Below are 45214 nucleotides of genomic sequence, written 5' to 3' on the forward strand. Positions count from 1 at the left end.
TACGAAAGCGGCAAGCGCCGCAAAAATGCCGATCACCGGAGATAGTTTATGCACTGGTGTCGCGTAGCCCTTAATTGTGAGATGAGAAATCCAACGAAATCAACGGCCTTGCTTTGCCCTTAAATATGATATTTTGCCTTTAAATCCGATATTTTTGCCCTTAAACCTGAGACAGGGTTCGCAGCTTCGTGTGGCAAATATTGATGGATGATGATCGCGAAGACTTCGTTGCCGCTGGTGCTGAGGAGGCGCGCAGGGCGGCCGTTCTGCGTCCGCTTGTTCAGGCATATCTCAAAGGAACTGGCAGTCTGGAAAGTGGCATCAATGACGCCGTTTGGGAGCTTGGTGTCAGCAGGGCGACTGTCTGGCGCTGGATAAAGCGTCTGGCCGAAGAGGGTGGGCGCACCAGCGCGCTGGCTTCTCGGAAACGGGGCCGCCCGACTGGTACAACCTTGATATCCGGCAAGGTGGAAGCGGTGATCGAAGAACATCTTCGCCGTTATTTCTTACGGCGGGAACGCCCAAGCCTGTCGCGCATCGTGACAGAAATCCGAAGCGCGTGCTGGCAGCAGGGCTTGCAACCGCCGACACGTCGGACGGTTCAGCGCAGGCTGGATGCAATGGATGCCCGTGAAATTGCCAAGGCACGCGAAGGCGCAAAGGCGGCCCGCCAGAAATTTGCGCCGGTCGTAGGCGACAACAAGGCAAACCGGCCACTGGAGGTCGTGCAAATCGACCATACGCCTGCGGACATCATTCTCGTCGACAGTTTTGAACGCAAACCAATTGGGCGGCCTTGGGTCACGCTGGCGATCGACGTCGCAACGCGGATGGTGACCGGATATTACACCTCTCTCGAGGCACCTTCGCGTCTGTCGGTGGCGCTTTGCCTGACACAGGCTGTGGCCCCCAAGGCGGAACTTCTGGCGGAATTGGTGCGCAATGTTCCTTGGCCCGCGCAGGGTAAACCGCATAGCATCCACGTCGATAACGGGCGCGATTTCCGGTCGCATGCCTTTCGGTTGGCATGTGCGGAATGGGGGATCGATCTGGTCTATCGGCCGCCAGGCAGTCCTCATTTCGGAGGGCACATCGAACGATTGATCGGCACGATGATGGGGGCCGTGCACCTGTTGCCTGGAACAACGCAATCCTCGGTCGTGGCCAAGGGCGACTATGACGCCGAGGGCATGGCCACGATGACCTTAAGCGACTTCGATCGCTGGTTTGCTCTGGAAATCTGCCGCTACAACAACAGCATTCATTCAAGTCTTGGCTGTACGCCCGTCGCCAAATGGGAGGCGCTCTCAGCGGAAATGATGGGAGACATCCCCTTCGAGATGGAAGCCTTTCGGGTGAGCTTCCTGCCAAGCGAACTGCGTAAGGTCAGGCGTGACGGCATCCATCTGTTCCAGATACGGTACTGGTCGGATGCTCTTGCAGGCCACATTGGGCGCGGCGATGGGAAGGTGGTCGTTCGCTACGACCCTCGCGATATCTCAATGATCTGGGTCGAATTGGACGATGGCCGATATGTTGAGGCGCGTTACAGAAACTTGGAAATTCCGCCCGTGCCGCTCTGGGAATATCGCGAAGCCATGAGGAAGGCCCGTGCCCTTGGCAAATCCGGGTCCAATGAGCTGGTCCTGGCTGAGCTGATCCGACAGCAACGCCAGATCGAGTTTGAAAGTCGGGGCCTAACGAAGGCCGAACGCCGATCCCGTGAAAGAAAAGGGACATTGGAGGGCACCAACTCGGCTGTCTCGAAAACCGAAGGGCTGCGCCCGATCGACACGGGTGATACATCGCGCCCATTGTTCAAAGTGGAGAGATGGTGAATTGAGGGCAGGGACAACAGAGGAAGACGGTCGGATCGCCCTCATTCAATCGGATATCTGGATTGGCTTTCCGCGGGCCGAACAAGTTCTGGACCGTTTGCAGGGTATGATCGAAGCGCCAAGGCAAACCCGTATGCCTGGCCTTCTTGTGCATGGCGCGTCTGGGATCGGCAAGACGATGATCGCCCGCAACCTGTCGCGCAGATATGCACCGGAATATGACCCAGCATCGGGAATTACGCGAACGCCGCTCTTGCTGTTACAAGCACCGCCAGCTCCCGACGAACGGCGGTTCTATCTGCACATCCTGGCGTCCATCGGGGCACCGGCCACGGCACTGGGCGCGCGCGCTCAAAATGTGGCCTCCCTCGAAGTCCGTGTTATTGCGCTTTTGCGCGACCTTGGCCTGCGGATGATCATGATCGACGAGGTCCACAACCTCTTGGCCGGGACCCACCGCGAACAGCGACGCTTTCTCAATGTTCTTCGTTATCTCAGCAATGAGCTCGAGGTGTCACTGGTCTGTCTTGGGGTCAGCGAGGCCCTCGACGCCATCCGTGGTGATATCCAGCTTGCCCGACGGCTGGACGAACATCACTTGCCAAACTGGCGCGACGATGCCGAGTTCTCGGACATGATCCAGACCCTTATTGCTGCCATGCCACTGGAAAAGAAGTCCAACCTGAAGGTCAAGTCACTCAAGCAGATACTTGCACTGACCGGTGGGGTGACCTCGCGCATTTTCGCCCTGATCAAGGATCTTTCCATCGACGCCATTGTAACAGGTGATGAATGCATCACCGATGACGCAATCGTAAAATGGACGCCGGTTTGGTCGCGCCATGCGAACCCCCATCGGCGGCTCGAGAAGTCCGGGGTGTGAAGCCGCACCCGCTGCCCAAGACTGTCGCGCCGCTGCCAGACGAGTTGTTGTCAGGTTGGTTGTCTCGGCTGGCGGCGGCCAACTACTGTGATGATGCGGAACTGCTGGCCCATATCGAAATCGATACAACTCATGGCACGTCCTTGGACTTCAACATCGACGCGGCAGCGGCGGCGAAGATTGCCAACGCCGCACGGATTGACCCAGATGTTGTGCGATCTTTGACCTTCCCAGCAATGGCGACACGAGAAGCCTCGCTGACGGCCCAGATACCATTCCAGCATTGCCTGCAATGCTCCAGAGAGGGCCTTTCGCTCAAGCATTGGAGGCGAGCCTGGGCATTCGACTGCCAGGTTTGTGGGACGAGACTTGTGCCGACGCTCGGCAAGGCCAGTGGCGAACAGATGCCCGAAAAGCTGATAAATCGTGCGCGCAACGGCGCCGCGCGGCTTGAATACGCCGCGCGATTACGCAGCTCCAAGCAACTTCGGCGCGCAATGCGCGCGGTCACCTTTGCCATATCATTAAAGGCCTTCCGCGGAGATCCGTTACACGCTCTTCAGGGCCACAGGCTGGAAGTAAGGCTGTTTTGCCTTGCTGCAATTGATGCAGCCCAATCCCGTCCACTGGTCAAAGCGGCCATCTCAAGCTCCGGCATCGACGACTATGCAAGGGTTGCTCTATTGCGCGCCTTCGATAAGGAGCCACGTCTGCTTGCCGCGGTCGATTACATCGCCCGGCAGCGCGCGAAAAGCATAGGCGCGATGGCAGTGGAATCTCATAATTAAGGGCAAAAAATATCCCCGAACGCGTCGTGTCTCAGATTTAAGGGCAACGCGACACAAGGAGACCAGATCGAAGCCGCCGTCACGGCGGCCAGGATTGCGAGCAGCAACGGAAACGGTGCTATATTTGCGCCGCTCGCCATGGGTGGAGCAGGGGGGCTGCGTGCATCTGGTTCTCCGGACGAACGATTGGCCCGTTGGTTGGCGGGGATGGAGAGCGCTGTTCTAACGGCGATGCGGCATCTGGATCAGACTGAGGCTTGGACGGTTCAGGCAGAGGCTGAAATGGCGCCACTATCCGGCAAAACCCCTCCCGCCTTACGAGCTCTCTTTGCAGAATGGCCCCTTGTGTCTGCTCCAATGGCTGAGTCCCAGATTGGTTCCAGCCGCGCAGCCGTGCAGCGAAACCTTGCCTTGATGGAGGAAAAGGACTTGGTTCGTGAGGTGACAGGGCTGGGGCGGTTTCGAATGTGGCGGATTGCAACTTAGTATTTGCCTGGAATGTGGGCAGAAACACGCATAAGCGCGCTTATGGCAAATAATGCGCAGGGACCCGCTGTATGTTGTAAAAGCGAATTTTACGTCCCAGCACTTTGTCGATTGTGTTTTAGAGCTAGCTCCATCCATTCGCTTCCAAATTATGGGTGTTTGCATCAACCAGCCATCTATTTGGTCGGTGCGTTGGGTTTCGGGATCACTTTTTGAAATTCAATTCATTGGCGAGCTTTGAGGTTTCTCGTAATTCTGCCAGAGCTTCCTCTCTTTCTTTTATCTCGGCGCGAAGCTTATTTTCGAGGATTTTTGATATCCTTGCCCATTCGCGAAGCTGCGCTCTTGAGCCCCTGTTTTTATATATTTCTAACCAAACTCTTATATCTTCAAGCTTCATTCCGAACCGACGACCTCGCAAGATCAGCTTGAACCGCGCGATCTGTTTGCGATCATAACTTCGTTCACGCCCTTGTAGCGTGGGTTTGAGAAGTTCGAGATATTCGTAATACCGCAGGGTTCGGGGGGTGACGTCGAATTTCCCGACCATCTCTTTGAAGGTGAGCGTTTCGTCATCGGACTTGTTCATGGCGTCACTCCGTTCTGATATATGGTCGTGTTAGCGTCTCGTCGTCTAATCCTAACGTGAACTGGCGAATAACCCTTTGCTGGTTTTTCGATATGCGGACGGCGAATCCCCTGAAACCCGCCGGAAAAATCGCGACAGGCTGGCAGTTTCCGAAAAACCGAGGCGATCTGCAACTTCAGCCAGCGGTAACTCGGATGTATCAAGAAGCTCCCGTGCGCGGCGCAAGCGCACGCTATCGATAATCTGGCGATAGCTCATCGACTGACTGGCAAGTTTTCGATGTAAAGAGCGTTCTGACAAATGAAGCGTTTCGGCCACTTCCGGCGCATTGGGAAAAACGCCGCGCACCTGCATCAACACCTGATAAACCGAATTTGCTGTTCCGGTATGCTTGGGGCCGGTTTCAAGCATATTCTCGCACAAAACACGATAGTTTACCGCAAGAAGGGCATTCGCCAGCGGCAGTTTCAGCGCGCCTGTTCCAGGATGAAAGTGAATGCAACTGCGCGGTGCGCGATACACGATTTCGGTTTGCCAGCGCGCTTCTAGGTTCATCCAGCCTTTCGGGCGGTCCAACGGGCATTCGATCAGACGGATGGGCAGGTTTTCTTGACGCAGGTCCCGGAAGAAGGTCGGGCCGGACCCAAGCAGCCGTTCATGAACAAAATCCAGAAGATCGGGCGGTACATACTGGTCGTCGGCAACAAACCCTGTTGCAAAACCTTCATCGTCCTCTGTGATGTCATATGCCAGCAGTGCGTATCCCAGCCCCTGCATTTGCGTGAAAACCCTCAGCCCCGCTGTCACATTCTCTGAAACTAGCGTGGCAAGCCCGATAGGGCCATACGAGATCAGGCTGTAACGCAGACCGGTGACAAAAGCGACACCTTCAATATGCGCTGTACTCCGGCAAAAGGCACGCAGGAATGTGAGTTCCTGAATACCGTCCAGCGTGCCCCATGGATCCGAGAGAAGGCTGAGCTGCAAACCTGCTTCTTTGAGCAATGGGTCAGGATCAATGCCGTGTTCGATCAGCACGTCACACATGAACTGGATGCTATGTTTGGGAAGACGCAGGTTTTGGAGCAAGCCCACCTTCATGACGATGACCTCAAAATTCTACTGATGGGTAAATAATATCGATTTGGCAGAAAATGTCAAATTTGTGGCGTTTTCGGACATTCCCTGCCAGTCCTAACCCTGCGATGCTTGATGCAAGAGATGGGGGAGGGTTAGGGACACGGTCGCGATCAGATGCACTTTTGCGCCATTTGCAAATCCATGATTTGTTACCGCCCGATTGCTGATCCGACGTATGATAAAACCCGCCAAACTTGCTGATAGTATTCTGCTTTTCCGGGAACGATTTATCCCGGGCAGCGCATCATTCGCCTTGCAGGAGAAACTTCTTGGGGCGTGAAACCGGGAGGAAAACTATGAAACGTCGGAATTTTCTACGCAGCGCCGGGGCGCTAACTTTGGCCAGTACCTTGCCTGCGCCAATGGTTCTGCGGGCCGCAACGCCCGAAGATTATCACATTGCGGGCATTCTGTCTTTCTCGGGCGCATACGGCTTGATCGGCAATGACATGCGCAAAGGCGCGGAACTTGCCGTGGCCATGCGGGGTGGCGAATTGTTGGGCAAAAAAGTCCGCTTCAGCTGGGAAGACGATGAAACCAAACCCCAGCCCGCCGTACAAAAAGCAAGCCGGCTGTTGGCGGAAGGCACGCAATTGATGTTTGGCGCGGTCAGCTCAGCGTCGACTCTGGCACTGCAAAGCCTGTCCACACAGCGCAAGGTGCCGCATCTGGTCACGATTTCCGCAGACGACAGCATTACCAAGATGGACGGTGCGCGTTACTCATTCCGTACGTCCAACACGTTGGCCATGGAAATGAACATGTGTGTTGAATTCGTAAAGAAACGCGGGATCAAGAGAGTATACGCGGTCACGGCTGATTATCAGGCCACGCGCAGCGCCTTTGACGACTTTGCCGCAAAAGCAAAAGCCGCCGGTGTCGAGATCGTCGGGAATGACTTTGCCCCGCTTGGCAACCGCGACTTTTCGGTCATCATCGACAAGATGGCGCGTTCGGACGCCGATGGTATTCTGGTTGTGGCAACGGGCAATGACGGCGTCACCTTCTGCAAGCAGGCAGGTCAGGTTGGGATGGGTCAGAACAAAGTGCTGTTCGGCCCCGTGCTTCAGGATGAAATCTTTGCAGCCGCGACAGGCGAGGCCGCATTGGGCGTGAACTCCGGCGTGCGTTATCACTTCTCGCTCGACAATCCGGCAAACGCCGAATTCGTGACGGCCTACCGTGACGCAAACGGTGACTACCCTTCGGCCTTCGCGGGCGAGGCATTTGACGGTCTTCGCTGGTGGATGGATGTCATCGAAGCGACTGACAGCTGGGATGTGGAAACCTGGGTCGATGCATTTGAAACATCGGTCTATGAAAATTCGGTCGAAGGGCGCAAGGAAATGCGCGCTTGTGACCATCAGGCCAAACAGGTCGGTCTTTGGGGTGAAGTTGTGAAGGGCGAGGCACCATTGCCGGACCTCACCATGAAAATCACCGAAGAGTTTTCGGCAAATAGCCTGTTTAGCGACTGTTAATCGATCCTCCCTGAACTGGGCGGCGCTGTTCCCTCGCGACATGCGTCGCCCGCTTTTTTGGGGTGAAACTGAGGAACCCTGAATATGTCCATTATCGTGATCGGGCTGAGTCTCAGCTTTCTGCTGTTTCTGCTGGCAGCGGGCTTGACCCTTATTTTTGGCATGTTGGGGGTGATCAACTTTGCCCATGGCGCGCTTTATATGCTTGGCGCGTTTGTCGGGTATCAAATTGTTCATATGACCGGATCGTTCTGGTTGGGACTGCTGTTTGCGCCGCTGATCGTCGCCTGTGTTGGTGCGCTGATCGAAATTTTGGCGCTGAAACAGGTCTATGACCGCGACCACATTTTTCAGCTTTTACTCACTTTCGGATTCATTCTGGTCATCGACGACGCGACAAAGATGATCTGGGGATTTGACTATAAGCAAGTGCCGACACCAGAAATCTTCATGGCACCGATTTCCATGTTTGGCAGTCAAATACCGTCATACCGGCTTTTTGTAATCGGTTTTGGTGCAGCGGTTTCTCTGGCACTGTTCTTGCTGCTGGACCGTAGCAAATGGGGCATGATTATTCGCGCCGCCAGTTCCGATCCGGAAATGGCTCAGACACTCGGTGTAAATGTAAACCGGGTTCGCACCGGCGTCTTTGCGCTTGGTGCGTATCTTGCGGCTCTTGGTGGCGTGGTTAGCGCACCGTTGGTGCCGATCGAACTGGGCATGGGATTCAGCGTTATCATCGACTGTTTTGTCGTGGTGATCATCGGCGGGCTTGGGAACATTCGCGGCGCAATCCTTGCGTCGTTGCTGTTGGGCATGACGCGGGCGGCCGGATATACCTACGCAACTGAATGGGTCGAACTACTTACCTTTGCCCTGTTGATCGGAACGCTGATGTTCCGGCCTGCGGGCTTGTTTAGCACAAAGGGGCGTTCGGCATGACACGCAGGATTATCGGTCAGGCCCTGATGGGCATTATTATCGCAGTTATGATTATCGTTCCGTTTTTTGTGCAGGATGAGCAATGGGTGAACCTTGTCAGCCTGATCCTGATCTGGGCCTTGTTCGCAATCGGCTTTGATCTGGTCTTCGGGGTGACAGGTATGCTGTCATTCGGCCATGCGGCGTTGTTCGGGGCAGGGGGTTATGCGCTCACAATCCTCACCCTCAGCTATGGCGTCGGTTTTATACCGGGCCTTTTTGCAGCGGCGATTGTCGGAGCGGTGCTGGCTTACCTGATGGGGCTTTTTGCGCTTCGGGTTTCGGGGCTTTTTTTTGCACTGCTGACACTGGCCCTGGCGCAGATGATGTACATCCTTGCGTCCAACAAGCTGCGCGCAATCACCGGCGGATTGGACGGTATTCCAGGCGTGCCGCGGCCTGACTTGTTCGGGATCAATTTCTACGACAACCACAACTATTATGGGTTTATCGTGGCGGTTTTCCTGATCGGACTGGCGCTGATGGCATTGCTGCGTGGGTCGCCATTCGGGCGGGCATTGCGCGCGGTACAGGCGAACGACGTGCGCGCCGCGCAACTCGGATACAACGTCCATAGCTTGCGCCAATCGGCGTTTATCGTTTCGGGTGCGTATGCAGGTGTTGCAGGAGCCCTGCTGGCATCGTTGATCTTCTACATCTCTCCGCAAATGCTGCATTGGTCCACATCGGGCGACGTTTTGATCATGACCGTGCTGGGCGGCAAAGGCACATTGCTAGGTCCGATTCTTGGCGTGGCCTTGTTTGAATTACTGAAAGAAGAACTGAGCCAAATCACCCAATATTGGTACGGCATCCTTGGTCTGGTGTTCATTTTTGCCACCATCTTCCTACGCAACGGTATTGCCGGAATGTTCCAAGGTGATCAGGACGAAGGAGACATGCAATGACTGCCGGATCATTGAGTTGCAACGATATTCAGGTCTCCTTCAGCGGGTTGAAAGCTGTCAACGGTGTGACGTTCGACTTCCAGCCGGGTCAGCTTTACGGGATTATCGGACCTAACGGTGCGGGCAAGACCACGTTGATGAATGCGCTTTCGGGTCATGCCAAGCTAAGCGGTGGTCAAGTGATGCTGGACGGGCGCGATGTAACGGGCCTGTCGGTGCATAAACGGACCCGCATCGGTCTGGGCCGCAGTTTCCAGATCACCAAGATCTTCGCCGGCATGTCGGTGCTTGAGAACCTTCAACTTGCTGCTTTTGCGCATCTGTACAGGTTGCAGCCCTTCTGGCTTCCGGCGGGCCGCTTTCCTGCAGTCAGGGAACGGGCCGAAAGCGTTCTCGAAGAGATCGGCCTGACGGTGATGGCGCACCGCCCCGCCGAAACCTTGTCTCACGGCGATCAACGCGCATTGGAAGTCGGGCTGGCATTGCTGAGCAACCCATCGGTCCTGTTGCTCGATGAACCATTGGCCGGTGTTGGACATGACCAGATCGGGCCTGCGATGGAGCTGATAAAACGGATCGTCAAGGGCCGCACCGTGCTGCTGATCGAACACAACATGGACGTTGTAATGCGGGTCTCCAGTGCTTTGGTCGTGATGGTTCAGGGGCAAATTCTGGCGTCTGGCAGCCCTGAAGAAATCCGCGCAAACGCCGAGGTGCGAGCGGCTTATCTGGGAGAAGAGGAATGAAGCTGCTTGCGTTGGAAAGCTGCAATGTCACTTATGGCAAGGCGCAGGCGTTGCATAGCGTGTCGATCGAAGTCGCACAGGGCGAAGTTGTTTCGCTGATCGGGCGCAATGGCGCAGGCAAAAGCACCATTCTCAAGACGATCATCGGTTTAAAGCAACCGGTTTCAGGGCGCAGAGTCTGGAAAGGGGACGACGTTACCGCGCGACTCCCGAACCAACTGGGCCGTCTGGGCATTGGGTATGTCCCCGAAGACAGGCGCATTTTTGACAATCTGACAGTGCATGAAAACCTGCGCATCGCAACCGTCATGGGACGCACTGGCGCATGGACCGAAACCCGGATTTTTGAAATGTTTCCGGTGCTGCTTGATCGCGCGTCACAGGCGGGAAACACGCTTTCGGGCGGCGAACAGCAAATGCTGGCGATTTCGCGCGCGCTTTTGACTAATCCGGAACTGTTGCTGCTGGACGAACCGACTGAAGGCCTTGCCCCGCTGATCGTTGATGAATTGGTCGATTCGATGCGGCGGATCAACGAAGAAGGTATGACGCTTTTGCTGGTTGAACAGAACCTGCGCGTGCCGATGAAATTGGCCCATCGACAGTACGTTGTCGACAACGGGACCGTCCAGTGGAGCGGCACGACAGCAGATTTGCTGGCCAACCGCGAAGAGATCGAAAAGCTCATCAGTGTATGAGTTCAGACTGGCAAGGCGGGAAAATCCCGGAAACCAAGATAGGAAACCGTTATGCGTGTGATCGATTTCTTCGACAGGGGTGTCGCAATCAACCCTAACGTGATCGCTTTGGAAGATGCTAAAATCGGCCGGAGTTACGGCGAAGTTCAGGAACGCACATATCGTTTCGCCAATGCCATCACTGCCGAAGGGTACGGACGCGACAAGATGGCCGGCGTTTACAGCCCCAACTGCGTGAGCGGCCTTGAAGTTATGCTGGGCTTGTTTCGTGCCGGCACGATCTGGGTTCCCGTCAATGCCAAGAACGGCGTAGAAGAAAACGCGTATATCCTGGATCATAATGATGTGGAGATTCTGTTTTATCACAGCGATCTTGCACCGGCGCTGGAACAATTGCGTGAACTTTGCCCAAAGATACAAAAATTCATCTGTCTGGATAAACAAGACGGCGCGGCACCATGGCTGGAAGACTGGATGGCCGCGGCCCCTTCAACCGATCCCGATGTGCCGCTTGGCCCTGATGATCTTGTCGGAATTTTATCCTCTGGTGGGACAACGGGGCGGCCCAAGGGGATCATGCTGACGCAGTTGAACTGGACCACGCTAATCGCGAACTATTATGCCAGTTTTGATGCCGGACCTGACCCTGTGCATTTGCTGATCACGCCTATGACCCACGCGTCAGGGGTGCTTGCCATTGCGTTGATGGCCGCTGGTGCGCGCAGCGTCATCCTGCCGGGATTTGATGCCGCCAACGTTCTAGACACAATTGAAAGCGAGGGAGTGACCCATCTGTTCCTGCCGCCGACCGCCGTTTACATGCTGTTGTCGCAACCGGAAGTTGCGCAACGTAGCTTTCCGTCATTGCGGTTCTTTCTTTATGCCGCCGCACCTATGGCCATTGACAAGCTGCGCCAATGCCTGAAGATTTTTGGGCCGGTCATGGCGCAGTGTTTCGGACAAGCAGAATCGCCGATGTTCTGCGCGCTGCTGACGGCAGAGGATCACAATGTTATCGGAGATCCGGCCCGCGAACACCGGCTTGCAAGTTGCGGCAGGCCCGCACTTTTGACACCGATGGCGATCATGGATGATGACGGTAACATTATGCCGCGTGGTGAGCATGGTGAAATTGTTGTGCGCGGAAATCTGGTGATGAAGGGGTATTACAAAAACCCCGAAGCAACCGCAGAGGTTTCCCAGTTCGGTTGGCACCATACCGGCGACATCGGGTATCTGGATGACGAGGGTTACCTTTATATCGTGGACCGCAAGAAAGACATGATCATTTCGGGCGGCTTCAACGTTTATCCCTCGGAAGTCGAGCAGGTGATCTGGTCGCATCCTGCCGTGCAGGATTGCGCGGTGATCGGTGTGCCTGACGAAAAATGGGGTGAAGCGATCAAGGCGGTGATCGAACTCAAACCCGATGCAACGGTGGAACCCGAAGCAATCATTGCATTGTGCAAGGAAAACCTTGGCAGCGTAAAGGCCCCCAAAACGGTTGACTTCTGGGATGAACTGCCGCGCAGCCCCGTTGGGAAAGTGCGCAAAAAGGACATCAGGGATACGTTCTGGCAGGGGCAAGCGCGCAGAATTTAGGGAGCAGAATTATGAACATCGCGTACATTTTGACACAGTCCGCGCGCGCCTATTGCGATCGACCTGCCGTCTGCTTGGGGTTGTCGACGTTCAGCACCTACACCCAATTACAGGACCGCAGCGCGGCCTTGGCCGCTGCGCTGAAACAGCGCAATCTGGTAAAAGGTGACCGTGTTCTGATCTTCATGGGCAACCGGCCCGAATATATCGAGATCCTGTTTGCCATCTGGACTGCCGGATGTGTTGCCGTTCCGTTGAATGCCAAACTGCACCCTAACGAAGTGACCTATATCCATGCTAACTGTGATGCCGCACTTGCCTTTACCGACCGGCCGGAAGACGTCGAAGGGTTTTCAGCAGTCATTGCGGTCGGTGGACCGGAATATAATGCGGCGTTACAAGCGTCAGCGGATTTGCAGCCTGCACACGCTGCGCAAACCGATCCGGCATGGATTTTTTATACCAGCGGCACGACGGGCCGCCCGAAAGGGGCGATACTGACCCACCGCAACCTCTGGACCATGACCACGAGTTTTCTGGCCGATATGTGTCCGGTTACGGAAATGTCGGCGGCGCTGCATCCGGCACCGCTGTCTCATGCGGCAGGGCTGTTTATGCTACCGTTTGCGCAGCGGGGCGCGGCGAATGTTGTGCCGCAAAGCGGTGGATTCGATCCGCATGAAATCGTGACGTTGCTGCATGAATATCCCCATTCATCTTTTTTTGTCGCACCCACGATGCTGACGCGTCTGACGGCCTGTCCTGCGCTTGACACGGCGGCCATCGAAAACCTTGATCTGTTGTTCTGCGGCGGTGCGCCGATTTATGTCGCAGACCTGCGCCGGGCGATGGCGCTGTTGGGCAACCGCATCTGGATCGGATACGGACAAGGCGAGGCACCATGTACGATCACTTATCTACCACCGCATATATTGAGCTGGGAAATTCCGGATAGTTGGCTGGGATCCGTCGGCATTCCACGCACCGGCGTCACGGTCTGTGTGGTGGATGAAACAGGCACACAATGCCCCCCAGATGTCGCGGGCGAAGTGATCGTCAGTGGCGATGTGGTGATGGCGGGATACTGGGGCAATGAAACGGCAACGGCGTCAGCCTTGCGGGACGGCTGGCTCCATACCGGCGACATTGGCAGCGTGGACGCCCACGGTTTCCTGACGCTCAAGGACCGGTCCAAGGACGTGATCATTTCTGGCGGGTCAAATATTTATCCGCGCGAGGTCGAAGAGGTGCTGCTGCGTCATTCCGGCGTGGTCGAAACTAATGTTGTTGGCCGCGAGGAGGCCGAATGGGGCGAGGAAGTCATCGCGTTTGTCGTGGCAGAGCCGGGCGTGACCGCACAGGCGCTGGACCGTTTTTGTCTGGATAACATAGCGCGGTTCAAGCGACCCAAGGCCTATTGCTTTGTTCTCGAACTGCCCAAAAGCAGCTACGGCAAAATACTTAAGACAGAGTTGCGCCAGATGCTGACCGACCCCGATACACAATTCGAAAAACCATAAAAAAGGAGACCCAAAATGACTGCCATTATTGCCGGTGTCGGCATGATCCCTTTTGCAAAACCGGGCGCATCGGCACCTTACGACGAGATGGGCGAGGTGGCGATCCGTCTTGCACTGGATGACGCCGGTATCGCGTTCGAAGACGTGCAACAGGCCTATGCCAGCTATGTTTACGGCGACAGCACAAGCGGGCAGCGTGTGATTTACCGCGTGGGCATGACGGGCATCCCGATTATCAACGTGAACAACAATTGTTCGAGCGGTTCAACAGCGCTTTTCCTCGCACGGCAGGCTGTCGAAAGCGGTGTGGCAGAATGTGTGCTGGCGGTGGGTTTTGAACAGATGGCCCCCGGTGCGTTGGGTGTTGTCTTTCCCGATCGCCCGTCACCGCTGGCGGAATTTGATGCCGCCACGGACCGGCTGATAGGGGACGTCGATCTGCCGATGACGCTTCGGTATTTCGGCGGTGCGGGCAAGGCGCATATGGAACGATTTGGTACGAAGATGGAGACATTCGCCAAAATTCGGGCCAAGGCTAGCCGCCATGCCGCGAACAACCCACTCTCGGTTTTCCGCAAGGAGATGACCACGCAGGATGTAATGGGTGCGCAGGTGATCTGGCCCGGTGTAATGACACGGCCAATGGCTTGTCCGCCCACCTGCGGCGCTGCGGCGGCGCTTGTGGTGTCCAAAGGGTTCGCTGAAAAAATGGGCCTTGATACAACTGTACAAATCCGCGCGCAGGCAATGACAACGGATAAACTGCTGGACCCTGAAACCGGCGACATGATCGAAGTGGTTGGCGCCAGGCTGAGCCGTGATGCCGCGCGCATGGTCTATGAAAAGGCGGGCGTGGGTCCTGACGATATCGACGTGATCGAATTGCATGACTGTTTCGCGCAGAACGAATTGATTTCCTACGAGGCCCTGGGGCTATGTGCCGAAGGTGATGGCGAAAAGTTGGTCGATGATGGCGACAACACCTTTGGCGGGAAATACGTCACGAACCCGTCTGGTGGTCTGCTGTCAAAGGGGCATCCACTGGGTGCTACGGGGCTGGCACAGTGTTTTGAGTTGACCAACCAACTGCGTGGAAAGGCAGAGAACCGGCAGGTCGATAATGCGCGGCTTGCCCTCCAGCATAACGTTGGGCTGGGCGGTGCGGCGGTTGTTACACTTTATGAAAGGATTACAGCATGACAAAACCACCAATGAGAGATCGTGACGATTTCGGCGTGGCACTTGTCACCGGTGCAGGTTCTGGCATCGGACAGGGGATTGCTTTGCGGCTGGCGGAGTTGGGCGCGAGGGTTGTTGTCACTGATATTGCCGAAACAGGCATAGCCGATACGGTCAAGCAGATCGAAGCGGCAGGTGGTACAGCGCTTGGGCAAAAGCTTGATGTGTCGGATCCGGCATCGGTGAATGCGGCATTTGACGAGACGGAACGCTGGGACAAATGCGTGGATGTGCTGGTGAACAATGCGGGTATCGTCGGGATTAATCCGTTCCTCGATTTTCCTTTGGAAGACTGGAACCGCGTTATGGCTATCAACCTGACAGGCAGCATGTTGTGCGCGCAACTTGCTGCGCGTGAAATGGTTCGTCAGCGATATGGCAGGATCATCAATATCACGTCGGTCAGCGGCATCCGCGCAGGGGTCGGGCGCACGGCTTACGGCACGTCCAAGGCGGCCTTGGTGGGGCTGACACGCCAGATTGCGCTTGAAGTTGCGGCGCATGGCGTCACGGCAAACGCGATTGCACCGGGCGCCATTACAACTCCGCTCACCGAAAGCACCTATACCGAAGAAACGGTTGCGCGCCTGTTGCCGATGATTCCGGCGGGTTACATGGCCGACCCTGCGGATATCGCGGCGGCAGTTGCCTATCTGGGCTCGCCTGATGCGCGATATGTGAACGGTGAAACACTGGTCGTTGATGGTGGATATGTCTGTGGCGGCATGATGCAGACTGGCTCGCTGGATCTGGGCACAAAAAGTTCGTCCTGAACACAAGGTGTCGCGCGGCGAGGCATTTTTTCATGTCGCGCGCATCATCGGGGAACGCACTATCTTGATGTCGCCGGATTGCTGATTCTCCGATCAAATCGGACGGGAGAAACCGACAACCTACAAGCCTATGTAACCTAACGTAAATTAGTTCTTGATTTGATTATATATTTTTGATTACTTACTGGTAAGTAAATAGAAAGACGCACGCATGACTCAAGCGAATGTACTGGTCGAATACCGTGGTCCGGTTGCGTGGCTGACGTTGAACAGGGCCAACAGTCTTAATGCACTTTCTGTCGACCTCATTGGGGAACTGCGCGCCGCGATAAGAGAGATCGCTGTGGCAAAACAGGTGCGCGCAATTGTGCTGACGGCTGCGGGGCGTGCGTTTTGCGCCGGTGCCAATCTGAAGGAAGTCCTCGCTGGTCTGGATGATGCCGATACGCAAAAGGGTGATTTTCTTGACGCTATCGGCGCGACGTTTCAAGCGCTGCGTGATTTGCCGAAACCGGTGATCGGCGGGCTGAATGGCATTACCGTTGCGGGCGGGCTGGAACTCGCGATGTGTTGCGATGTGCTGATTGCGGGCGAGAGCGCCAGAATTGGCGATGCTCATTCGAATTTTGGTGTGTTCCCTGGCGCAGGCGGCGCTGCTGTCTTGCCGTGCCGGATCGGACTCGCAAACGCGAAATACCTCTTGTTTTCGGGCCAAAGTCTACCAGCGCGCGAATTGATGCGCATGGGGCTGGTGCAGGAAGTGGTTGGTGATGACGCGCTTGAAGCGCGGCTGCACGAGTTCAGCCAGTTGCTGGCGACCAAAAGCCCGCTGGTCCTGTCGCAGATGAAGCGGGTAGCCAATGCATCCATCGAAATGACGCAGGTGGAGGCGCTGAAACAGGAACTTGCCGTGCTGCGCGAACATCTGAAATCCAACGATGCGGCCGAAGGACTTGCCGCATTCGGTGAAAAACGAAAGCCGGTTTTCACCGGCACATGAGCGGAGATTGAAATGACAAAAATTTACATTGCCGGGGTCGCGATGACCAAAATGGGACGCCTCGACGGGGCAACGGTAAAGTCGCTGACCTGCGAGGCTGTCGATGGCGCGATGGCGGACGCCGGCATTGGCAAGGATGACATTCAGGCTGCCTACTACGCGAACACAACACAGCGACATCTTGAGGCGCAGTTGATGATCCCGGGCCAGATCACCCTGCGCGAGATGGGATTTGAGGGCATCCCGATGGTAAACGTCGAAAATGCATGTGCCAGCGGGTCAACCGCGTTGAACCTTGCGGCTCAATTTCTCAAAGCAGGCGAGGGTGACGTGGCTTTGGCCGTTGGGGCCGAAAAAATGTGGACAGGTGACAAAGCTAAGATGTTCAGCTTTTTCGATGGCGCGTGGGATGTGTCCACCGTTGAGGAAAATACCGAAAAACTGATGGCGCTGGGCAAAGGCATCGACGTGCCGAATGACACCACTTCGGACAAGCCGTTTTCAGTCTTTATGGCGATTTACGGAGCGTTCGGGCTGGCGCATATGCGCACGTTCGGCACGACCCAAAAACAGATTGCTGCGATTGCAGCAAAGAACCACATGCATTCGGTTGAAAATGAAAAGGCGCAATTCCGCGCGCCTTATACCGTTGACGAAATATTAAGCGCACCACCGATCACTTATCCTTTGACCCTGCCAATGTGCGCCCCGATGAGCGATGGCGGTGCCGCTGCGGTTCTGATGACCGAGGCCGGATTGAAAAAGTTCGGGATCAGCCGGGATCGTGCCATCGAAGTGCGCGCCAGCGTGATCCAGACCGGATCAAACCGCGCGCCGGAGGATTATGAGAACCACCTGACCGCGATTGCGGCACGGCGGGCATATGAAATCGCCGGTATCGGTCCCCAAGACGTATCAGTTGCCGAAGTGCATGACGCAACAGCGGTGGGTGAGTTGATCCAGATCGAAAACCTTGGGCTGTTCCCATTTGGCGAAGGGGGTGCTGCATCCGAGCGCGGTGACACCTCCATCGGCGGGCGGGTGCCGGTGAACCCGTCGGGCGGGCTGGAATGCAAAGGCCACCCGATTGGCGCGACTGGGTTGGGCCAGGTTTACGAACTGGTATCGCAACTGCGCGGTGAATGTGGACCTAGACAGGTCGAAGGTGCGCGGATCGCCATCGCGGAAAATGGCGGCGGTTTGATCGGTATCGAAGAGGCCGTGGCCTCCATCCTTATTCTCGGGCGCTAGGAGCGAAAGATGTTCAAAACCGAAGAGCAGATAATGGCTTGCGATTCCTTGCGCCGGTTTCTGGATGACCAGATCGAACCGGAATACCTGAAGGTTAAGGATGCGCCGTTCGAAAAAGAAGTCATTCAGGGTTTCATGACGCGACTTGCCGAGTTCGGTCTGACATCGGCCCCGCATCCCGAAGAAGCGGGCGGTATGGGGCTGGATTGGACCACCCACCTGATGCTGTTCGAAGAGGTTGGTGTTACGGCAATAGATATCGCGCTGCCCATTCTGATCAACGTGGTGGCAGGTGAGATTCTGCTGAAGCTCGGGTCTGATGAGATTCGCAAAAAATATATCGGTCCGTTGCTTGCCGGTGAAATTACCGCGTCGATGGGCATATCGGAACCAAATGTCGGGTCCGATGTGGCCGCTGTCAAAACCCGAGCGCGGCGGGACGGCGATGACTGGGTGATCAATGGCGAAAAGACCTGGATCACCAATGGTCGCTTTTCGGATTTCCTGATATGCACCTGCGCCACCGATGAGGGCCTGACCCATATTCTAGTGGATCGCAAAGAGCATGGCTATGAAACCCGCGACATCAAAAAAATGGGTCTGAACGCACAATCCACGGCACAGATCTTTCTTGATGACGTGCGTGTGCCGATTGCAAACACGATAGGCGAGGTCGGCCGCGGCTTGCAGCAAACGCTTGTGGTGTTTGAACGGGCGCGCGTTCACATGGCCATGTGGGGAATCTCCCTGGCACGGCGCGCGTTGGAAGAGTCGATCAGATATGCGCAGGAACGCAACCAGCACGGCAAGCAGATAGCGGGTCACCAGCTCATCGCAGACAAGATCGCCGTAATGGCCACAGAGATTGATGCTGCGCGGCTTTTGACCCTCCGTGCCGCTGGCATGATCGACCGCGGCGAACGCTGCGACAAGGAATGTGCCATGGCCAAATGGTACGGCACGGAAATCGCAGTGAACGCAACGCGCCAAGCAGTGCAGATCCACGGTGGCAATGGTGTCACCACCGATTTTATCGTCGAACGGCTGGCGCGCGAGGCCATTATCGGGCCGATCCCGGACGGGACTACAGAAATACAAAAATTGCTGATCGCACGGACGCTTACCGGCGTGCAGGCATTCAAATAGGAGCGGTCATGGAAATCGAAGGCAAGACAATCATCGTCACCGGCGGGGCATCGGGTCTTGGCGCGGCGACGGCGAAATATCTGCGAGCACGCGGTGCCAAGATTGGTATTTTCGATATGTCGCAGGGCGCTGGCGATGCGCTGGTCAAGGAACTGGGTGCTTCAAACGCAATGTTCTGCAACGTCGATGTGACCGACGATGAAGGCGTGGACGCGGCAGTTGACGCCGTGGTTTCAAAATTCGGTGCGCTGCATGGGTGCATCAACTGCGCCGGGGTCGTCAGCCCGATGAAAGTGATCGACCGTGACGGCAAGGCCGCGTCGCTCGACACATTCCGCCGCACGGTTGATATCAATCTTGTCGGCACATTCAACGTAATGAGCAAAGCTGTTCAGCGGATGTTGTTGAATGAACCCGAAAACGGCGAAGAGCGCGGTGTTGTTGTCAACGTCTCCTCTGGTGCTGCGATGGAAGGGCAAATCGGCCAGCCGGCTTATTCGTCGTCAAAGGCGGGGGTGATGGGCCTTAACCTGCCTGCCGCGCGCGAACTGGGTGCCAAGGGCATTCGCGTCAACGCGATTGCACCCGGCCTGTTCGGCACGCCGATGGTCATGTCGCTGCCCGACAACGTGATCGCAAACCTCGAAGCCTCTGTCGAAGCGCCCAAGCGTGTCGGCCGGATGGAAGAATTCGCTCATTGCTGCGCCTTTCTGATCGAGAATTCATATATGAACGGCGAAACCGTGCGGCTTGATGCTGCCACGCGCCTGCAGGCGAGATAGGGCGATGCTGCAACGCTCAGGTCCCCTCAAAGGTGTACGCATTGTTGAAATGGCAGGTCTTGGCCCTGCGCCGTTTGCTGCGATGCATCTGGCTGATCTGGGCGCTGAAGTGGTGCGCATCGCGCGGCCCGGTCAGAAATTTCCGTTGCCGATTGATGCGAAATACAATCTGTTCAACCGCTCGCGCCGCAGCCTGACACTTGACCTGACAAAGGCCAGAGATGTCGACCGGCTCTGGCAGTTGATCGAACGTGCCGAGGTGCTGATCGAAGGGTTCAGGCCGGGCAAAATGGAAAAGCTGGGATTTGGTCCGGAACAGGTGCAGGCGCGCAATCCGGCCTTGGTCTATGGCCGATTGACCGGATGGGGACAGGAAGGGCCGCTGGCACATGCAGCGGGCCACGACATGAATTATGCCGCCATAACCGGTGCGGTTTGGGGTTTGGGCGATGCGGACCGCCCGCCACCTGCACCGATGAACCTGATCGCGGATCAGGGCGGCGGCGCGATGATGCTGAACGTTGGTATCCTTGCAGCCCTGACTCATGCGCGCGCCACGGGGCAGGGGCAGGTGGTCGATACGGCCATGACGGACGGGGTTAACCTGCTGATGACCATGCAGCACGGGTTGGTCGCATGTGGCGCTTGGTCTGATAAACGGTCTGGCGATTTTATCAACGGCGGCGTTGCGTGGTATCGTTGTTACGAAACGGGCGATGGCAAATATGTGTCCGTTGGATGTCTCGAACCGCAATTTTTTGCCGAACTTCTGGCACTTCTGGGCCTCACAGACGATCCGCGCTTTGCCGATCAATACGCACCCACCGCGCAGGCCAGTATGATGGACGCGCTTACGGAGATTTTCCTGACTGCGACCCAACAGGAATGGTGCGATATTCTGGAAGGCAGCGACGCGTGTTTCGCACCTGTGGTTTCTCTGGCTGACGCATCGGATCATGCGCATAATCGCGCCCGGGGCAGCTTTGTCACAGTAGGTGGCATCGAGATGCCGACGCCCGCACCGCGATTCTCGCGAACACAACCCGACACACCGACGACCGGAGATGCGGGAGAAATCAGCCTTGATGAAATCCTTGAACACTGGGGGAACAACGCATGACTGCCTTGTCTTTTGCCGATGCGATGCAGCTTTTTGTGGTCGGCCTGTCACAAGGGTGCCTTTATAGCCTGATCGCGATTGGTCTGGTGCTTGTGTATAAGGCGACTGAGCAGGTGAATTTTGCCCAAGGCGAATTCATGATGCTGGGGGCATTTGTCGGGTATCAGTTCATCGTGCTGATGGGGATGCCCTACTGGCTGGGTGCGATGTTGACATTGGTCTTCATGGGCGCATTCGGCTACGGCGTCGAAGCGCTTGTGGTGCGGCGCCTGACGGGCCAGCCGGTGTTCACTGTCTTTATCCTGACGCTGGCATTGGGTATCGCGCTCAGGGCGGTTGCAGGGATAATTTGGGGGTTTGGCAACTATTCGTTGCCTGCTCCGGTTGATGGCAATCTTACACTGGGCCCAGTGATCATTTCTTGGGCCAGCGTGTTGTCGATTGTTGTCACCGCGGTTGTCGCCAGCGCGCTGTACCTGTTTTTCCGTTACGCTCGGCAGGGTGTCGCCATGCAGGCGTTGTCCCTGAACCAGTTAGCAGCGTTCTACATGGGTATTCCTGTGAAACGGCTGACATCCTCGATCTGGGCAATGTCCGCGATCTTTGGCGGGATTGCCGGACTGCTCCTGGGGCCAATGACGTTGGTTTCGACGCAGATGGGTTTTATCGGGTTCAAGGCATTTGCAGGGGCAATTGTCGGTGGTTTCGGCTCCATCCCCGGTGCGGTGATCGGTTGCTTGCTGATCGGTGTGACGGAACCGTTTTTCGATATCATGTTCCCGACCCTCAAAGGAATTGGTGCCTACTTGATCATGTTCCTTGTGCTGTTGATCCGTCCGCAAGGCCTGCTGGCCCAAATTTATGCAAAGAAGGTCTAAGCCATGCGCGTAATTTTTCGCAAATCCTATGTTCAGGACATCCAGCTTTTCCGCGACCGTGGACAGGCATTCTGGTATCTGCTGTTTGCCGCGATCGCACTGGCCGCGCCGCTGTTTCTGGACGGCTATTTTCTGGATGAACTCTCATTCGTATTCATCTATGCTATCGCGGGTCTCGGGCTAATGGTGCTGACCGGATTTTCCGGGCAGGTGAGTTTCGGACAGGCGGCGTTTGTCGCAATCGGTGCCTACACTCACACGATCCTGCTGACCCGTTACAGCGTGCCGTGGCTTTTGTCGCTGCCGATAGCGGCGTTGGTGGCTGGGCTGGTCGGGTTGGCCGTCGGACGGATCTGCGGAAAGATGCACGGGCTGTATCTGGCGATTGCCACGCTTTCGATTGCGATTGTGACCGAACGGCTCATCGGTGGTGCGGGCGATTTCACAGGCGGTCATCGTGGCCTTTCGGTGCCGGAAATCAATATTCTCGGGCTGGCCATCGACGAAAGCTGGAAAGTTTATCTGCTGAATTTTGTCATCTTCGTGGGTTGTATCCTGATCGTTCGCAACCTGACACGCACAAGGTCGGGTCGCGCCATGATTGCGATCCGCGACTCCGAAGTGTCGGCGCGGGCGTTGGGAACCAATGTGGCCTTCTTCAAGGCATATGCGTTCTTCATCTCGGCAGTTTTTGCGGGCCTCGCGGGCGGGCTGCTGGCGCACGCCTTCTTCTACATCACGCCGGAAACCTTCGGAATGGGGGAATCCATCCGTCTGCTGTTGATGATCGTCGTCGGCGGGATCGGAACCATCCACGGCGCGGTTTTTGGGGCGTTCTTTATCGTGCTGCTGCCAACCGTGTTGAGCTGGGTCAAGATCGTGCTGCCCAGTGCAGTCGCCACGTCCGGCGGTTTCGATAGTCTTGCATTCGGTCTGATCCTGCTGGGGTTCATCCTGTTCGAACCTGACGGACTTTATGGACGCTGGACCAAGATCCATCACTATTTCAACGTGTTCCCGATGTACAAGAAGCGCAGTTTCCAGCGTCAGAAGACATTCCTCAAAACGGAGCGTTTAAGATGAACGGGTTGGAGATAGATAACGTATCGCTTTCCTTTGGTGGTTTGAAAGCGGTGGATGGCTTGAGCTTTTCAGTTGAACCGGGGTCGGTGTTCACCATCATTGGCCCCAATGGCGCGGGCAAAAGCACGGTGTTCAACCTCATCTGCCGGATTTACGATCCGTCGCAAGGCGACATCCGGTTCAACGGCAAAAGCCTGCGAAAAGCGAAATCCCATGAGGTAATCAACCACGGCATTGCGCGGACGTTCCAGAATATCGAACTGTTCGAACATGCGTCATTGCTTGATAACTTGCTGATCGGGCGCATCCGTCACGGCAAATTCGGGCCTCTGAGTGAGCTGTTTTTTACCCGTTCGCAGATGCGTCAGGAACTGGCCCACCGCCGCAAAGCCGAAGAAATAATCGAGTTTCTTGATCTCGAAGGCTACCGTCATGCACGGGTTGCGGATTTGCCGTATGGCGTGCGCAAAAAGACCGAAATGGCCCGCGCGTTGGTGTCGGAGCCAAAGATCCTGTTGCTGGACGAACCGTCAAGCGGACTGACCAGCGAGGAAACCGACGATACTGCTTTTGTGATTGAAGATATCCGCGAGGTCCTGGGTGTCACCGTTGTTATGATCGAACACGACATGAAACTGGTGAACAAAGTTTCGGACATGGTGCTGGCCATCAACGAAGGCCGGTTTCTTGCAAGCGGCAGCGCATCCGAAGTTCAAAGCGATCCCGATGTTCAGGCGGCATATCTGGGAGGGCAGGCAGCATGACCGAGGTACTGCGCGCCAGCAACGTCGAAACGATGTATGGCAGGGTGATGGCCATTCGCGGCATCAGCCTGACGGTCAAGGAAGGGTCGGTCGTTACGGTCATGGGCTCCAATGGGGCGGGCAAAACGACGATTTTGAAAACCATCTCCGGCGCGCTTGATCCGTTCAAGGGGCAGGTGGAATTTGAAGGGCGCGATATCACCGCGCTTGACCCAGATGTCATCGCGCGCGTCGGCATCGCCCATTCACCCGAAGGGCGCGAAGTGTTTTCCCTCTTGTCGGTCAAGGACAACCTGATGATGGGTGCCTATTGCCGCAAGGATCGCGATGAAGTGGCGCGTGACTTGGAAAAGGTGCTGGGCTGGTTTCCCGTGCTGCGCACCTTTCTGGAAAAGCAGGCGATCTATCTATCTGGCGGGCAACAACAGATGTTGGCTTTGGGTCGCGCGTTTATGCAGCGTCCGCGCGTGATGTTGCTGGACGAGCCGTCGCTGGGCCTGTCACCGCTCCTGATTTCCGAGATTTTCCAGATCATCAAACGGATCAACGTCGAAGAAGGCGTGACCATGTTGCTGGTTGAACAGAACGCCAGTGTTGCGCTGCCGGCCGCCGATTTCGGGTACGTCCTTGAAACCGGCCGGATCGTTATGGAAGGTGAACGCGACGTTCTCATGAAAAGTGCTGACATTCGCGAATTCTACCTTGGCATCAAAGCAGAAAGTGCGCGCGGCGACCGCCGCTGGAAAGCAAGAAAGACGTGGCGATGAACACAATGCAAGACCAATCCACCGCAGGATGGACGCCGCCGCCGGTCCAGATTGACGGCTGTGACACGTTCTCCAAACTGTTCCGGCAGAACTGCAAGAAGTTCGGCAACAAAATCGCAATCCGCGAAAAGGATTTCGGCATCTGGAAAGAATTCAGCTGGCTGGACTATTACGCATCCGCGCGCAGGGTCGGGTGTTCACTTATGGCGTTGGGCTACCGTGAAGGTGACGTGGCCGCGATCATTAGTGAAGACAACAAGGAGTGGGTGTTTGCCGACCTTGGCATCCAGTGCATCGGGGCCACGACTCACGGGCTATATCCTACTTTGCAGGAAAAGCAAGTTGCCTATCAGTTGAACGATAGCGGAGCGAAGGTGCTATTCGTTGAGGATGAAGAGCAGCTAGATAAGTATCTGGGTGTGGAGGACCAGCTTGATCATCTCGAAAAAGTTATCGTATTTGATATGGAAGGGTTGCGCAGTTTCCAGCATGACAAAGTCATAGGCTGGGAAGAATTTCTCGCACTGTCGGACGCTAAAATCGAAGAACTGAGCGTTGAATTTGAGCGCCGCGTTGATGCGGGCGATCCCGAAGATATCGCAACGCTGATCTATACGTCCGGCACAACCGGTGCTCCCAAAGGTGCCGCGATGTCGCACCGCTTCTTTCTAGCGCAATCGGATAATTACCCCGAATTGCCGCTCGGACCGGGCGATGAAGTTTTGACGTTCCTGCCGCTGTGTCACGCGGCCGAACGGATCCTGTCTGTCTGCGTGCCGATCCGTCACGGCATAACCATCAACATCGCGGAAAGCGGCGATACATTTGCCGCTGACATTCAGGAAGTCGCGCCAACATTCATCTTTGCGGTGCCGCGCGTGTGGGAAAAATTCTATTCCCGTATCAATTTTGTGATGAATGATGCCACCGCATTTGGCCGGTTTGCCTATGACCAAGCCCTGAAAACGGCTGGACGCAGGGAGGCATTGATTGCTGCGGGAAAATCTGTGCCGACGATGCTTAGGCTTAGGCATAAGGTGCTGGACTTTCTGGTGCTTCGAAATATCAGGGTCGAACTGGGACTGGCGCGCGCGCATACGATCGTATCGGGTGCGGCACCGATTTCAGCCCGACTGCTCAGCTGGTTCAATGCCCTTGGGGTGACAGTACAAGAGGCATATGGCCAGACCGAAACCGGCATTGTGACTGCAACCATACCGGGCAGATCACCGATCGGTTCCATCGGCCGGGCAATGCGCAATGTCGAAGCGAAACTGGCCGATGACGGTGAAATCCTCATTCGCTCATCCAGCAATTTTTCGGGTTATCTGAACCAGCCTGAAAAGACGGCGGAAACCGTGGTCGATGGCTGGGTCTATACGGGTGATGTTGGGACGATGGATGCCAATGGTGACCTAACTATTCTGGACCGCAAGAAGGACATCATCATCACCGCAGGCGGCAAGAACATTACGCCTTCGCAGTTGGAAAACGAGCTCAAATTCTCGCCCTATATTTCTGATGCGGTGATCATCGGGGACAAGCGCAAATACCTGAGCGTGCTGATCATGATCGACCACGAAAACGTTGAAAAATACGCGCAGGAAAAGCGTATCCCGTTTTCCAACTACAAATCCCTGTGCGCAAACACCCAAATCCAGGACTTGATCGAAGGCGAGGTGGAACAGGCGAACAGCGGTTTCGCGCCGGTCGAGCAGGTAAAGAAATTCCGGCTGATCGACGTACTTTTGACAGCCGAAGACGACGAGCTGACTCCGACGATGAAGCTTAAGCGCAACGAGATCGAGCGCAAATACAAAGACCTGATCGAAACGATGTATTGAAACACCAAAGGGAGAGACCAATGAAGAAACTAGCAACAGCACTTGCGTTTACCGCAATGACAGCCACCGGCGCGATGGCCGAGGGGCTGCAGGGCGTGACCGACGACATGATCACGCTTGGCACCTATACGGACCTAAGCGGGCCGTTGGCAGTCTGGGGTGTGCCCGAGGCGAATGGCCTGCGCATGCGCGTGGACGAGATCAATGCGGCGGGCGGCATTCACGGTCGCCAGCTTGAGATTATAATCGAGGACACGCAATATCAGGTGCCCCGCGCGATTCAGGTTGCAAACAAACTGATGCGCCGCGACCAGATTTTTGCGATGGTTGGCGCGCTTGGCACACCGATGAACCTAGCGATCATGCCGCAACAAATTGAAGCGGGAATTCCCAACATGTTCCCGATGTCGGCCGAGGTCGAGATGTATGAACCATTGGATCCGATGAAATACGCATTTTTTCGCAGCTATACAGACCAGTTTCGCGCGGGCGTTGCATACTTCAAGGAAAATGGTGATTTCTCAACACCCTGCATTGCGCAACTCGCAAATGAAGCTGGTGAATCAATGGCGCTTGGCGTCACGCAGCAATTGGCAGAGTATGACATGAAAGTCGCGGCCAAAACGGAGCATTCGGCAACCGAATCCGATATGCTCTCGTCTGTAACCACATTGAAAAACGCCGGTTGCGATATCGTGTTTCTGGCGGGTGGGGTGCGCGATACAATTCTAGTTGTTGCAACATCTAAAAAGCTTGGTTTTGAACCGACTTTCGTGACTGGAATGGTGTCCTATATGGATGCAGTTGCGACTGCCGCTGATGGCGCGATGGATGGTCTATATCTGGTATCGCCTTTTGTTTTTGCGAACGCAGGAGACTCCGAAGGGGAAGCAAAACGTATCCTGGAGAGTTACAGCGAAATTTACGGTGAAAAGATGGCCCCACAAGCGCAGCTTGGTTACGTTTTCATCGACCTGATTGCCGTGGCGCTCGAAGCTGCTGGTCGCGATCTGACGACCGAAGGATTTCTGGCCGCAACCGAAGCGATCACTAGCTATGTTGATCCGATCGGCGGCCAGTCGGTCAGCTTTGGCCCGGAAGACCATCAGGGCATCGAAAGTCTGATTATGGCAAAAGTCGAAGACGGTAAATGGACTATTGCGGCCCGCGGGCTCGACTACTAATCTGTCAGTGATAAATGCGGGCGGTGCTTCGGTTCCGCCCGTTGGTTTTGAAAGAGTAGCTTTGACTAGAATCCATTGGCACAAAAAAACCAAAGATGCCAAAGGCCAGCAAAAGCTGAAACGGCGGGCCATGCTCAATCTGGCCGCGCATTCGTTTTCAACAGTCGGATACAAACAGACATCGATGGATGACATCGCAGCGGCACTCGCAGTCACCAAGCCCGCGCTTTATTATTACGCCAAAAACAAAGAAGATATCCTGATGCAATGCGCCCGCATCTCGCTGGAGCGGGTCGAGCTATGCTTCACATCGGCAAAGGAAGTTCAGGGTAACGGGCTTGATCGTATCCGCGTATTCTTTAGAGTCTATGCGAACATGGTTGTGAGCGAATTCGGCTCTGCCTTGATGCGCGAAGCGCGGCGCAATCTGACCGGAGAAAATCAGAAGAATTTGCGTCAGACAATGATAGACGGTCAGAATTTTCTTGAAAGTATTATCGCAGAAGGGATCAAAGACGGTTCTATCCGCGATTGCGACTCAAAGCGCCTCGCACATGTGCTTTTTTCGGCCTTCAACCAGATGCCGATCTGGTATAATCCGAAAGGGCCGCTTAACCCAGAGAGTATTGCAGATGAAATGCTGGAACTAATCATCCATGGCGTGGGTGCGAAGAATACTTGATTCTAAATTTGTTGCCTATTCAAACAGCGCCGATTTTATTAAAGATTTAACATAAGATGGACTCTCGGATTTTTGAAGGAGCACTTTCATAATTAACATAAACTTCATTATGCGAATCTATCATGTACGCGGGTGCGCGCTACCCCCGACTGCGACTCTTGTTAGAAAACAAAAGGCGCAAGATAGAAGGTTGGCGGTACGCTGGGGTGCCGGTGAACGTGATGGCGCTCGACCATATTCCGCGAGTTCAAGCGCAATCCTTCTCCGATCCATGCATCCCGCTGGTCGAGGTGCCATAGAGTGTCACGCAGCATCTATTGCGGCATCTCCCCCGAAATCCGTTTGAGTCCGGCAGCGCGGGGATCATAGTGATAGCCCGTTATTGTGCCGTCCCTGATCTTTTCGACAGCGTCGTTGATTACAAAGAGAGGAACGAGGAACCATTCTCGCGGGACCACAGGCCTTCCAAAGCGATCCATGATCTCGATCTCGAGCCGTGCAGGTTCGAAAATGCGGTGGATCAGGTTCTCCAACTTGGACCGATTGATGTTGTAGAGCTCGTATGTCGCGACCACCTCGACATTCGCCATCAGAAACGTCGGCTGCAACTGCGCGCCGGCGATCCGCTTCTCGACGCTCATATTGGTAACGCCGATCTTGTGCACCAGTTCCCGGTTTTCCGTGACGAGTGGATGATCGGATTTGCTGCGAAGCACATAAATGATCCCGCTCGCCTCATCACCATCGATTGTCTGGTCCGAAAAAAGTGGGCCTGCCGATGGGTCAGTGATTCGGCGTCCCGCGCCGTCCTTGTTCAACGCGCGCTGGAGCGAGCGCATCAGCATGTTGCTCTCGGTGCCGTTGTCAAAAATCACCCGCAGACGAGCATCGGTACGACCTTGCTCATTCGTGATGGTCTCACCCTTTTCAGTAACATAGGCTTTCTGACCGCCGACGATGAAAAAGCGGCCCTTCTCAATCTCGGCTTTCATCTCGAAAGGGCGGGTCTCCCGCAAACCGCTATCCAGTTCTTTCTGGACCATCTCGAACAATGGCTTGAACTTCGAAAAATCTTCGCATTTTTCGCGATTGGCGACCTCGTCGGCGGCCTTTTTCTCGGCTGTAGAGCGGACATGCTTCAATTCTGTGAGTGGTGACTTGGCTACTTCTACGCCCAACTCAGCGAGCAGGGCATCGTCTTCTAGATCTTCGGCGCCCGACGTTGAGGCCGCAAAGGTTTCTGCAAGAAGACCTTGCTCGTCCAGTGGGGCAAGGAGATCGCGGCACTCCTGCAAGTCGCGGATCCGATCAAGACGCACGGCGTAGAGGCGTTCAAAGATATCAAGATCCTCCCCGTGTTGGGGAGGCTGGCCATGCTCCTCTGCAAATCGCGAGATTTCCTCAAAACCTGCGACGATGCGTTCTTCGCGTGGTGTGCGGCTGAGCTGCTTCTTGACTTCGACCTCGACGCCAAGCTCAGCAAGGAGGGCATCATCTTCGTCGGTGAAACTCTTAGCCATTGGCAGCTTCCTGCTTCATGCGCGCGAGATAAGCCACACCTTCGGCCATTTTCTTTTCCCACGGGTCCGGTGAAGTAATCGACGGCAGGCGGCCTCGCTCTTGCTTGAACTTGACGGCTCGCTTCGCAAGATCGCGCGCCTCATCCGGTGACAGTTGCACTTTTTTCGCCGAGATGACGGCCTGGACCTGCCGAAGGCTTTCCTCGCTCATAGTCTTTGCCAGAATCGAGTAGGCTTCGCCGAACGGGTTGATGCGATCAATCAGGTCGATGTCGAGTTCGCGCACGTCCATTGCGAATTTGCGCACCCCGTCGATCAAGGCGGTATTGCCGGTTGTTTCTGTGTCATCGCGGTTCGACAGCGCGATCTCTTTTGCCTTTTGGGTCAGGTTCAGCGCAGCAACTGCGTGTTGGCGCACCGCTTCCTGATCCTCTGCATCTAGCTCTGGGAACCTAGCACCGACAATCTTGCCCATGCGGACCTGCGTCAGTTCCTCCGGCACCAGCTCTTCGTCGAAGAGACCCCGTTCGATCGTAGTCTTGTCCTGAACGAAAGCTGTGATGACCTCATTGAGGTCCTCTTGGCAGATGCGCTTGGCTTCCTTGCTCTTGGGTTCGACCAGGCCTTTGATTTCGATCTGGAACTGCCCGCTGGCCTCGTCGAAGCCGACGTTTTCCTTGTTGGGATCATAGCCGCCCTCACCGTAATCAAACCCTTCGACAGGGCCACTTTTCACGGTCTTGGGTGTGAAGTTGAAACGCGGGGCCAGCACCTGTTCCATCAGCAGGCTCGCTGCGATCGCTTTCAGTGTATCGTTGACTGCCTCGGTCACGGCTTCGGCCGCGGCGTCGGGCTCCGCGATAAGGTTGGTGAAGCGCGCGCGCATCTTGCCCTCGGCATCGCGGGTGGCACGGCCGATGATCTGCACGATCTCCGTCAGGCTGGCGCGATAACCCACCGTCAGGGCGTGTTCGCACCAGATCCAGTCAAACCCTTCTTTCGCCATCCCGAGGGCGATGATGATGTCGACATGGTCGCGGTTGTTCTTATGCGCAGGGTCCTTCAGTGCGTTGGACACCTTGTCCCGCTTGGCCGGTTCATCATCGACCAGATCGGCGATGCGCAGCACCCGCTCCTCGGGCGTCTTGACCAGCTGAAAGCCTGTGATGGGATCCGCTCCCTGCCAATCGCCCAGGGCGTCAATGATATGCTCGACCTCGCGATGCTTGTCCTTGGTGCTTTCGCGCGAGTTCACGTTCGGGATGTGAAGGATCGTCTTCTCGGTCGGATCCAAAACCTTGAGAATGTCGTCCGCATAGGACCCGGAATAGAAGAAATAACCGATGTCAAGCGTCTTGAGGTATTTGTAGCCATTCAATTGCTGATAGTAGGTATAGGTGAAGGTATCGAACTTTGCCTCATCTTCGGGCGACAGAACGGCTTCGGCATCGCCGCGGAAATAGGACCCGGTCATCGCAACCAGATGCACCTTGTCGCGCGCGACAAGGGCGCCCAGATGCGTGCCCAGCTTATTATCAGGGTTGGCAGAGACGTGGTGAAACTCGTCTACCGCGATGAGCCGATCGTCAAACGCTTCAATCCCGAACTTGTCCACGGCGAACCGAAAGGTCGCGTGGGTGCAGACCAGAACCTTGTCGTCGCTCGCCAAGAACTTGCCGACAGCGCCCACTTTGCCATCATCCCCGCCGGGAGCGTTGCACAGGTTCCATCGCGGTTGCACGGTCCAGTCTGCCCAGAAGCCGTACTTGCTCAGTGGCTCGTCGTTGAAGCTGGACCCGATGGATTTTTCTGGCACCACGACGATGGCCTGACGCAGGCCCTGGTTGTATAGCTTGTCGAGTGCTATGAACATGAGCGCGCGGCTTTTGCCAGATGCCGGCGGCGACTTGATCAGCAGGTATTGCTCGCCCCGCTTCTCATAGGCACCCTCTTGCATTTCGCGCATGCCAAGCTCGTTCGATTTGGTCGAGCTTCCATTGGCCGCGTAATTGACAGAGACGGAAGGAACTTGCTTTGTCATGATGTTTTCCTTCTGAGGGGCGCAGAATCATTCGCTTTAGGGCAGGCAATCAAAACCCGATCAAGTAGCGATACCGCACCACGCCTATCGTAACAGTATGATTTATATGTATTTTCCAATTTACGCCCTCTAGCCCACATACGCACAATCAAAACCCGATCAAATGTTATCCCTGTCACGCCCATGAGGGGACATAGCCAGCACGAGGGCGTTCAGCATCCGCAGGACGGATCAGACCAGCATCCAGCGTTGCGCGAATAACCCGCGACGCCTGCGCAGCGTTCTGGTCGTCGATGCCGAGCCGCTCCCGAAGTGTCGCGTTCGTCATCTTCTGACCGCCTACGTATTTGAGCGCGGCATGTTGGTAACACGCTCGCACGGCTTCTTCCGGTGTCATGTCCGCAAAGCGGCGTGGTGCAAACAGAACCACGCGCACGGCGTCTCCCTCCATGCGGAAATCCGGTGGGGGCAACTGGTGTAGCTCAACCGCCGAGATCACCTTGTCGATGCCGGTGCCTTGTTCTTCGCAAAGTTTCATGCGCCGCATCAAGGAAGCAAGAGCTTCATTTCGGGAACGCGGGGGCGAGTCCAAAAACCGGTCGGGGCTAACCAAGGGGGCGCCCGGGTTCGTGATCTCCATGCGATCGCTGAATAACTCGATGAGTGGACCGGCACCGGTGATCGTCATGTCCTGGTGGATCAATGCGTTGGCGATCAATTCGCGGATCGCTATCGACGGGTAGAGCGGACGCTCCTCGCGGAATGCTTTACCAATCAATTCGTTGCGGGGCAGAAGGCCGTCGATGTAATCCACCAGCCCCTGAAATCCCGCTGCATAGCCGCGCTGGCCGTCCTGGCGGTGGCTCACGTCATCTGCACGTCCGGTGCCAGCATAGGCCACGAAACGAACCCCTTTGCGCTCTACAGAGGGGCCGAAATCGGAAAGTTTCTTGGCATACAGGATTGCGCCCAGATTGGTAATGTTCCAGCGGTCGCTTACATCTTTCTGGATCAGACGATCTGCCAATAGCTTGTCGAAGATCCCCTGCCTGTTATCCGGCAAGGGCTGGCCCGTAAGATCGAAGTAGTTGGCGTAATTCAGCCGCGCAAGAACGTCGTCGCCGGACAGGAACTGCGCCGCGACGCCTGTCTCCCAAGCGTAGGGCTGCAACTTGCTCCAGAGGGCACGCAGGCGTTCCGGATGGTCGGACAGGCGCGGCGTGGCACTGCCGATGCGCAAATAGGCGGTCCGGTCAAACTCTACCGGAGCGGTTGCGGCGGCGGGGATAGTCAGCAGGATCAGGCGCTGCCCGTCATGATCGACCTCTTCGAACCGGAACTCGATGCCCGGCTGGAGGTGGTTGGCCACCCACAGTTCGAGCGGCTGCCCCTTCTCCTTTTTCACGGTCGGCTCGAAACTCGTGCCGACAACCGCATGATCGCCGTCTCGCACCCCCCAGACCACATAGGCATAGTGCTGATCGGCCAGCCGTGCAGCATTGGACAAGGCAGAGATCAGCTTGCCGATCAACGGCCCGTCGGCATTGTTTTCCTTGAACTCGATCCATGTGGTTTCCGCTGGTTTGGCACGCAGATCGTCCACCAACCTGCGGGTGCGTTCCGCGCTCATGACAGGGTCAAGGGTCATAGTGTGTCCACTTTCTGACCCACCACGCCTGGGTAGCGTTTGTCGTAGGGGCATTCCTGTATTGCTCGCCGGCCCAGGTCGTTCGGCTTGGCCGGGCTACCGTTGGTGGCATAAATAATCGAAATGGAGGGAAAACCTTTGATCATTGACCTCTCACCCGCTTATCAAAACGTCTTAAAAATATGCGGGCTGTGATCAGGATTATTTGAAACCGAAAAGCACAATCTTCTTCATCTGACAGGCCCGGATGGCTGCCGTGCGGATGCAATCTTGCCCACAACCCCAATACGTACGCAGGTTTGCCTCTGTCGTTCTCCCACTCATTGTATTCGTGAAGTAGGAACGGTCCCGATTTTGTATCTGCAAGATATTGCCTCTTTGCGTCATCGCTAACCTTAGGATCACATCCAAAATACTCCGCAATTTTGTCCAGCAGTTCCTGATAGAAATCTCTGATCATCGCGTTGGCGGAAGACCAGTTCCCTTGCGAAAAGTTCTGAATCGCTTGATCCAAATGCCCCTTGGCGGCGCCCAACCCGTGCCGACCAAGTAAGGCCTCAATTTCGCTGGTCGCCTCTCGAAAATCTGTCTCAGGTACATCCTCAGGCAGCATCCGCCTGAGAACAGTCTGTGTAATGACCCTTGGAGCGTCATCGAAAATGGAAGATCTGCCCATTGGGTCTGGAACCTCCTCTTCCACAAGTGTGAAGCCATCCATTTTCAGACCAGCAAGAAGACGCAACCAGACATCTGGCTTGTTGCGCTTGCTTTGCTCGGATGCCGTAATTGCATGCTCAATCATGGCTCTGCTTAGGTCACAGTTTCCGTTGACCGTCGGAACAGAACGTCCCCCCATACTGCTTCTTGCGAACCGAACCATTTCAATGGCCTTCGATGCTACCGATCCAGAACCACAGAATTCGTCAACACCCCACCCTAGGGTGAGAGACGAGAAAGCGGTTTGTGTCGACATTTCAGCAATCATCTCGCCCGCTGCCATCAACGTCATGCTGTTAAAGTCGCTCATGCGCTCACCTTCGTCGTCATCTTCGTGTACATCTCGAACAGTTTTTCCAGCCGTTCGGTGTCGTTGCGGAAACGGCGGCCGATGTAGATGCGTTCCAGCACCTCGTCGTTGTGGTCATGCGCTGCGCGGAGGTTGGCGGGCATTTTTTCGGGGTCGTAGAGGTCGGCGATGGTGGCGGGGAAATGCGCCTCGCGGGCCAGAAGGATACCTTCGGCCGCCGCTGTCAGGTCGGCGCGGTTCTTTTCGGTCAGTTTCGGGACGGGGAAGGTGTTCCAGCCCATGGTGTTAGAGTAGCGATATCGAGTTTCCAGCTTCCCGCAAACCGTGGCGATCCAGACCAGATGCAGGCGCGAGGCGATCAGCGCCATGTTCCAGAGCGGGGCATCGTATAATGCGAGAGCGAGATTGGATACGCGAACGTCACTGGGCATCAAGCCACACGGCAGGTATTCTCGACGTTCAGAGGATACGCTTGGAACGACGATGGAATTTACTTCTCCAATGATTGTTCGCTCGAACTTGTACGGCGTCAGCAAGCCCGCTTTGCCGCGCTCGCTCCCACCCTGTCGGTAGATTCGAATGCGCTCCAAACGTTCCGCAATCGGAGGTATTGAGAATGCAAGTTCTGCTTGGTGATCTTCAATCCAAAGACAATATCTTTGTTGCCCATTGATGAACTCGCTCGATCCTACAATTGGCTTCACGAGAGGAGATGCCTGAGGGAAACCTTCCAAGAGATCGTTCGCTTCGTCAGGCGACAGTAACAGGTTGCCCTGATCCCGCGGTATGTTGCCGCCGAACATTGTCGCTATCTCTGCAATTGGTTCAGAGGCACGTTCAACAATAATATTGGCCCCTTCGGTGAGGTATGCATTTATGGCTTCGACTGACTTCATGAAGTCAGCTCCATAAATAGCTTTGGACCGTTCACCAACAGCGGCGATCCCAACGATCACACAGGTGACCTGAGCATTCTTGCTCGCATTATTGCCCCAAAGAAAGTTCTGATGTCCGAAAAATATTTCTTGTCCGTTCTGAAAAATTCGGGGCCAGATCAACGGAACTTGGACACCTTGGCAAATCGAGTTTGTAGAAACAAACGCGAAACAGCCGCCATACTTGATGAAGTCCGATGCCTTCCAGAACCAACCCGCGATGTAGTCAATTGCACGTACTTTTTTGTTTCCTGGTAGCAGCGCGTTCAGATCGTCCTTTTGCTCCTTGGTCTGATATTTGTCGCCGACATAAGGCGGGTTTCCGCAAACATACGTCTCGCCTCCTTCATTCGCGAAATCGATCTGCGCCTGATCCAGCGGCGACATGAACAAGTCATCCGCTTGAAACTTCACCCCCGTCCCCGTGGGCGGGCAGACCGACAGCCAGTCCAGCCGCAGGGCGTTGCCACAGGTGATCCAGTTCTGCGCGTCTAGCGGCAGGAACTCGGCCAACGCCTCTTTCTGGCCGCGATAGGTCACGTCGCATTGATATTCCGCGATGATCAGCGCCAGCCGCGCGATCTCGGCCGAGAAGTCGCGTAGTTCGATCCCGCGATAGTTGGTCAGGGGAATGTCGGTGCGGCGCAGCGGCTCGCCCCGGCGCTTGTTGATCTCATACTCGATCGCGCGCATTTCCTTGTAGGCGATCACAAGGAAGTTGCCCGACCCGCAGGCGGGGTCGAACACGCGGATCTTGGCCATGCGGGCGCGCAGATTGGCCAGCTTGCGGGCGTTGTCGCCCGCCGCCTCCAGTTCTGCCCGCAGATCATCTAGGAAGAGCGGGTTCAGCACCTTCAGAATGTTCGGCACGGACGTGTAGTGCATGCCGAGGACCGAGCGTTCCACCTCATCCGCGACGGCCTGGATCATCGAGCCGAAAATATCGGGGTTGATCTGTGTCCAGTCGAGGCTGCCGATATGGGACAGGTAGCGCTGCGCGATCTTGGAAAAGCGCGGCACATCGGTGCTGCCCGAGAAGAGGCCACCGTTCACATAGGGAAAGGTGTCGGCCCAGCGGGGCAGCTTGGCCTCGGCCCGTTTGGGGATGGCGGTGTTCATCGCACGGAAGATCTCGCCGATGACTTCGTGCGTGTTCGACCCGTCGCGGTTCGCCATCTGGTCGATGGTGGCGGTGAACAGGTTGTCGCTGACGAAGATGTCGGTGTCTTCGGCGAAGAAGCAGAAGATCAGCCGCGCCATGAAATGGTTCATGTCGTGGCGTTTTTCGGCGCTGCCCCAGTCGGGGTTGTCCTTGATCAGCTCGACATAGAGCCGGTTGAGGCGGCTGGTGGCGCGGATGTCAAACGCACTTTCGCGGATCTGCTTGACGGTAGAGATGCCGGCGAGCGGCAGGAAGAAGCCGAAGTGATCGGGGAAATCGGTGTAGCGGCAGGCGATGGTCTCGCCGGTGGTGATGTCCTCGGCCTCGAGGTCGATGCCGTCAGTGGCGAGGATGAACTTCGCCTTGGCGCGGGAGGTGGCAGGGCTTTCGCGCAGGGCGGCGAGGGTTGCCGCGATTTCGCCCGGGACGCAGGTCGCAAGGTGGATGTTGTTGGTCTGCAGGACGCCGCCGATGTCGGACTTGTTCGATGCGCCGGTGCGCAGGCGCTTGATTGTCGTCTCCTTGTTTCCGAAGGCCATGAGGAAGGCATAGGGGAACTCTGCCGCATCAAAGGGCTGCTCGGCGAGTTCGGAAACGGCTTGTTCAATCTCAACGGCGTTCATGCGGTAGTCCAGGGGTTGATCAGGTCGATCTCGCAACCCTCGAAGTCAGGCGTGTTGCGCGTGGCGACGGAGGCACCACGGGTGTGGGCAATTGAGGCAATCTGGCAATCGGCCTGGGTGATCGGTCGCCCGGCGGACCGTCGTGCGGCGGAGATGGCGGCATAGGACTGCGCGGCGGCGCTGTCGAAAGGCAGAATGCGCCCCGCAAGGTCCTCACGCAGGATGCTGTCCACTGCATCAACCAGCGCGGCGCGCCGCTTGCCGTTCCCCATGATCGCGAGGCCGTAGCGCAGTTCCGCTTCCGATATCGAGGTCAGGTAGACGTTGAGCCCGTCCTGCGCCGACAGCCATTGCTCGACCCTCGGCTCGGGAGCCGGGCGCAACAGCTCAGAGAGGACATTCGTGTCGAGGATGATCATGCGTCAGGCCTGGTCGAACGCGGGCGGTTCACGCATGGCTTCACGCTGCGGAAGGTCGAGATCAACGCCACCCAGAGGCGCGACCCGCTCGCGGATGGCCGCGGCAAGATCGTGGGATGGCTTCGCTTCGCCGACAACATGGCGCAAGATCTCGCGCGCCTCCTCTTCCATCGAACGGCCGTGCTCAGCCGCACGGATGCGAAGGCGGCGCTTCACGTCATCGTCAAGGTTCCGGATGGTAATGCTTGCCATGATCTCCTCCTGATAGGAGTGTAATCATCGCAATCAATGCGATCAAGGCTAATCGCTGGAACGCATGGTTTCCTCAGGGTGGGCAAGCCGACGCTGTCAGCTCGCGATCTTGCTGATCACCGCAACTGTTATACGCATCATCAATGTTGCAATAGTATATTTTCGTATGTATGCTGGGTGAAGATTGTCAAGGGTCCTTGCCATGCGTTTCGAATTCAAAAACCTCGCTCTGGCGGCCTTTTTAGCTCTCGCCTTGTCCGGCCCAACAGTTCCCACGCAAGCCCGCGCCCAAACCTATCCGATCGACTGCGCCATCTTGCTGTGTTTGTCCGGTGGCTGGCCGGCTTCTGTGCCATGCGCACGCGCGCGGGCCGAGTTCATCCGGCGCATCACACCTTGGCCGGTGGAGCCGCCGCTTCAGATTTGGCGCTGCCCCATGGGTGCGTCTTACGATGGTCCTGCCAGGTCGCGCCCCACGGACCGGATCTTCGATGCCCTATATGGTGGTTCAGGAACCCCACCAAACTCTTCAACCCCGCTTTTTGATCAGGCAGCCGAGGCAGGCGGAATGCTCGGGCTGAAAGGCTCCAACGCGGCTTGGGACAACCTCGTAAGGGCTGATTACGCCCTCCAGCTCGTAGAAGACCGCGCCGACATCGATATCAGCGGGCCGGAATTCAATTTCGTGCGCTCTATTCGCGTCTTTGACGTTCGTTATGCTCGCCAGCACGAATCCGGGCGAGATGGCGACTGCAACCGCAGTGCCGTCGTTGTCCTCGGCACCTACGGGATCCAGGGCGATTTTTCCTGGAGGGCGTCGTCACCCGCAGCGCTGCCTGCTGCGCATGCCGGTCTCGAGCGATGGGGCGAGCACTGTCCGAGCATTTATCACAGATCCGTCTTCGCGGAGTGGCGTGACTATAGCGGGAATTACGGCTTCGAGCAGGTCAATTACTGACTGTTGAGGCGCCGCGACGTCGCACAGAGCCTTGTAAAGATTAAACCTGTAACGCAGGCACAAGCACACAATCGACGGCCATAAAGGCCATAGTCTTCCATGTCAGTCGTCGCGACAGGGCAGCTGCGTGAGAGACGCGAAGTCGATTTCAGCTTTATCGGCATCGCTAAGATCCGGGTAAATCCTTGAGACGCGCTGTGGGCCATGCATGTCCCACCGGATTGCCAGAGCACCTGTGTTCCAGCGATATACCCAGCCGACAATGGTTTTTTCATCGGCTGCGATCAAATTGGCGATCGCGACGCCTTCGACCTCATTTTCGTTCACTGTTTACTGACTTCCTGCAAATTGGCGTTGCGGATAGCAGCTCAGATCCAAAGCGTTTGCTGCAACCATATGCCGGGCCTCGTTAAAATCGGTCACTGTTCGTCCTCGCGGTAACGAATTCACAACGGGAGAAGTCAGCTCCCGTGCTCTCGATTGATGAAATTGCTTAAATCCTGTGGTCGGGCTCCGTGGCGGCTTCGACGATCGCCAAAACCTCGAAGGGGTCAAAGCCGATGGCGCGCGCCAGAACGACCAGTTCGACGACGTCGATCCGGCGTTCACCGCTTTCGAGGCGTGCCACGAGAGATTGATGGCACTTGAGCCTGTCCGCCAAGTCGTCCTGGCCCAAGCCTGCGCTTTTACGCGCGTCGACCAACGCCTGGCAAAGTGCCACCTGTCCCGTGCTTCTGATTGTCTTTGCCACGCGTCACATACCTTTTGTGACGTCGCTAGCGGATGAAATCTGTTATCTAAAAAGTAGATATATGAGGGTGTTATCGGCGTCTGGTTTCCATGGGCTGCAAGTCTGATGCTCCCGAGGTTGCCCATCAATCCCCTACCGATTGTAGAAATCGGCCATATTCCTCGCTGACTTCGCGCGCTTCCTCGAAAGCGCGGGCGCGTTCGCTGTCGAGGCAACGGAAGTAGCTCTGGATATCCTGGATGTAGTCTTCGAAATCGCCACGGATGATATCCGCATAGTCCCGCGCGGCCTGCGAATCGCTTGGCAGGAAAGGGCGGGATGGCGCAAAGCAGGATTCCGCCAAAACCGGTCCGGGAACGCAGATCAGAAGGGCCATAGCTTGCAATGGGAGCAGGCATGTCAACCTTGGGTTTCTCAAACCTGTTATCTCCTTGATCGCAGACACTGGCCGTGACTAGTGTTTGCGTGACCAAACTACAGCTAAAGCACGATATTACATCTTGCGGTTGATAATATACTATCGTAACTCTGGGCTTCAAGTAGGAATGCCTGGGGTCGCGCCATTGGAGAAAGCGTGAGCCGGGCCATGAACTGGGACATCGAAGCACCAAATGTGGTTACGGAAGCCAGGTTCCGCGAACTCGTGGAAAGCGGCTATAGCGCAGAAATCCTGTGCCAGGAGTCGGCACACAAGAAAGGCCCCAGCTATTACGGGGTCTGGATCATGCGTGTGGTCACCAACGAAGGCGTGGAAAAGCTCCTCGTCACCGCCCGCACTCGGACGACCTACAACGATATCAAGATCCGCGAGTTCAAGACGATCTCCGGCGTGGTGTCATTCTTCATTGGCCTTGGCTTTGCGCATGTCGATCTGCCGCTTGAGGCGGGCACAAGCCGTACGCACAAACTTGCGCCGTCAGAAAAAGCCCCATCAGACAAGGGCGCTGACACCTAGCCTTGTCTGTCTCTGGCTGGTCGCCGCGCCAGCCTCAGCGCAAATGGTCCTGGTCATGGAGAGCGACGGCTCTCTGACCCCATCCCGGTCTCAGAGCGGTTTTGCCCGGAACTACAATGACGGCATTGGTCAGGGTTCGGCCTACGATGGGATCGCTATCTTCGGCGAGTTAGAGGCCGAGCAAGAGGGCGTCCAAGTCGCGGCCCTTGCCCGCCCGACTCCCCTGCCCCACGCAGATGTCCTCTCCGGGATTCAGACCACGGCTTTGCGCTATGCCGGCCATCCCGGCCTGCGTCGCGCGGGGCTTTCCGTGACGGATTGGCTGGCTCTCTATCGGGCCAATATCGAGGTTGAGAGCGCCTACCGGCAGGATGCGATTTCAAGTGCAGGTGCCATCGGCCTCGGTCAATTGATGCCCGCAACAGCGCGCGACCTCGGCGTTGACCCGCGTGACCCCCAACAGAACCTCGACGGCTCTGCCCGCTACCTCGCGATGATGCTGGAGACGTTCGGCGATCCGCATCTGGCGCTGGCGGCCTACAACGCTGGTCCCGACGCCGTGCGCCAACACGGTGGCATTCCCCCTTACCGAGAAACCCAGAACCACGTGGCCCGCGTCATGGCTGTCGTGGCCCGATTGGAAGGATCAAATTCATGAAACAGATTTCAAACCTCTTTGTCGCCTCGCTGGCGCTATTCCTGTTCATTGCCGAGCCCGCCCTTGCACAGAGCATCGATCTCTCCCCGATCCAGAGCTTGTTGCAGGGCATTGTCGATGCGCTGACTGGCCCACTTGGCGTTGTCATCGCGACGCTTGCCGTTCTCGGGGTCTTTCTCAGCTGGTTCTTCAACATCATCGATCTGCGCCAGGCGCTTTGGGTCCTCGTGGGCATCGCCGGTGTTGCGGCCGCCCCCACCATCGTTGCCGCGGTCTTTGCCGGTGGCTGAACGCTCGCCTCTCTTTCTCGGGCTCGTGCGCCCGCCGAAGCTTTTGGGCCTGCCCATCATGTACGCGATGGTCTGGCTCTTCGGATCGGTGCTCTTGTTCGTCTGGGTCCAGCACATCGCGGTGCTGGGTGTCGCGGCCCTGCTCTACCCGTTGCTTTGGAAGGCCGCAGATTGGGACCCGCGTTTCATCGACGTGATGGTGACGGCGCTGCAGGAGACACCGCCCACGCGCAACAGGTCCATTCATGGCGGGGACAGCTATGCCCCGTGATGACGCCCGTGATGCTGCGCTCGATGCCCGCACAATGACGCCAGACTGGTATGCGCGCGAGACCCGCCTCGCGCATATGCTGCCCTATGTGAGCCTCGTTGACGACCAGACCGTGCGGACTCGGGTGAACGAACTCTTCCGCTGCATCCGGCTCGAGGGGATCAACAGCTACACGACGGACGATGCCTATCTCGACAAACTGACGGCACTTTTTGCCCGCATCGTCGCGCAGCTCGGGCCGGAATTCAGCTATTACGTCCACAAGGTCTCCAAGGCCATCAAACCTGATCTCGACCCGATCCGTGAGGACAGCTTCGCTGGCGAGGTTGACCGGCGCTGGCGCGCGAAACTCGAGACCAGCGGGCTCCGCGACAAAACACTGACGCTCACCGTCATTCACCGCCCGCCGCACAAAAGCCTCCTGCCGTTCCTCAGCCGCAGCGCACCGGACCGCCTGAGAGAGGAGACCCGCAAACGCCAGCAGCGCCTCAGCGAGGCCGTGAACGTCTTCCTCTCGGGGCTGACCGAGCTCAAGCCGCGCCTGCTGTCAGCCGGATCGGGAGAGTTGGTGGGATTTTTGGGCGCGCTCAACACGGGCACCGAGCTGCCGCTCTACCCGGCCAACACCTACGGCTTTCTGTCCTTCAACGTCGCCAATACCCGCGTGACGTTTCACGGCGATCATTTCGAGCTGTCGGAAGGCGTCGTGGGGCATCGCTACGGCAAGAGTTTCACCATCGGGGAATACTCGGAAGGCACCTCCTGCACCATGTTCGACATGCTGAACCTGCCGGTCGACATGATCGTGACGCACTCCTTCACGCCGATCAATTCGAACCTCATGGCGGGCCGCATCAAGCGGCAAAAGCGCCAGATGCAGGCCAGCCAGGACGCAGCCCTCTCGCTCCTGGAAGCCCTCGACATCGCCGCCGATGATCTCGAGGCCAAGCGCCAAAGCTTCGGCGAGCATCACATGGTCGTGACGCTCTTTTGCGACACGCTCGAAGAGCTGCAAACCCTCAGCGCGGAGATCGTGAACGCCGCCGCGACCGAGGGCGTGAAGATGATCGGCGAGCGGGTCGCGGCCAAGGCGCATTACCTCAGCCAGCACCCCGGCAACCAGCCCAAGCGCGTCCGCGCCAGCGCCGTCACCAATCGCAACTTCGCGGATTTCGCGGCGTTTCATCGGACCCAGCTGGGCAAACCCGCTGAGAAAACCCCTTGGGGCCGGGTCATCACCTATCTGCCCACGCCGGAGCAAAGCGCCTACCGGTTTTCCTATCACGAACAAGGCTCGCCCGACAAAGAACCGACAAGCGGCCATAGCCTGATCATGGGGCGGCCCGGGTCAGGTAAGTCTGTGCTTTCGGCGTTTCTCATGACGCAAGCCCGTCGCGCGGGCGCCCGGATCTTCGTTTTCGACTACCGCCTCGGGATGGAGATGGCGGTCCGCGCGAATGGCGGGCGCTACGCCTCCCTGAACGCCGGTCAGCCCACGGGCCTCAACCCGCTCTGGACCGAGACCGATGCGCGCGGCACCGCCTGGCTCTCGGACTGGCTTGCCACGCTTCTTTACCGCGCTGACAAGCCGCTGACCCCGGCGCAGACCAACCGCATCCAGGAAGTCGTGCGCCAGAATGCCCAGGCCACCAACCCGGCCCTGCGGAACTGGCGGGATTTCGCGTCGCTTTTTGTGTCCACCGATGATGGCGGCGATCTGCACCAGCGCCTGCTCGAATGGACCGAGGACGGCCGCTATGGCTGGATCTTCGGGCAGAGCCTCGAGGACACCTTCTCGCTCAAGGGCGATGTGGTGGGCTTCGATCTGACCGGCATTCTCGACAGCGAGGCCGACAAGGAACGGATGGCGGTCCTCTCCTATCTCTTCCGCCGGGTCGAGCGCGAAATCGAGGACCGCCGCCCCACCATCATCGTGATCGACGAGGCCTGGAAGGCCCTCGATAACGCGTATTTCGCCGAGCGGCTGTCGAACTGGCTGGTGACAGCGCGCAAACAGAACACGGTCGCGGTGATGATGACGCAATACGCAAGCCAGCTCGAGCGCACCCGGACCGGCAAGACCATCATCGAGGCGGTGCCGACGCAGATCCTGCTCCCCAATATCCGCGCGCAGCCAGCGGACTACGCCATGCTGAACCTCACGGAGAAGGAGCTCGATGTCCTTCTCAACACGGGCAGCAACAGCCGCTTGGCGCTCATCCGTGACGATCAGGGCTCGATCGTCGTCGATGCCGATCTGAGCGCCCTTGGGCCCAATCTCACCATCCTTGGCGGCATGGAAAAGGGCGAGGCGCTCGTCGGCGCCGATTACCGCGACCGCCCGGACTTCTGGAGGCTTTCATGATCCGTATTCTTATCGCTTTGGCTGCGCTCGGCGCTTTGGCCTCCTGCACCCAGTACCGGGAGCCGCAGGCGAACTGCTTCACATTCCTCGCGTCAACGGCACCCGTCGCGCCTGATTGCACCTTCACGCCTCTCGGCACCCCGGAGGGCGGCATTGACGTCTAGCCTGCCTCATATCCTCGCGTTTTGCCTGCTGCCCGGTCTCGCCTTGTCTCAAGGCGTGCCGACCAATGACAGTGGGCTGACCGCGCGTGATATCGTCGAAACAGGCGATCGCGAGGCCGACTTGGCCCTGCAGGCCGATAAGCTCGCCGTACGCGAGCTCATTGCCGAGATCGAACGGGAGCAGCTGGAAACCCTGCAACGCATCCTCGATGCCCAGACCAGCTTCGGCGGTCAGGGCCTGCCTGCCATGGTCTCGGGGCTGGAAAGCGGCAGCGGGGATCCGGCCCGGTCAGTCGAGGCGGCCTATGGCAATGCCGACATCGACCCCAATCCCGGCGGTGTGCAGATGTTCGGCGACGCCGCCGATAACATCGAGCAGCTCATCATCCGCGTCGCCCAGGAAACCAGCGGCTTTGCGGGTGTTGGCCGCGCAGGCCTCTCCCCCGTCCAGTGGCGAGCGCTTCTACAGGCGCTGATCTGGCAGGAAAGCCGGTTTACGATTGGGGCACGGTCTCCCGTCGGCGCCTATGGCCTCACCCAGATCATGCCGGGCACCGCCAGCGATCTGGGCATCAACCCGGAATACTATGACAGCCCCTATCTGCAGGTGCATGGCGGCGCGCGCTATCTCGCGACCCAGCTCAGCACATTCGATGGCAACATCATCAACGCCCTCGCGGCCTATAACGCCGGACCCGGCCGGGTTTTCGAGTATGGCGGCGTGCCCCCCTTCCGCGAGACACAGCACTACGTGTCGGTCATCCCTGAACGCTACAATCTCTATCTAAGCCGTATCGGCGGGATCGAAGCGCTTGGCACGATCGACCCTGCTCTGCTGGCCAATGCGAACCTTTCCATTACCGGGCATGGCGCCGCCTTCTATGGCAACAATTCCCCTGCGGCGATCAGGCAGGCCACCCTGCGCATTGCGGATATCGTCGAACGGATTTCCGAAACGGAAGATGTGCAGGAGAGCGTCGCGCTCAACACCTATGCCCGCGC

The 45214-nt window shown here is 56.8% G+C and carries 44 protein-coding genes and 1 pseudogene; 33 read left to right on the forward strand and 12 right to left on the reverse strand.

The genetic code is table 11. The features are described 5' to 3' along the window. Positions 1–203 precede the first annotated feature (203 nt). The 4 genes and pseudogenes from O4H53_RS24625 to O4H53_RS24640 form a co-directional block, all read left to right on the forward strand. Positions 204–1838 (forward strand): Mu transposase C-terminal domain-containing protein, encoded by a 1635-nt coding sequence (locus O4H53_RS24625; protein ID WP_269367617.1) that lies wholly within the window; start codon positions 204–206, stop codon positions 1836–1838. After that, positions 1798–2721 (forward strand): TniB family NTP-binding protein, encoded by a 924-nt coding sequence (locus O4H53_RS24630; protein WP_245708069.1) that lies wholly within the window; start codon positions 1798–1800, stop codon positions 2719–2721. The genes O4H53_RS24625 and O4H53_RS24630 overlap by 41 nt, the downstream gene beginning before the upstream one ends. After that, a complete protein-coding gene (locus tag O4H53_RS24635; RefSeq protein WP_009808026.1) occupies positions 2718–3509 on the forward strand; it encodes a TniQ family protein in 792 nt (263 codons plus the stop codon). Before O4H53_RS24630 ends, O4H53_RS24635 begins: the two co-directional genes overlap by 4 nt. Before the next feature lie 42 nt (positions 3510–3551). Further along, positions 3552–3995: pseudogene (locus O4H53_RS24640) on the forward strand (helix-turn-helix domain-containing protein); the annotation flags it as partial. A gap of 205 nt (positions 3996–4200) precedes the next feature. On the opposite strand, the gene O4H53_RS24645 reads toward O4H53_RS24640, so the two are convergent. Continuing rightward, positions 4201–4584, reverse strand: a complete 384-nt coding sequence (locus O4H53_RS24645; protein ID WP_064223622.1) for a MerR family transcriptional regulator — start codon at positions 4582–4584, stop codon at positions 4201–4203. A gap of 51 nt (positions 4585–4635) precedes the next feature. Then, positions 4636–5685 carry an AraC family transcriptional regulator gene (locus O4H53_RS24650; RefSeq protein WP_064223623.1) on the reverse strand — a complete coding sequence of 350 codons (1050 nt, stop codon included), beginning with the start codon at positions 5683–5685 and terminating at the stop codon, positions 4636–4638. Between the two features lie 233 nt (positions 5686–5918). Between O4H53_RS24650 and O4H53_RS24655 the strand changes: the two genes are divergently transcribed. From O4H53_RS24655 to O4H53_RS24755, 21 genes are all read left to right on the forward strand, one after another. Then, positions 5919–7205: an ABC transporter substrate-binding protein gene (locus tag O4H53_RS24655; protein ID WP_269367618.1), complete on the forward strand. Its 1287-nt coding sequence runs from the start codon at positions 5919–5921 to the stop codon at positions 7203–7205. Positions 7206–7289: 84 nt separating this feature from the next. Continuing rightward, complete coding sequence (locus O4H53_RS24660; RefSeq protein WP_064223625.1) at positions 7290–8147, forward strand: branched-chain amino acid ABC transporter permease; 858 nt, start codon at positions 7290–7292, stop codon at positions 8145–8147. Next, positions 8144–9094, forward strand: coding sequence for a branched-chain amino acid ABC transporter permease (locus O4H53_RS24665; protein WP_082894733.1), 951 nt, complete (start codon positions 8144–8146; stop codon positions 9092–9094). Before O4H53_RS24660 ends, O4H53_RS24665 begins: the two co-directional genes overlap by 4 nt. Continuing rightward, positions 9091–9840 carry an ABC transporter ATP-binding protein gene (locus O4H53_RS24670; RefSeq protein WP_064223626.1) on the forward strand — a complete coding sequence of 250 codons (750 nt, stop codon included), beginning with the start codon at positions 9091–9093 and terminating at the stop codon, positions 9838–9840. Before O4H53_RS24665 ends, O4H53_RS24670 begins: the two co-directional genes overlap by 4 nt. Beyond that, on the forward strand, positions 9837–10538 hold the full coding sequence (locus O4H53_RS24675) for an ABC transporter ATP-binding protein (protein ID WP_176832926.1): 702 nt from the start codon (positions 9837–9839) through the stop codon (positions 10536–10538). The genes O4H53_RS24670 and O4H53_RS24675 overlap by 4 nt, the downstream gene beginning before the upstream one ends. Positions 10539–10589: 51 nt before the next feature. Then, positions 10590–12140: an AMP-binding protein gene (locus tag O4H53_RS24680; RefSeq protein WP_067296559.1), complete on the forward strand. Its 1551-nt coding sequence runs from the start codon at positions 10590–10592 to the stop codon at positions 12138–12140. Positions 12141–12151: 11 nt separating this feature from the next. After that, positions 12152–13660, forward strand: a complete 1509-nt coding sequence (locus O4H53_RS24685; RefSeq protein WP_074647007.1) for a class I adenylate-forming enzyme family protein — start codon at positions 12152–12154, stop codon at positions 13658–13660. Between the two features lie 15 nt (positions 13661–13675). Next, positions 13676–14860: a lipid-transfer protein gene (locus O4H53_RS24690; RefSeq protein WP_009808028.1), complete on the forward strand. Its 1185-nt coding sequence runs from the start codon at positions 13676–13678 to the stop codon at positions 14858–14860. Beyond that, the gene (locus O4H53_RS24695) at positions 14857–15672 is read left to right on the forward strand and encodes an SDR family NAD(P)-dependent oxidoreductase (RefSeq protein WP_229678646.1); all 816 of its coding nucleotides are present in this window, start codon (positions 14857–14859) and stop codon (positions 15670–15672) included. Before O4H53_RS24690 ends, O4H53_RS24695 begins: the two co-directional genes overlap by 4 nt. A 211-nt stretch (positions 15673–15883) precedes the next feature. Further along, a complete protein-coding gene (locus O4H53_RS24700; protein ID WP_009808030.1) occupies positions 15884–16672 on the forward strand; it encodes an enoyl-CoA hydratase/isomerase family protein in 789 nt (262 codons plus the stop codon). Between the two features lie 12 nt (positions 16673–16684). Beyond that, positions 16685–17923 (forward strand): thiolase family protein, encoded by a 1239-nt coding sequence (locus O4H53_RS24705; RefSeq protein ID WP_009808031.1) that lies wholly within the window; start codon positions 16685–16687, stop codon positions 17921–17923. Between the two features lie 9 nt (positions 17924–17932). Next, positions 17933–19069 carry an acyl-CoA dehydrogenase family protein gene (locus tag O4H53_RS24710; RefSeq protein ID WP_009808032.1) on the forward strand — a complete coding sequence of 379 codons (1137 nt, stop codon included), beginning with the start codon at positions 17933–17935 and terminating at the stop codon, positions 19067–19069. Between the two features lie 8 nt (positions 19070–19077). Beyond that, positions 19078–19851: an SDR family NAD(P)-dependent oxidoreductase gene (locus tag O4H53_RS24715; RefSeq protein WP_009808033.1), complete on the forward strand. Its 774-nt coding sequence runs from the start codon at positions 19078–19080 to the stop codon at positions 19849–19851. Between the two features lie 4 nt (positions 19852–19855). Continuing rightward, positions 19856–20971 (forward strand): CaiB/BaiF CoA transferase family protein, encoded by a 1116-nt coding sequence (locus O4H53_RS24720; RefSeq protein ID WP_009808034.1) that lies wholly within the window; start codon positions 19856–19858, stop codon positions 20969–20971. Continuing rightward, positions 20968–21849 (forward strand): branched-chain amino acid ABC transporter permease, encoded by an 882-nt coding sequence (locus tag O4H53_RS24725; protein WP_009808035.1) that lies wholly within the window; start codon positions 20968–20970, stop codon positions 21847–21849. The genes O4H53_RS24720 and O4H53_RS24725 overlap by 4 nt, the downstream gene beginning before the upstream one ends. Positions 21850–21852: 3 nt before the next feature. Then, positions 21853–22932 (forward strand): branched-chain amino acid ABC transporter permease, encoded by a 1080-nt coding sequence (locus O4H53_RS24730; protein ID WP_009808036.1) that lies wholly within the window; start codon positions 21853–21855, stop codon positions 22930–22932. Continuing rightward, a complete protein-coding gene (locus tag O4H53_RS24735) occupies positions 22929–23696 on the forward strand; it encodes an ABC transporter ATP-binding protein (RefSeq protein ID WP_009808037.1) in 768 nt (255 codons plus the stop codon). The genes O4H53_RS24730 and O4H53_RS24735 overlap by 4 nt, the downstream gene beginning before the upstream one ends. Further along, a complete protein-coding gene (locus O4H53_RS24740) occupies positions 23693–24463 on the forward strand; it encodes an ABC transporter ATP-binding protein (protein ID WP_009808038.1) in 771 nt (256 codons plus the stop codon). The genes O4H53_RS24735 and O4H53_RS24740 overlap by 4 nt, the downstream gene beginning before the upstream one ends. A 5-nt stretch (positions 24464–24468) precedes the next feature. Further along, the gene (locus O4H53_RS24745) at positions 24469–26307 is read left to right on the forward strand and encodes an AMP-dependent synthetase/ligase (protein ID WP_050757564.1); all 1839 of its coding nucleotides are present in this window, start codon (positions 24469–24471) and stop codon (positions 26305–26307) included. A 20-nt stretch (positions 26308–26327) separates the two neighbouring features. Next, the gene (locus O4H53_RS24750) at positions 26328–27491 is read left to right on the forward strand and encodes an ABC transporter substrate-binding protein (protein WP_039965744.1); all 1164 of its coding nucleotides are present in this window, start codon (positions 26328–26330) and stop codon (positions 27489–27491) included. A gap of 61 nt (positions 27492–27552) precedes the next feature. Continuing rightward, positions 27553–28173, forward strand: coding sequence for a TetR/AcrR family transcriptional regulator (locus O4H53_RS24755; protein WP_074647008.1), 621 nt, complete (start codon positions 27553–27555; stop codon positions 28171–28173). Between the two features lie 314 nt (positions 28174–28487). Here O4H53_RS24755 and O4H53_RS24760 read toward each other — a convergent pair whose 3' ends face one another. From O4H53_RS24760 to O4H53_RS24790, 7 genes are all read right to left on the reverse strand, one after another. Then, the gene (locus tag O4H53_RS24760) at positions 28488–29693 is read right to left on the reverse strand and encodes a GIY-YIG nuclease family protein (RefSeq protein WP_074647010.1); all 1206 of its coding nucleotides are present in this window, start codon (positions 29691–29693) and stop codon (positions 28488–28490) included. Continuing rightward, a complete protein-coding gene (locus tag O4H53_RS24765) occupies positions 29686–31734 on the reverse strand; it encodes a pseudomurein-binding repeat-containing protein (RefSeq protein ID WP_074647012.1) in 2049 nt (682 codons plus the stop codon). Before O4H53_RS24765 ends, O4H53_RS24760 begins: the two co-directional genes overlap by 8 nt. A 175-nt stretch (positions 31735–31909) precedes the next feature. Further along, a complete protein-coding gene (locus tag O4H53_RS24770) occupies positions 31910–33364 on the reverse strand; it encodes an ATP-binding protein (protein WP_074647085.1) in 1455 nt (484 codons plus the stop codon). A gap of 160 nt (positions 33365–33524) precedes the next feature. Further along, a complete protein-coding gene (locus tag O4H53_RS24775) occupies positions 33525–34409 on the reverse strand; it encodes a hypothetical protein (protein WP_064223261.1) in 885 nt (294 codons plus the stop codon). After that, a complete protein-coding gene (locus O4H53_RS24780; protein ID WP_074647014.1) occupies positions 34406–37129 on the reverse strand; it encodes a class I SAM-dependent DNA methyltransferase in 2724 nt (907 codons plus the stop codon). The genes O4H53_RS24775 and O4H53_RS24780 overlap by 4 nt, the downstream gene beginning before the upstream one ends. After that, the gene (locus tag O4H53_RS24785) at positions 37126–37548 is read right to left on the reverse strand and encodes a type II toxin-antitoxin system VapC family toxin (protein WP_074647016.1); all 423 of its coding nucleotides are present in this window, start codon (positions 37546–37548) and stop codon (positions 37126–37128) included. Before O4H53_RS24785 ends, O4H53_RS24780 begins: the two co-directional genes overlap by 4 nt. A 3-nt stretch (positions 37549–37551) precedes the next feature. Continuing rightward, a complete protein-coding gene (locus O4H53_RS24790) occupies positions 37552–37800 on the reverse strand; it encodes a FitA-like ribbon-helix-helix domain-containing protein (protein WP_064223258.1) in 249 nt (82 codons plus the stop codon). 202 nt (positions 37801–38002) lie between these two features. Between O4H53_RS24790 and O4H53_RS24795 the strand changes: the two genes are divergently transcribed. After that, complete coding sequence (locus tag O4H53_RS24795) at positions 38003–38758, forward strand: hypothetical protein (RefSeq protein WP_229678647.1); 756 nt, start codon at positions 38003–38005, stop codon at positions 38756–38758. Positions 38759–38860: 102 nt separating this feature from the next. On the opposite strand, the gene O4H53_RS24800 is transcribed toward O4H53_RS24795, so the two are convergent. From O4H53_RS24800 to O4H53_RS24810, 3 genes are all read right to left on the reverse strand, one after another. Beyond that, positions 38861–39085, reverse strand: a complete 225-nt coding sequence (locus O4H53_RS24800; protein ID WP_074647017.1) for a hypothetical protein — start codon at positions 39083–39085, stop codon at positions 38861–38863. 166 nt (positions 39086–39251) lie between these two features. Beyond that, positions 39252–39509 carry a helix-turn-helix domain-containing protein gene (locus O4H53_RS24805; RefSeq protein WP_074647018.1) on the reverse strand — a complete coding sequence of 86 codons (258 nt, stop codon included), beginning with the start codon at positions 39507–39509 and terminating at the stop codon, positions 39252–39254. A gap of 124 nt (positions 39510–39633) precedes the next feature. After that, positions 39634–39885 carry a hypothetical protein gene (locus O4H53_RS24810; RefSeq protein ID WP_009808055.1) on the reverse strand — a complete coding sequence of 84 codons (252 nt, stop codon included), beginning with the start codon at positions 39883–39885 and terminating at the stop codon, positions 39634–39636. Between the two features lie 210 nt (positions 39886–40095). Between O4H53_RS24810 and O4H53_RS24815 the strand changes: the two genes are divergently transcribed. From O4H53_RS24815 to O4H53_RS24845, 7 genes are all read left to right on the forward strand, one after another. Continuing rightward, positions 40096–40464, forward strand: coding sequence for a hypothetical protein (locus O4H53_RS24815; protein WP_009808056.1), 369 nt, complete (start codon positions 40096–40098; stop codon positions 40462–40464). Between the two features lie 43 nt (positions 40465–40507). Next, positions 40508–41122 carry a lytic transglycosylase domain-containing protein gene (locus O4H53_RS24820; RefSeq protein ID WP_074647020.1) on the forward strand — a complete coding sequence of 205 codons (615 nt, stop codon included), beginning with the start codon at positions 40508–40510 and terminating at the stop codon, positions 41120–41122. After that, positions 41119–41412 (forward strand): TrbC/VirB2 family protein, encoded by a 294-nt coding sequence (locus O4H53_RS24825; RefSeq protein WP_008282963.1) that lies wholly within the window; start codon positions 41119–41121, stop codon positions 41410–41412. The genes O4H53_RS24820 and O4H53_RS24825 overlap by 4 nt, the downstream gene beginning before the upstream one ends. Continuing rightward, on the forward strand, positions 41405–41683 hold the full coding sequence (locus tag O4H53_RS24830) for a type IV secretion system protein VirB3 (protein WP_074647022.1): 279 nt from the start codon (positions 41405–41407) through the stop codon (positions 41681–41683). The genes O4H53_RS24825 and O4H53_RS24830 overlap by 8 nt, the downstream gene beginning before the upstream one ends. After that, a complete protein-coding gene (locus O4H53_RS24835) occupies positions 41673–44048 on the forward strand; it encodes a VirB4 family type IV secretion system protein (RefSeq protein ID WP_074647024.1) in 2376 nt (791 codons plus the stop codon). The genes O4H53_RS24830 and O4H53_RS24835 overlap by 11 nt, the downstream gene beginning before the upstream one ends. After that, a complete protein-coding gene (locus O4H53_RS24840) occupies positions 44045–44212 on the forward strand; it encodes a hypothetical protein (protein ID WP_176832927.1) in 168 nt (55 codons plus the stop codon). The genes O4H53_RS24835 and O4H53_RS24840 overlap by 4 nt, the downstream gene beginning before the upstream one ends. A gap of 55 nt (positions 44213–44267) precedes the next feature. After that, on the forward strand, positions 44268–45214 hold a 947-nt coding region (locus O4H53_RS24845), incomplete at its 3' end, for a lytic transglycosylase domain-containing protein (protein ID WP_269367619.1).

It is taken from the genome of Sulfitobacter sp. G21635-S1 (assembly GCF_027213915.1).
Taxonomy (GTDB): domain Bacteria; phylum Pseudomonadota; class Alphaproteobacteria; order Rhodobacterales; family Rhodobacteraceae; genus Sulfitobacter.

Bases quoted from the DNA above. Each gene is read 5' to 3' on its own strand.
- O4H53_RS24625 (WP_269367617.1), top strand. From the start codon at position 204: ATGGATGATGATCGCGAAGACTTCGTTGCCGCTGGTGCTGAGGAGGCG.
- O4H53_RS24645 (WP_064223622.1), bottom strand. From the start codon at position 4,584: ATGAACAAGTCCGATGACGAAACGCTCACCTTCAAAGAGATGGTCGGG.
- O4H53_RS24650 (WP_064223623.1), bottom strand. From the start codon at position 5,685: ATGAAGGTGGGCTTGCTCCAAAACCTGCGTCTTCCCAAACATAGCATC.
- O4H53_RS24660 (WP_064223625.1), top strand. From the start codon at position 7,290: ATGTCCATTATCGTGATCGGGCTGAGTCTCAGCTTTCTGCTGTTTCTG.
- O4H53_RS24665 (WP_082894733.1), top strand. From the start codon at position 8,144: ATGACACGCAGGATTATCGGTCAGGCCCTGATGGGCATTATTATCGCA.
- O4H53_RS24670 (WP_064223626.1), top strand. From the start codon at position 9,091: ATGACTGCCGGATCATTGAGTTGCAACGATATTCAGGTCTCCTTCAGC.
- O4H53_RS24675 (WP_176832926.1), top strand. From the start codon at position 9,837: ATGAAGCTGCTTGCGTTGGAAAGCTGCAATGTCACTTATGGCAAGGCG.
- O4H53_RS24680 (WP_067296559.1), top strand. From the start codon at position 10,590: ATGCGTGTGATCGATTTCTTCGACAGGGGTGTCGCAATCAACCCTAAC.
- O4H53_RS24685 (WP_074647007.1), top strand. From the start codon at position 12,152: ATGAACATCGCGTACATTTTGACACAGTCCGCGCGCGCCTATTGCGAT.
- O4H53_RS24690 (WP_009808028.1), top strand. From the start codon at position 13,676: ATGACTGCCATTATTGCCGGTGTCGGCATGATCCCTTTTGCAAAACCG.
- O4H53_RS24695 (WP_229678646.1), top strand. From the start codon at position 14,857: ATGACAAAACCACCAATGAGAGATCGTGACGATTTCGGCGTGGCACTT.
- O4H53_RS24700 (WP_009808030.1), top strand. From the start codon at position 15,884: ATGACTCAAGCGAATGTACTGGTCGAATACCGTGGTCCGGTTGCGTGG.
- O4H53_RS24705 (WP_009808031.1), top strand. From the start codon at position 16,685: ATGACAAAAATTTACATTGCCGGGGTCGCGATGACCAAAATGGGACGC.
- O4H53_RS24710 (WP_009808032.1), top strand. From the start codon at position 17,933: ATGTTCAAAACCGAAGAGCAGATAATGGCTTGCGATTCCTTGCGCCGG.
- O4H53_RS24715 (WP_009808033.1), top strand. From the start codon at position 19,078: ATGGAAATCGAAGGCAAGACAATCATCGTCACCGGCGGGGCATCGGGT.
- O4H53_RS24720 (WP_009808034.1), top strand. From the start codon at position 19,856: ATGCTGCAACGCTCAGGTCCCCTCAAAGGTGTACGCATTGTTGAAATG.
- O4H53_RS24725 (WP_009808035.1), top strand. From the start codon at position 20,968: ATGACTGCCTTGTCTTTTGCCGATGCGATGCAGCTTTTTGTGGTCGGC.
- O4H53_RS24730 (WP_009808036.1), top strand. From the start codon at position 21,853: ATGCGCGTAATTTTTCGCAAATCCTATGTTCAGGACATCCAGCTTTTC.
- O4H53_RS24735 (WP_009808037.1), top strand. From the start codon at position 22,929: ATGAACGGGTTGGAGATAGATAACGTATCGCTTTCCTTTGGTGGTTTG.
- O4H53_RS24740 (WP_009808038.1), top strand. From the start codon at position 23,693: ATGACCGAGGTACTGCGCGCCAGCAACGTCGAAACGATGTATGGCAGG.
- O4H53_RS24745 (WP_050757564.1), top strand. From the start codon at position 24,469: ATGCAAGACCAATCCACCGCAGGATGGACGCCGCCGCCGGTCCAGATT.
- O4H53_RS24750 (WP_039965744.1), top strand. From the start codon at position 26,328: ATGAAGAAACTAGCAACAGCACTTGCGTTTACCGCAATGACAGCCACC.
- O4H53_RS24760 (WP_074647010.1), bottom strand. From the start codon at position 29,693: ATGGCTAAGAGTTTCACCGACGAAGATGATGCCCTCCTTGCTGAGCTT.
- O4H53_RS24765 (WP_074647012.1), bottom strand. From the start codon at position 31,734: ATGACAAAGCAAGTTCCTTCCGTCTCTGTCAATTACGCGGCCAATGGA.
- O4H53_RS24770 (WP_074647085.1), bottom strand. From the start codon at position 33,364: ATGAGCGCGGAACGCACCCGCAGGTTGGTGGACGATCTGCGTGCCAAA.
- O4H53_RS24775 (WP_064223261.1), bottom strand. From the start codon at position 34,409: ATGAGCGACTTTAACAGCATGACGTTGATGGCAGCGGGCGAGATGATT.
- O4H53_RS24780 (WP_074647014.1), bottom strand. From the start codon at position 37,129: ATGAACGCCGTTGAGATTGAACAAGCCGTTTCCGAACTCGCCGAGCAG.
- O4H53_RS24785 (WP_074647016.1), bottom strand. From the start codon at position 37,548: ATGATCATCCTCGACACGAATGTCCTCTCTGAGCTGTTGCGCCCGGCT.
- O4H53_RS24790 (WP_064223258.1), bottom strand. From the start codon at position 37,800: ATGGCAAGCATTACCATCCGGAACCTTGACGATGACGTGAAGCGCCGC.
- O4H53_RS24795 (WP_229678647.1), top strand. From the start codon at position 38,003: ATGCGTTTCGAATTCAAAAACCTCGCTCTGGCGGCCTTTTTAGCTCTC.
- O4H53_RS24810 (WP_009808055.1), bottom strand. From the start codon at position 39,885: ATGGCCCTTCTGATCTGCGTTCCCGGACCGGTTTTGGCGGAATCCTGC.
- O4H53_RS24815 (WP_009808056.1), top strand. From the start codon at position 40,096: ATGAACTGGGACATCGAAGCACCAAATGTGGTTACGGAAGCCAGGTTC.
- O4H53_RS24820 (WP_074647020.1), top strand. From the start codon at position 40,508: ATGGTCCTGGTCATGGAGAGCGACGGCTCTCTGACCCCATCCCGGTCT.
- O4H53_RS24825 (WP_008282963.1), top strand. From the start codon at position 41,119: ATGAAACAGATTTCAAACCTCTTTGTCGCCTCGCTGGCGCTATTCCTG.
- O4H53_RS24835 (WP_074647024.1), top strand. From the start codon at position 41,673: ATGCCCCGTGATGACGCCCGTGATGCTGCGCTCGATGCCCGCACAATG.
- O4H53_RS24840 (WP_176832927.1), top strand. From the start codon at position 44,045: ATGATCCGTATTCTTATCGCTTTGGCTGCGCTCGGCGCTTTGGCCTCC.